Genomic DNA, 54,531 nt, shown 5'->3' on the forward strand with positions numbered 1-54,531 from the left:
GGTCGACGGTCTGGACGCGGTGGCGAAGATCGCCTCGAAGGGCACGGCCGACGGGTCCGCGGCCGGGAAGCCCAAGGACCCCGCCGTCATCAAGTCCGTCAGGGTGGAGCGCCCGGCCGGGTGACCGCGGGCGGCCCACCGCCGTACGACATGCACGAGGGGGGCGTCGGCCCGTGGCCGGCGCCCCCCTCGCACTGTGGTGCCGACAGCGGCTACTGCGTGCGGCTCAGCAGGACGAAGCCGTCCCTCTCGTCCACCGTGCGGTACCCCCGGCTCCGGGCGGCGTCCAGGGCCCGCTGCTCCTCCCTGACCGACAGCGGCCACCGCTGGAACGGATCCATCTGGGTGTCGACCACGATCCACTCGGGATGGGGGCGGCTGTCCCCCCAGCCGAACAGGCTGACGCTGGTGCGGTCGGCGAGCTGCGGCAGGAGCTGGGTCGACGCCTGGACCACGGCGCCGTCCGGGATCTCGTCCATCACGCTGTGCGCCACGGCGACGCGGGGGTCGTCCGCCCAGGTCGCCGGCTGGGTCAGCTGCCAGAACGGGAAGTGCGGCAGCAGCATCAGGGTGACCGCCGAGGAGCCCGCCAGGTAGCGGTGCACGCTGCGTACGCCCGAACCCCGCCGGTGCAGGGCGTCGACGAAGGCCACGAACACGATCGGCATGACCAGCAGCGAGTAGTGGTGGCCGGTGCCCCAGTGGTCGGGGTAGTTCGAGACGAGGCGCCACATGACGGACGGCAGCGCGATCAGCACGAGCGGCGAGCGCAGGGCCATGAACAGGGTGGGGGCGAGGATGAGGATCAGGGTGGTGACCTTCTCCTGCGGGGTGATCAGGCCGAGCGTCAGCTGGTGGAAGAGGCCCAGCGCGCCGCCCTCCGCGTCGCCCACCAGCACGCCGCCCGGGACGGCGCCCGGGGCGGCCCCGGGGTTGTGCGAGGCGAGGTAGCCGCTGAACCCGCCCGGGGCGAAGAGCCCCAGCACGAGCAGGGCCAGCGCGGAACCGGCCACGCCGGCCGCGGCCGTGAGGATCCCCAGCCGGCGGCCGCCCCGCCCGCCCCGCCAGGCGATGACCAGTCCGATCACGGCCACCGTGAGACCGAGGTCCTCCTTCACCAGCAGGAGCGGCAGCGACCACCACGCGGCGGCGCGCAGCCGTCCGGCGCCAAGGGCGGTCAGGGAGAGCGTGAGCAGCGGAAGGGCGAAGGCCCATTCGTGGAAGTCGGAGGCGAGCCCGCTGGCCAGGCCCCACGAGAGCCCGTAACAGGTGCCGATGACCGCGGCGGCGGCCGGACCGAGCGTCCGGCGGGCCCAGAAGGCCAGCGGCAGCACGCTCCCGGCGACCAGCGCGGCCTGCGCCACGAGCAGGACCTTCACGGAGGGCCACAGCCAGTACAGCGGCGCCAACAGGGCCAGGATGGGCGAGAAATGGTCGCCGAGGATGGGGAAGTCCGGCCCCTTGACCTCGGACACGGGCAGGTGCCCCTCCGCGTAGGACCGCACGATCTGGGCGAAGATCCCCAGATCGAAGCTGCGGGACAGCAGGCGCTCGTGGATCCGCAGCGACAGCGCCATGTAGGCGAAGAACAGCGCCCCCGCCATGGCCCAGATCCACCATGTGCGCTCGGGGCGGTCCTCCACGGGCGGCTGCGGCGCCGCCCGTTCCTCGGTGCCTGCCTGCTGGGGCGGGAGTGTGGCCGGGTTGCCGGCGGGTGCGTGCATGAACCGTCAAGATGCCAGCAACGCCGCGGACCAGGGCCGGAGTTGCATTCCGTGTGGGCGGGTCGCGGGCAGATTCCCTTCGGATGGCGCACGCCGGGCACCTATACATCAAGCGTATACACACCGTGTAGAGTCACCGGCATGTCCATCGGTCACACGCTCCTCGGCCTCCTGGAGGCCGGCCCGCGCCACGGCTACGACCTCAAGCGGGCCTTCGACGAAAAGTTCGGCCACGACCGCCCCCTCGCCTACGGGCAGGTCTACTCGACCATGTCCCGCCTCCTGAAGAACGGCCTCGTCGAGGTCGAGGGGATCGAGAGCGGCGCCGGTCCCGACCGCAAGCGGTACGCCATCACCGACGCCGGCATCACCGACGTCGAGGCCTGGCTCTCGCAGCCCGAGAAGCCCGAGCCGTACCTGCACTCGGTGCTCTACACCAAGGTCGTCCTCGCCCTGCTCACCCACCGCAGCGCGGGCGGGCTCCTGGACACCCAGCGTGCCGAGCACCTGCGCCTCATGCGCATCCTGACCGCGCGCAAGCGCAAGGGCGACATCGCCGACCAGCTCGTCTGCGACCACGCCCTGTTCCATCTCGAGGCCGACCTCCGCTGGCTGGAACTCACCGCGGCCCGCCTCGACCAGCTCGCCCAGGAGGTACGCCGATGACACCGGCCGGATCACTGCTCGCCGCCACGGACCTCCACAAGGCCTACGGGACCACCAAGGCGCTCGACGGCGCGGAGTTCTCCATCCACGCCGGCGAGGTCGTCGCCGTCATGGGCCCCTCCGGCTCCGGCAAGTCCACCCTGCTGCACTGCCTCGCCGGCATCGTCACGCCCGACACCGGCTCCGTCTCGTACGCCGGCCGCGAGCTCGGCACGATGAACGACGCGCAGCGCAGCGCCCTGCGCCGCTCCGATTTCGGCTTCGTGTTCCAGTTCGGGCAGCTCGTACCGGAGTTGACCTGCGTGGAGAACGTGGCCCTGCCGCTGCGGCTGGCCGGAGTCCGGCGCAAGGAGGCCGAGGCCACCGCCGTGCACTGGATGGAGCGGCTCCAGGTCGACGACCTGACCCGCAAGCGCCCCGGCGAGGTGTCCGGCGGCCAGGGCCAGCGGGTCGCGGTCGCCCGTGCGCTGGTCACCGGGCCCCGGGTGATCTTCGCCGACGAACCCACCGGCGCCCTCAACTCCCTCAACGGCGAACTCGTGATGCAGCTGCTCACGGAGGCCGCCCGGTCCGCGAACGCCGCCGTCGTCCTCGTCACCCACGAGACGCGCGTGGCCGCCTACTCCGACCGGGAGATCGTCGTGCGCGACGGCAGGTCGCTCGACATGGAGCGGGTCATATGAGCTCCCTGCGCGCATGGGCCCGGGACCTCGGCATGGGTGTCCGCTTCGCCTTCGGCGGCGGCCGCGAGGGCTGGACCCGCACCCTGTTCACCGGGGTGGGCGTCGGCCTCGGCGTCGCCCTGCTGCTGATCTCCACCGCCCTGCCGAGCGCTCTCACCGCCCGCTACGAGCGGAGCGACGCCCGCTCCACGCTGGACGCGCCGAGGACCGAACAGCCCGGCCGCGACACCCTGTTGGTGATGCGCGCCGACCAGACGTACCACGACGCGGCGGTCGAGGGCTCGTTCCTGCGGGCCGAGGGGCCCGACGCGCCCGTTCCGCCGGGCCTGGAGAAGATCCCCGGCCCCGGCGAGATGGCCGTCTCCCCCGCGCTGAAGCAGCTGCTGGACTCCGCGGAGGGCGCGGAACTGCGCAAGCGCCTCGACTGGCGGGTCTCCGAGATCATCGGCGACCCGGGCCTGATGGGCCCCGGCGAGCTCCTCTTCTACGCCGGCAACGACCGCCTCCAGAAGACGGGCCCCGAGCAGTACCAGGTCATCCGGATCACCGGCTTCGCCCCCGTGGAGGAACGCGAGGAGCTCGACCCGGTGCTCATGCTGCTGGTGGTGCTGACCTTCGTCGCGCTGCTGCTGCCCGTCGCCGTGTTCATCGCCGCCGCCGTGCGCTTCGGCGGTGAGCGCCGCGACCTGCGGCTCGCGGCGCTGCGGCTGGTCGGCGCGGACACCCGGACGGTCCGCCGGATCGCCGCCGGAGAGGCCCTCGCCGGGTCCCTGGTCGGGCTGTTCCTGGGGGTCGGCTTCTTCGCCGTCGGCCGCGAACTGGCCGGCAGCTTCACTCTCCGCCAGCGCAGCGTCTTCCCCGCCGACCTGAACCCCTCGCCGGGCCTGGCCGCGCTGGTCGCGGTCGTGGTGCCCGCGGCGGCGGTCGCCGTGACCCTGTTCGCCCTGCGCGGCGTGGTCGTCGAGCCGCTGGGCGTCGTCCGTACGACCGTTCCGCGCCGGCGCCGCGTCTGGTGGCGGCTGCTGCTCCCGGTGGGCGGGCTGGGCCTGCTGGTCCCGCTGGCGGGCCGCCGCAGCGAGGGCGGGGACTTCAACCAGTGGCAGGTCAGCGCCGGTGTGGCCCTGCTCCTGGTCGCGATCACCGCGCTGCTGCCCTGGGTGCTGGAGCGGCTCGTGTCCCGGCTCTCCGGCGGCCCGGTGTCCTGGCAGCTGGCCGTCCGACGCCTGCAGCTGACCGGCGGCGGCGCCGCCCGGCTGGCCAACGGCGTCGCCGTCGCCGTCGCGGGGGCGATCGCCCTGCAGATGCTCTTCGCCGCCGTCGAGAGCGACTACGTCGCCTCCACGGGCCAGGACCCGGCCCGGGCGGCGCTCGCGATCAGCCTGCCGCCGGGCCAGGAGAGCACGGGCGACCTCCCCGCGAAGGTCGCCGCGACCGAGGGGGTCGTCGCGGCCGTCCCGCTGACCACCGTCTACGGACGGCGGCCGGGCGCCGACACCGGGATCCGCACCGAGATCACCGTCGGCACCTGCGAGGCGCTGCGCGAGGTCGCCGTACTGAACGCGTGCGCGGACGGCGACGCCTTCGTACTGGCCGGCCCCGACCAGTACGAACCCCTGCAGCCGGACGGGAAGCTGTTCGTCGACCCGCTCTTCGACCCCGCGCCGGACGCCAAGCCCCTCGAATGGACCGTCCCGGCCGGGGCGATGCCGGTCACGGCCCGCGAGGACCCGACCGGCCGGATCCGCCAGGGCGTCCTGGTGACCCCCTCGCTGTCCCCGCGGGGCGTGGGCGCGGCGGAGAACGCGCAGGTCTTCGTACAGGTCGACGCGTCGGTGCCGGACGCCCTGGAGAAGGTCCGCACGGCCGCCCTCAACGCCGATCCCCTCAGCCGCACGCTGACGCTGAAGTACACCAGGGAGAAGGCCGGTTACTCGGCGATCCGCACCGGGCTGTTCTTCGGCGCGACCGCCGTGCTGATCCTGATCGGCACCAGCCTGCTGGTCTCGCAGCTGGAGCAGCTGCGCGAGCGCAAGAGGCTGCTGTCGGCCCTGGTCGCCTTCGGCACCAAGCGCTCGACCCTGAGCCTGTCGGTGCTGTGGCAGATGGCCCTGCCGATCGGGCTGGGCCTGGCGCTGGCCACCGCGGCGGGGGTGGGGCTGGGGGCCGTGCTGATGCGGATGACCGCCCGGCCGGTCCGGATCGACTGGTCCTCGGTCGCCGCGATGACCGGGACGGGCGCGGCGCTGGTCGCCGTGGTGACCCTCCTCAGCCTCCCGGCCCTGCTCCGCCAAATGCGCCCGGACGGCCTCCGCACGGAGTAGCCCGCACCGACGCGGCCCCCGCCGGGGCTCCGCCCCGGACCCCGCGCCTCAAACGCCGGCGGGGCTGGAGGTTCCCGCCCGGCGGGGGTGGATTGCGCGGAGCGCAATTCCAGCCCCGCCGGCGTTTGAGGCGCGGGGGCCCGGGGGCAGAGCCCCCGCAGCGGCGCCGCACCCGCCGCGGCTCGCGGCGGCGCCCTGGCGGCCTACTCCGCGAGGCACACCGGCAGGAGCCGCACCGCCTCCCGCAGCGCAGCGGCCACCGCGCGGAACTCCTCCTGCCGCGCCGTCCCGGTCCGCATCGCCAGTGCGATCCGCCGGGACGGCGCCGGCTCCCTGAAGTACCCGGTCGCCAGCCGGTCGTTCCGCGTGGTCTCCAGCCGCAGCGCGGTCCGCGGGAGCAGCGTCACCCCGAGTCCCCCTGCGACCAGTTGTACGAGGGTGGACAGCCCGGCGGCGGTCGTCGTGACGTCCGCACCCGAGGCCCGCCCCGCCTCGCGGCAGATGTCGAGGGCCTGGTCGCGCAGGCAGTGGCCCTCGTCCAGCAACAGCAGCTGCAGGCCGCGCAGTTCCTCCAGCGGGATGTCCCGACGCCCCGCCAGCTCGTGCTCCCGCGGCGCCAGCAGGACGAACTCCTCGTCGAAGAGCGGCAGTTCGCAGACCCCCGGGACCCCGAGCGGCACTGCGAGCAGCAGCAGGTCGAGCCGCCCGCCGGCCAGCCCGTCCAGCAGCGAGGCCGTCTGTTCCTCGTGCACCTGGAGGTCCATCCCGGGGTAGCGCCGGTGGAACAGCCCCAGCACGGTCGGCAGCAGGTACGGCGCCACCGTGGGGATCACCCCGAGCCGCAGCACCCCGGTGAACGGCGCCCGTACGGCCTCGGCCTCCTCCATCAGCCCGCCCACGGCGTCCAGCACCACCCGTGCCCGCGCCGCGATCCGCTCCCCCGCGGGCGAGAGCAGCACCTTGCGGGTGGTCCGCTCCAGGAGCTGCACGCCGAGGGCCTCCTCCAGTGCGGAGACGGCCCCGGAGAGCGCGGGCTGGCTCATGCCGATCGCGGCGGCGGCGTCCCGGAAGTGCAGGTGCTCGGCGACCGCCGCGAACGCTCGCAGCTGGGCGAGCGTCGGCTGCTTGGCCGGCTTGGCTCCCCTGTTACCCGTTGCCACTGATAGGCACCTCCGATCACCTGCCGCAAGAGTAGCTATTTCTGTAATCAATGCAGGTGTGTCAGCATGTGAGATCCGTCCAACCCCCTCGGAAATCCCTCAAAAAGGGCACTTTCCATTCCGTAAGGAGAGCGCGTGCTCACTGTCGGCGACCAGTTCCCCACCTTCGACCTGACCGCCTGCGTCTCGCTCGAAGCAGGCAGCGAGTTCGCGCAGATCGACCACAAGACGTACGAGGGGAAGTGGAAGGTCGTCTTCGCATGGCCTCTCGACTTCACGTTCGTCTGCCCGACCGAGATCGCCGCCTTCGGCAAGCTGAACGAGGAGTTCGCCGACCGCGACGCGCAGGTCCTCGGCTTCTCGCTCGACTCCGAGTACGTGCACCACGCCTGGCGCAAGGACCACGCCGACCTGCGTGACCTGCCCTTCCCGATGATGTCCGACATCAAGCGCGAGCTCTCCGCCGACCTCGGCATCCTGGGCCAGGACGGCCTGCCGATGCGCGCCGTCTTCATCGTGGACCCGAACAACGAGATCCAGTTCTCGATGGTGACCGCCGGTTCCGTGGGCCGTAACCCCAAGGAGGTCCTGCGGGTCCTCGACGCCTTGCAGACCGACGAGCTGTGCCCCTGCAACTGGAACAAGGGCGAGAGCACCCTCGACGCAGGCGCGCTGCTGGCCGGTGAGTGACCGATGTCCCTCGACTCCCTCAAGTCCGCCATACCGGACTTCGCCAAGGACCTGAAGCTGAACCTCGGTTCGGTCATCGGCAACCAGGACACCCTGACCCGGCAGCAGCTGTGGGGCACGGTCCTGTCCTGCGCGATCGCCGCCCGCTCCCCGATCGTCCTGCGTGAGCTGGAGCCGGAGGCGAAGGCGGTCCTGTCGCCGGAGGCGTACGCCGCCGCCAAGTCCGCCGCCGCGGTCATGGCGATGAACAACGTCTTCTACCGCACCCGCCACCTGCTCTCCGACCCGGAGTACAACAACCTCCGGGCGGGTCTGCGGATGAACGTCATCGGCAACCCGGGCGTGGAGAAGGTCGACTTCGAGCTGTGGTCCCTCGCGGTCTCCGCGATCAACGGCTGCGGCCAGTGCCTGGACTCGCACGAGCAGGTCCTGCGCAAGCACGGCCTCGACCGCGAGACGGTCCAGGAGGCCTTCAAGATCGCCTCGGTGATCCAGGCCGTCGCCGTCACCCTCGACGCGGAAGCGGCCCTGGCCGCCGAGTAGTCGCGTCGCGCATACGGATCAGGGGCTCGCAGCCGTCATCGGCCGCGGGCCCCTGATCCGTACGGCGGCGCCCCGGCAGCCGCCCGCGCGGCACCGCCCGGGCGTCGTCAGCGCTTCTTCAGCGCCGCGACCATCACGCGCGCGTCCTGGATCATCGCCGCCCTGAGGGCGTCCCCGTCGGTCTCGACGGCCGCGCTCTCCGCCCACCACTGGGCGGTGACCGTGAAGACCGTCCCGCCGTCGAGCACCTGGAGCCGCGGCTCCCTCACCGTGCCGCCGATCAGGGCCCGTTCGCCGAGCCCTGGGACCTGCTCCGGCCGGTCCGGTTCCGCGTCCCCGTACGGATCGATCAGGAGCTGCGTGCCGAACTCCGGCCCGGGGTCGGTCTTCTTGTGCAGATCGACGCGCACCTCGCCGTGGTACGAGGCCTTCCCCGGGATCCGCGGCGAGTCGTAGCTGCACAGGGCCCAGTCCAGCGCGGGACTCCCGCCGCGGCGGCTCCGGCCCTTCTCGAACCCTCCGGCCATGGTGCCGAGCGCGGTCAGCGGTGCGTCCTTGCACAGGTCCTCGGAGTGCCGGTACGAGATCCTCGGCGCGGCGGGGAACCGGTCCAGCGCGGCCGGCAGCCCGGCCCACACCGCCGAGGCCGCCAGGGCCCCGACGAGCGCCCACAGCCACGGCGGGCGGCGCCGTGCGGGCCCCCGGGGAGCCTCGGGCCGGGCCTCGTCGAGCGGAGGCCCGGCCTGCCACCCGCCGTCGAGCTCGGGCTCGCCGATCACGCCTGCGGGCCGTCCGACGCGCCGACCGCGGTGGCGCCGTGCGGCGCCGGGCCGACCGCGGCGGCCGGGTGGAGCTGCTCGCGCGAGTACGCCCGCAGGTAGACCACCACCGTGTTGGTGACCGCCACCAGCGGCACGGCGACCACGGCTCCGCCGATGCCCGCGATCATCCCGCCGGCGGCGACGACCAGCACCACCGCGAGCGGGTGGACCCGGACCGCCCGGCCCAGGATGAAGGGCTGGAGCACGTGCCCCTCGATCTGCTGCACCGCGAGCACCACGCCGAGGACCGCCAGTGCGATGACCGGCCCCTGCGTCACCAGCGCCACGACCACCGCGAGGGCGCCCGAGATCACGGCGCCGACGAGCGGGATGAAGGCGAACAGGAAGATGAAGACGGCGAGCGGCACGGCCATCGTCACGTCGAGGAAGTAGAGCCCGAGGCCGATGAAGACGGCGTCGATGAGCGCGACGAGGACGGTGCCGCGGACGTACGCGGTCAGCGTGCGCCAGGCGCGCGGTCCGGCGCCCGCCATGCCGGGCCGGGCGGTCGCCGGGACGAGGCCGAGCACCCAGGTCCAGATCTTCTTGCCGTCGTAGAGCAGGAAGAGCGTGGAGAACATCGCGAGCAGCATGCCCGTCAGGACCTCGACGAGCACCGTCACGCCCTGCAGGCCGGCGGAGGTGATCTGCTCGGTGTTGGTGCCGATGGTCTCGCTGAGGTTCTTCGCGATGTCGTTGATCTGCTTCTCGGTCACGTGGAACGGACTGTCCAGTGCCCAGGTCTTGAGTTCGTTGATGCCCTCGCGGACCCGGTTGGACAGGTCGTCGAGGTTCTCCATGACCTGCCAGACCACGAACCAGCCGACGAGCCCGATGATCACGAAGCCGAGGATCGCGGTGACGGCGGTGGCCAGTCCGCGCGGCATGCCGAGGCGGCGCAGCCGGACCACGAAGGGCTGGAGCAGTGCGGTGACGAGCATGGCGGCGGCGAAGGCGAGGACGACCAGGCGCACTTCGCTGATCACCTTCATCAGCACCCAGAGCATCCCGGCGAGGAGAAGCAGCCGCCAGCTGGCCTCGGCGGCCACGCGCATGCCCCACGGGACCACGCTCGCCGGATCGGGGCGTTCGGGGAGGGCGGCGGGGGCCGGCAGCCTGTCGCGCTCGGACACCGGGCCGGGTCCGGGCACGGCACGGCCCGGCAGGTCGCCCCTCGCCTCGGCCGCGACTTCGGCGCGCCGCTCGTCGAGCGCCGCCTCCATCCGGTTCAGCTTGCTCCCCAGCCGGCCGAGCCAGCCTGCCCTCTTCGACATCTCTTTCCCTTCCCCCCGCCCCGTGGTCACACCTCGAAAGACCGTACACGCGAGGAGCCCCGCACCGTATGACGGTGTGGGGCTCCTCGGGGTTGAGCAGGGGGTGCGGCGGCTCGCGGTGCCTAGTACCAGCCGTTGGACTGGTGGAAGGTCCAGGCCGCGCAGGGGCTGCCGTACCGGTCGTTCATGTAGTTCAGGCCCCACTTGATCTGCGTCGCGGGGTTGGTGCGCCAGTCCGCTCCGGCCGAGGCCATCTTCGAGCCCGGGAGCGCCTGGACCAGACCGTACGCGCCCGAGGACGAGTTGACGGCCTTGTAGTTCCAGGTGGATTCCTGGTTGATGATGTTGGAGAAGCACTGGAACTGGCCGGCCGGGACCATCTGCCGGGCGATGTCCTTGACCTGGGCGACCGTGTAGGAGCTCTGCAGGGCGAAGTCACCGGCGTCGCGGGCGGCGGAGCGGCTGGCCACGTCCTTCGCCTCGCGGTCCGCCTTGGCCTTGGCCTCGGCGTCCGCCTTCTCCTTCTCCGCGGCGGCCTTCTTGGACTTGGCGTCCTCGGCGGCCTGCACGCGGGCTGCCTCCTCCGCCGAGCGCTTGGCGTCGGCTTCGGCGGCGTGGGCGATGGTGTCGGCCTGCTGGGTCAGGGACCCGCTCTGGACCGATGCCTGGTCGCCGACCGGGATGTCAGTGAGGAGAGTCGCGCCGGACGCTGTCGTTTCGAGGTCGTTCGAGGGGTCGCCGGCGGCAACGCCCACGACTGCGCCGACGGTGGTGACCGCGGTGGCCGAAGCCACTGCGAACCCCCGGACCGAGATCCGGCTCACACGGTGTCCTTCCAGCAGCGTCCGCAGTGACCGCGCGGGCGCAATAGTGCCCTCGACTCTGGCCTCCGTGGTTCTTGGGTCACTGGAGGCGCTGGCCCGTGGGCAGCTCCCTGACGGGGGCTGCCGCGTGAAACTCCGGGCGGCATACGGCAATCAAGTGTGGAGTTGTGGTGCTGCGCGTACCTCACGGGAGGTACAGGTGTGCCGTATGCGGGGCCTGACGGAAACCAGACTCTGCCGGACCGCCACGCCGCAAGGCAATTCTCCGTTGCGTGGGAAAGGTCACACCTGGCTCGATGCCACTGATTCCGCCAAAGGGCTGTGCAGCACGACGCCGCCCGGCTAGGCTCTCGGGCCTTTGCCGGGCGGCGCCAACTGACCTTCCCGCTATGGGCGTTTTACCCCTCTGTGCTCCTTATAGCGATTCGAGCATCTCGGTGACGAGGGCCGCGATCGGGGACCTCTCGGAGCGGTTCAGCGTGACGTGCGCGAAGAGCGGATGCCCCTTCAGTTTCTCGACCACGGCGACGACTCCGTCGTACCGGCCGACCCTGAGGTTGTCGCGCTGGGCCACGTCGTGGGTGAGGACGACCCGTGAATTCGACCCGATCCGGGACAGAACGGTCAACAGGACGTTCCGTTCCAGCGACTGGGCCTCGTCCACGATGACGAACGCGTCGTGGAGCGAGCGGCCGCGGATGTGCGTGAGCGGCAGGACCTCCAGCATCCCGCGGTTCAGCACCTCCTCGATGACCTCCTTCCCGGCCACCGCCGAGAGGGTGTCGAAGACCGCCTGCGCCCAGGGGCTCATCTTCTCGGAAGCGTCGCCCGGCAGATAGCCGAGGTCCTGGCCGCCGACCGCGTACAGCGGGCGGAAGACCATGACCTTCTGGTGCTGCCTGCGCTCCAGCACCGCCTCCAGGCCCGCGCACAGCGCCAGCGCCGACTTGCCGGTGCCGGCCCGGCCGCCCATGGAGATGATGCCGATCTCGGGGTCGAGGAGCAGGTCGAGGGCGATGCGCTGCTCGGCGCTGCGGCCGTGCAGCCCGAAGGCCTCGCGGTCGCCCCGTACGAGCTTCACGTTGCCGTCGGCCGTGACCCGGCCGAGGGCCTTGCCGCGCTCGGACTGGAGGACCAGCCCCGTGTGCACGGGCAGTTCGGCGGCCTCGGGCACGTAGAGCCGGTCCTCGGAGTAGAGGAGGTCGATCTGCTCCCCGGAGAGGGAGAGCTCGCTCATGCCCGTCCAGCCCGCATCGGTGATCGCGAGCTCGGCGCGGTACTCCTCCGCGAGCAGGCCCACCGAAGAGGCCTTGATGCGCAGTGGGAGATCCTTCGAGACCACCGTGACGTCGTAGCCCTCGGCCTGGAGGTTGCGGGCGACCGCCAGGATGCGCGAGTCGTTGTCCCCCAGCCTGAAACCGGCGGGCAGGACACCCGGGTCGGAGTGGTTGAGCTCGACGCGCAGGCTGCCGCCCAGATCGCCCAGCGGGATGGGGGCGTCGAGGCGACCGTAGCGAACCCGGAAGTCGTCGAGCAGGCGCAGCGCCTGGCGCGCGAAGTAGCCGAGTTCGGGATGGTGCCGCTTGGCCTCCAGCTCGGTGATCACCACGATCGGGAGCACGACCTCGTGCTCCTCGAAACGGGAGATCGCGTGGGGGTCTGCCAGCAGGACGCTGGTGTCGAGGACGTAGGTCCGCCTGTCGGGCAGGCGGCGCTTTGTGCTGGTCACCACGGAAGGACGTACCCCCTCGGAAGAGGTCGGGCCATGAAGACCGGACCGGTCATCGGCACCCATGCGGGGCCGATTTCCGGCCCTCCCACTCCGTCCGTGCGAACCGCACGTGCGTCCTGGTGCAAAGGGCCTCCCGGGCGGACGACCCCATGCCGTCCGCTGAGACTCGACACCCGTGGATCGGGCATCGACCTGAAAGGGATATTCCCCGATCAGGCCAGGCCATGCCATGGCATATGACGGACGCTCGGTGAATCCCTGGTGAAGGGTTCCAGGGGGTGTATTGCCGGTCGGGCCGGATCAGGGAGCCGCGAGCCCGGCCTGGCCGGCAAGACACCCCCCCCTGGGGAGGGTGTGCCGGGGCCCGAGGCGCTGTCAGACGCCCCGGGAGGGGCAGGGGTCGAAAGGGGCCTCAGGTGCCGTAGCGCCGGTGGCGGGCCGCGTAGTCGCGGAGCGCGCGGAGGAAGTCGACCTTGCGGAAGGCCGGCCAGAAGACCTCGCAGAAGTAGTACTCGGAGTGCGCGCTCTGCCAGAGCATGAATCCCGACAGCCGCTGCTCGCCGCTGGTGCGGATGACCAGGTCCGGGTCGGGCTGGCCGCGCGTGTAGAGGTGCTCGGCGATGTGGTCGATGTCCAGGATCTCGGCGAGCTCCTCGAAGGAGGTGCCCTTCTGCGCGTGTTCCAGCAGCAGTGAGCGGACCGCGTCGGCGATCTCCTGGCGGCCGCCGTAGCCCACGGCGACGTTGACGAGTATCCCGTCGATGTCCTGCGTGGCCTGCTCGGCCTCCTTCAGGACGGTCTGCGTCTGCGAGGGCAGGATGTCGAGGTTGCCCACGTGGTGGACGCGCCAGCGGCCGTCCGCGGCGAGGCCCCGCACGGTGTTCTCGATGATGTTGAGCAGGGGGCGCAGCTCGACCTCGGGCCGGTCCAGGTTGTCCGTGGAGAGCATCCACAGGGTGACGACCTCGACGTCCGTCTCGGTGCACCAGCCCAGCATCTCGGAGATCTTGTCGGCCCCGGCCTGGTGGCCCTGTTCCGTCGTGCCTCCGGACGCCTTCGCCCAGCGCCTGTTCCCGTCCAGGATGACGCCGATGTGCTTGGGCGCCGCGTCATGGTCGAGGCGGCCTTCCACCCGGCGTGCGTAGAGCCTGTACACCAGGTCGCGCAGCTTCACGATCTTCCAGCCCCTCCGTGCAATGCCCCCGTGCGAAATGCGGTGCGGTCCCTCCCCCGAGGCGGCCACATTACTGCGCGCCGGGAGGGGGTACCCAACTCGGTCTGTCACAACTCCGTGATAGGGAGGACAACGTGACTGATACCAATCCCTATCGGGCAGAACCCTCGCGCTACGACTCCATGGAGTACCGGCGCACCGGCCACAGCGGCCTCAAGCTCCCCGCCATCTCCCTCGGCCTCTGGCACAACTTCGGCGACGACAGGTCTCTCGCGTCCCAGCGCGCGATCCTGCGCCGGGCCTTCGACCTCGGGGTCACCCACTTCGACCTGGCGAACAACTACGGTCCGCCCCCCGGCTCGGCCGAGCTGAACTTCGGCAAGATCTTCGCGCAGGACTTCGCGCCCTTCCGCGACGAGCTGATCCTCTCCACCAAGGCCGGCTACCTCATGCACCCGGGGCCGTACGGGGAGTGGGGCAGCCGCAAGTACCTGCTCAGCTCGCTCGACGCCTCGCTGAAGCGGATGGGCGTGGACTACGTCGACGTCTTCTACTCGCACCGCTTCGACCCGGAGACCCCGCTCGAGGAGACCATGGGCGCCCTCGCGTCCGCGGTCCAGCAGGGCAAGGCGCTGTACGTCGGCGTGTCCTCCTACACGGCGGAGCAGACGGCCGAGGCGGCGCGGATCCTGCGGGGCATGGGCGTGCGCCCGCTGATCCACCAGCCCTCCTACTCCATGATCAACCGCTGGACGGAGGAGGACGGCCTGCTCGACACCCTGGAGGAGGCGGGCATGGGCTGCATCTCCTTCGCGCCGCTGGCGCAGGGGCTGCTGACGGGCAAGTACCTCAAGGACATCCCGGAGGGCTCGCGGGCCACCCAGGGCAAGTCCCTGAACCCGGCGCTGCTCTCGGAGGACGTCGTCCGCCGCCTCAACGGGCTGAACGAGATCGCCGCGCGGCGCGGGCAGTCCCTGGCCCAGCTGGCGCTGACGTGGGTGCTGCGCGACGAGCGGATGACCTCGGCCCTGATCGGCGCGTCGAGCGTGAAGCAGCTCGAGGAAAACGTGGCGGCACTGGCCGGAGTGCGGCTCTCGGAGGACGAGCTGAAGGAGATCGACTCCTTCGCGGTGTCCACGCCCGGCACGAACATCTGGGCCCAGCGCGGCTGACCTGCGGGTTTGCCCGACCGGCCCGGAGAACGAAAAACGGGCCGGTCCGTGGGGGGGATACGGACCGGCCCGAGGGGGGGGTTCCACCATAACCCTTCGTAAAGCGTGATGCGTGCATTGCCGCGACACGATTACGCTCCGAAACCGCCCAGCAGCACTCCGGTGAGTGCTCCGGCGGCCATGAAGGGGCCGAAGGCGAAGGCCCGCTTCCGGGCGTCCGGGCCCTTCAGGGCCTGTGGCAGCCCGTACAGGGCCCCGTAGAGGAAGCCCAGGAAGACCCCGGTGGCCCATACCCCCCACCCGTACCACCCAAGAGCGACCCCCAGCGAGAGCGCCAGCTTGACGTCGCCGAAGCCCATGCCGGCGGGGTTGATCAGGAACAGCAGGAGGTACGCGGCCCCGAGCGCGCCGCCCCCGAGCAGTGCGCCCCGCCAGTCGCCTCCGGCGCGGGGCAGGAGGGCCGCCGCGGCGAGTCCGGCCGCGGCGGCGGCCGCGAGCGGCAGGGTCAGCACGTCGGGCAGCCGGTGCACGGCCCGGTCGACGAGCGCGAGCAGCACGAACAGCGGCGCGAGCCCCACGTACACCCCCGCCTCGGGCCGCACCCCGACGGCGCCCGCGATCCCGGCGCAGACCGCCCCGGTGAGCGCGGCGAGGGGGGCGCCCCGCCGCCCGTAGGCGTGCGCCGCGGCGACCGCGGGCGGTGGCCCGGGCCGGGGCGCACTCAGCGCCGCCTGCCGCGCGTCCGTGCGGCAGCGGGCCGGGCCGAGCCAGCCGGCCAGCCGGTGGCCCTGCGGGCAGCTGCCCCGCCAGGGGTCTCCGGGCTCGACGGAGAACCGGTACACCGCCCGCGGCAGCAGCCATCCGGCGGCGGCGCCGTAGCCCGCGGCGAGGACGATCAGCACGACACCCATCCGGCGACGGTAGCGCCGGACGGGTGACCGCGGGTGCCGCTGCGCGGAGCCGGTCCCCCACCCCCCTTCCACCGTTCTCCGGGGCGGCGCCCCGGCAGCGGCGCCGCAGGGGCGGGCCGGCCCCATCGGCGAATGGGCCGCACAGCCGGGCCGGGGCGCCTAGCCTGGCCGCATGGCCAAGTGGTGGGACGGGAGCGGCACGCTCACGGTGGAGGGGACCCGGGTCCCCCTGGAGGTCGCCGCTTCCTACCGCGCCCGCACCCGCGGACTCCTCGGCCGGGACGGGATCGACGGCGCCCTCCTCCTCACCCCCGCCGCGAGCGTGCACACCTTCGGGATGCGGTTCGCCATCGACGTGGCGTACCTCGACCGGAACCTGCGCGTGCGCGCCGTCACCACCATGCCCCCCGGCCGCCTCGGCCTGCCCCGGCTGCGCGCCCGGCACGTCCTGGAGGCCGAGGCCGGGGCGATGGCCGCGTGGGGCCTGCGGGTCGGGACCACGGTCAAGGCGGACGTATCCGGGCGTCTCACGCGCGGCTAGGCGAGGCCCCTCACCGGCGGTAGGTTGGGGCGGTTGAGCTGGGGTCTCAGGGGAGCGGCATGACGGAGAACGCGCGGATCAAGGCGCTGGAGCAGATCATGCCGGCGACGCACGGGGCCGACGAGGACATCGACTGGCGGGCCGCCGAGGCGGCCTGGGGGACCCGGTTCCCGTCCGACTTCGTGGCGTTCATGGGCCGCTTCGGAGCGGGCTCCATCAACGGCGAGGCCAGCATCCTGCTCCCGCTTCCCGAGCCCGGACTCCAGTGGGCTCCGGCGGAGATGGCCGAGGAGACCTCCAACGCCCGCCAGATCTGGGAGGACGAGGGCGGCCGGGCCGCCTTCGACGTGGACCCGGAGTCGATCCTCGCCTGGGGCGTCACCGGCGGCTCGGACGTCCTGTGCTGGCTCACCTCCGACCCCGACCCGGACCGGTGGCCGGTCCTGGTCTGCGGGCGGCACACCGCGGACTCCTTCGCCGTGTACCCGTACGGCATGGCCGAATTCCTGTACCGGCTCTGCTCCGACGAGTTCGACGTGAGCCCGGTCAGCATCACCTTCTGGGACGGCGGCCACCTCAGCTTCGTGCACTGGCGCAAGGCCCAGCGCCGTTGGCAGGAGGGCCGCAACCCGGAGACCGGCGAGCCGGACCCGTACGCGGGCGACTTCACCGACTAGACCCCTCCCCCTCCCCGCCGGCGCCTTCCGGCGTGTTCCAGCCCGTTTCCGAACAGGAAACGGGCTTTTCGGCATGTCTACGCGCGTCCGAATTATGGATCTCATATCGGAAAACACAATCGGAAAATGCCGCAGTTGGAGCATTGAACACAAGTGCTGCCCCAATGGAACCAAGCCACCCCCCTTCAGGAGAGAATTCCGGCCAACGGGCCACGGAGGGACACCCCAGCCCGGAGTGACTCATAAGTAGCATCGCCAGCCAAAAGAAATTCAGGGGAATACACCCGTGCGACGAAGGATTTTCGGAGCGCCCGCCACAGCGGTCGTGCTCGGTCTGTTGGTATCTCTGACCGGATGTGGTGACGACTCCGGGGACGCCGCGGACGGCGAAGGCACCCTGCATCTGGTGGCCGCCGAATACGGAGACAACCCGGCCACGAGTTCCAAGGCTTTCTGGGACAAGGTGACGGCCGATTTCACCGCGGCCCACCCCGGCATCAAGGTGGACGTGAAACTCCTGCCGTGGGCCGACATCGACCGCGAGGTCTCTCGTATGGTCAAGGCCGGCAAGGCGCCGGACATGGCCCTCATGGGCTCCTACTCGGACTTCGCGGCGCAGGGAAAGCTCTATTCCGCGGACGAGCTCCTCTCGGTCACGGCAGAGGCGAACTTCCTGCAGCCCCTCGCCGAAGCCGGTTCCGTCGGGACCACCCTCTACGGCCTGCCGTTCGTGGCGAGCAGCCGCCTGCTCTTCTACAACCAGGCGCTCTTCGACAGGGCGGGCATCAGGAATCCGCCCAAGACCTGGGCCGACCTCAAGGCCGACGCGCAGGCGCTGAAGAGCAAGGGCGTGAAGTTCCCGTACGCGATGCCCCTGGGCCCCGAGGAGGCGCACGCCGAGGCGCTGATCTGGGAGCTCAGCAACGGCGGCGGCTACGCGGACAGCAGCGGCAACTACAGCCTGGCCTCCGAGCAGAACATCAAGACGTGGAGCTGGGTCAAGTCGGACCTGGTCGGAGCCGGTCTCACGGGGCCCGTCCCGCCGTCCCAGCTCAACCGCGCCGACGCCTTCGACGCCTTCCTGGCCGGCGACGTCGGCATGCTCAACGGCTACCCCTCGCTCCTCCACGAAGCGCGCGCCAAGGGCATCAAGGTCGAAACCGTCGAGATGCCGGTCTCGGACAACCTCGGCTCCGGCGAGACCCCTCCCACGGTCGGCGTGGCCGACTGGATGATGGCGTTCAAGCAGAACGGCAACCGCAAGGGGATCGGCCAGTTCCTGGACTTCGTCTACCAGGACAAGAACCTGTCCGAGTTCGCCAACCGGTACCACCTGCTGCCGTCCACCACCTCCGCCTCGCGCGCCGTGGGCGGCAACGGCGGCATGGACAAGAACGACACGCAGTTCCTGACCGCGCTGCGCGGCGCCCAGCTCTACCCGGTGAACGACCCGACCTGGGTGACCGTCAGCGACACCATCAAGCGCAACATCGGGCGCGCGGTCGAACCCGACGGCAACCCGAAGGCCGTTCTCGAGGAGATCGCCGCCAAGGCGAGCGAGGCCGCCAAGAAGCACTGAAGGTCCCCTTGATCCAGGACCTTCGCCCCCTGCCACGGCGCACCCGTTGCGGCAGGATGGCCATCACGGCACTCGATCCGAGGCCGCGGCCCGGTCGCCCGCCCAGCACCCACAAGGTGCGCGGGGCGACAGGCCACAACCGCCGTACCACCCCGTCCGTCAGCGCTGCCGACCGTGGTCCTGGGCGAACGCCGTGCGGTACTGCTCGCAGCTGGAGTCCCAGCGCAGCGTGCCCGTGAGCGTCCCGTAGCCCGAACGCGTGACGGACCATTCCACCGTGTACTCGCCGGTGTCGCACGCGATCCGCTTGCCGCCCGCGACCTTCGCCCGCCCCGTCGCCGGCTTCCCCGTCAGCTCCTGGTGCACCTCCCCCGCCTTGGCGCGGTCCCCGCTGCGCCGCAGGACGGCGTGCACGACGATCGGGTGCTTCCCGTCCTTGGTCGTCAGCGCCTTCTTCACCACCGTCGAGTCCGACACGGCCCAGGCGAACTCGTAACCCGGCTGCCAGGCGAGGGTCTTGGGGTCGGGGACCTGCCGTTCGTAGTCCGGGGCGGCCGCGGGCCCGGGTCGGGTGACCGTCTTGTACTGGATCCCCGGGTGGAAGCGGAACTGGGCCTCCACCTTGTGCATCTCGTCCTTGGTCCACATGGACTTCATGGCCTTCTCGCCATCGGACGGGTCCTGGAGGAACGAGGTCCCCTCGGCGGCGGTGGCCGCCTGGCCGAGGGCGGGAGCGAGGGCCGCCGCGGCGGTGGCGAGGGCGAGAGCTGCGATGCGGGTGCGCTTCATGCCCGGTCCAACGGGGCCCTGCGGCGGGCCGGAACGACACGGGGCGCGCATTCACCCGTACGGGAGCCCGCGGACCGCGGAATATCCCGTGACCGGCGCCGGTTGGCGGATGTCCGACGACTTCGAGGCGAGCGATCTGCGGGGGATCCGATGGGCGTGCACGTGAACGGGACGGTGGCGGCGGGCTGGGAGCCGGTGCGGGAGGAGTTCGAGGCCTTCGCGGCAGCCGAACCGCATTCCCCCGAGGCGCAGTTCGCGGTGCACCACGAGGGCCGGCGGGTGGTCGACCTGTGGGCGGGCGAGGACACCGACGGCGCCACCCTGAGCGGGGTCTACTCGATCACGAAGGGCGCGGCGCACCTGGTGGTGGCGCTGCTCGTGCAGGACGGCGTACTGGAGTGGGACCGTCCGGTGTCGTCGTACTGGCCGGAGTTCACCGGGGACGGCAAGGAGCGGCTGACGCTGCGCGAGCTGATCAGCCACCGGGCGGGGCTGATCAACAGCGACGAGGGCTTCGACTACGACGAGCTGGCGGACGACGCGCTCGTCGCATCGAGGCTGGCGCGGCAGAAGCCGTTCTGGGAGCCCGGGACGGCTTACGGCTACCACGCCTTCGTGATCGGCGCGCTGACCGGCGAGGTGGTGCGGCGGGCGACGGGCAGGACGGTCCAGGAGCTCTACGAGGAGCGCGTGCGCGCCCCGTACGGGCTCGACCTGTACATGGGCCTGCCCGAGGCGCTGGAGGGCCGCTGGAAGCCGGTGCTGCCCGTGCTGCCGACGCCCGGGCAGGCGGCGGCTCCGGCGGGGCCCGGGCCGGAGCTGCTGCCGGTCGCCTTCAACGCGCACCGGGAGCCCCCGATGGACCTGATCGTCCACGCGAACCACCCGAGGACGCGGCGGCTCGGTCCGGCCTCGGCCGGCGGGATCGGGACGGCGCGCGGTGTCGCGGGCCTGTACGCGGCCGCCATCGGCGGGTTCGACGAGCGGGCCCCGCTGCTGGAGGCGGACACGGCGGCGGAGGTCGCGAAGCTGCACACGCCGGGCGAGGACCGCGTGTTCTGCGTACCGAACCCCTTCGGACTGGGCTTCAAGAAGCTCCCCGACGTGGGCCCGGCGGCCTTCGGGCACAGCGGCGCGGCGGGCGGGCTGGGCTGGGCAGACCCGGTCACGGGGATCGCGTACGGCTACACGCGCCGCCGTTTCTGCTTCCCGGGCGGGGCGGCTCCGGAGAACGGGCGTCTGACGGCGGCGGTGCTGAAGGCCGTGCGGGGGCTCTGAGCGGGCGGACTACGCCTGGCCGGTCTCGAAGCGGCTGATCTTTCCGCCGCCGGGGGCGATGGTGAACCGCCAGGCGGTGCGCATCTCGCCCCAGGTGTCGTTGCGGTAGCTGACGATGAGGCTGCGGCCGCCGTCCGCCTCGGATTCGACGTCCATGTGGCCGTTGGAGGAGAAGATCTCCCGCTCGGTCCAGTCCTCGACGTCGCGCTCGGATCCGTCGTCGGACATGGTCGCGTCGGCGGTCAGCAGGGCGGTGAAGGCCGCCTTGTCGTGCGCGTTGACGGCTTTGACGAGGGCGCCGACCACGGGGTCGGAGAGTTTGGCGGGGGCGATGCTCACGGGGTCCTCCAGGCGGCTCGGCAGGCGGCTTCGGCAGGCGGGTGAGCGTACGTTCGTACGCGCCCGACCAGGGAACACCCGGGGGCGGGGCGCACGGCCGACCCTCACCCGTTCGCCGCCGGACGGCGTGTCAGGAGGGGCCGGGAGTCAGGAGGTGCGGACCGGGAAGCCGGTGGGCCGGCCCTGCGCCTCGAGCCAGGCCAGCACCTGGTCGAGGGCCTCGACGGTCTGGGTGCGGTTGCCGCCGCCGTCGTGGAAGAGCACGGTCGGGCCGTTGCCGATCTCGCGCTTCACGGCGTCGACGATGGCGGCCGTGCCGGGCTTCTCGAAGTCCTTGGTGTCGACGTTCCATCCGAGCGGGCGCATGCCGTTCGCGGCGGCGACGCGCCGGCTGTCGGGGGTGAACGCGCCTCCGGGGGCCCGGTAGTACTCGACCTTCGCGCCGCCGCCCGCGGCTTCCTCGATCAGCTTCTTCGCCTCCAGGATCTGCTGTTCCTGGTAGGCGAGGGGCTTCTTGTCCATGGCCGTGTCGTGGCTCATGGTGTGGTCGCAGAGCCGGTGTCCGGCCGCGACGACCTGCTTGACCACGTCGGGGTGGGCCTTGGCCTGCGGTCCGATCATGCAGAAGGTGGCCTTCACGCCGTGCTTCCCGAGCACGTCGAGCACCTTCGGGGTCCACCGGGGGTCCGGGCCGTCGTCGATGGTGATGTTGACCGCGTCCGCGCCGCCCTCCGACGCGTGGGCTATGGACTCGGGTATCCCCTGGGGCTGCTGCGGCTGCCCTCCTGACGCCCGGTCACCCTTGGCGTCGGCGTCCTTCTGCTGCGACACGCTCCGGTGCGAGGCCGTGTGTCCCGAGTCGACGAAGACCGCCACTCCCCAGACCGTCGCCCCCACGGCGACGGCCGAGGCCACGACGGCCGCACGGGCCCGGATGCCCTGCTTGTCCATGCTGTCCACTCCCCATCCGCCTTGTCAGCGTCCTGTGGATCAGGACGATCGGGACAGCGGGGAGGTTCCAGCCAATTGGGCCTTAAAATCCAGCTAATGGGACAGATGGGACTGGTGTGACCAGGCAAAAGCCCGGCCCCGGAGGACCAATGGTCCGCCGGGGCCGGGCTGTTCGGCTGCTGCCGCCGCCTTTCGGCGGGCGTCAGTGGGCGAGCGACTCCTGCTGCGCCGGGGCGGCCTTGCCGCCCTCCGCGCCGTCGGCCGGGGCCGGGCCCGCGCCCCGCAGCGGGACCTCCTTGACGAACCAGGCCGCCACGAAGCCCAGTACGGCGATGGCCGCGCCGAGCAGGAACGCGGAGTGCGTACCGGCCGCCACCGCGTGCTGGTAGGCCTCGCGCACGGCCTCCGGCAGCTTGGCCAGGCTCGCGGCGTCGAGCTGGGCGGAGCCGGCGGCGTTCGCGGCCTGCGGGCCGAGGCGCTCGGACATGGTGTCCGTGACGCGGGTGGTGAACAGGGAGCCCATCAGGGCCACGCCGAAGGAGCCGCCGAGCGTACGGAAGAGGGTCGCCGAGGAGGAGGCGACGCCCATGTCCTTCATCTCGACGCTGTTCTGCGCGACCAGCATGGTGATCTGCATCAGGAAGCCGAGTCCGGCGCCGAGCACGGCCATGTAGAGGCCGGAGACCAGGCGGGTGGTGCCGGTGTCCATCGTCGCGAGCAGGAACAGGCCGACGACCATGAGCGCGCCGCCGATGATCGGGAACATCTTGTACTTGCCGCTGTTGGTGGTGATGCGGCCCGCGATCAGCGAGACGACCATCATCGAGAGCAGCATGGGCAGCAGGAGCAGGCCCGAGTTGGTGGCCGAGGCGCCCTGCACCGACTGCTGGAACAGCGGGAGGTAGAGCACGCCGCCGAACATCGCGAAGCCGACCAGGAAACCGATCACGGACATCAGCGTGAAGTTGCGGCTGCGGAAGATGTGCAGCGGCATGACCGGCTCGGAGGCCTTGGTCTCGGCGTAGATGAAGGCGGCGATGGACAGGACGCCGAGGACGATCAGGCCGATGATCTCACCGGAGCCCCAGGCGTACTCGGTGCCGCCCCAGGTGGTGACGAGCACGGTGGAGGTGATGGCGATCGTCAGAAGCGCCGCACCGAGGTAGTCGATCTTCGGGCGGACCTGGTCGGTCCGCTTCGGCAGGTGCAGCACCGCCGTCACCATCGCGAGCGCGACCGCGCCGAGCGGCAGGTTGATGTAGAAGGACCAGCGCCAGCCCATGTGGTCGGTGATGGTGCCGCCGACGAGCGGGCCGCCGATCATGGCGAGGGCCATCACGCCGGCCATCATGCCCTGGTACTTGCCGCGCTCACGGGGCGGGATCAGGTCGCCGATGATCGCCATGACGCCGACCATCAGACCGCCGGCACCGAGGCCCTGGATCGCACGGAAACCGATCAGCTGGCCCATGTCCTGGGCCATGCCGCTGAGCGCGGAGCCGATGAGGAAGATGACGATCGAGGTGAGGAAGGAGCCCTTCCGCCCGTACATGTCGCCGATCTTGCCCCAGATCGGGGTGGAGGCCGCGGTGGCCAGGGTGTAGGCGGTGACCACCCAGGAGAGGTGCTCCAGGCCGCCGAGCTCGCCGACGATCGTGGGCATCGCGGTACCGATGATCATGTTGTCGAGCATGGCCAGCAGCATCGCGATCATGAGGGCCATGAGGACGACCCGAACGCTGCGCGGCTTCACCCCCTCGGAGGTCCCGGCCGATTTCGCCACGTCCACCATGTTCCACTCCCCGTGTACTTCTTCTGGTACTTATTCGTTCACCGGCACTTACTTGCCGCCCGGCTAGTTCACTACACTGGGGAAGGTAGACCCGTAACTTGCCGGGCGTCAAGTAAGTACCTGAGGAGAGTCATGTCCAGCAGCAGTCCGCAGCGGCGCCGTGGCGACACGCGTCAGCGCATCCAGGACGTCGCACTGGAGCTCTTCGCCGAGCAGGGCTACGAGAAGACGTCGCTGCGCGAGATCGCGGAGCGGCTGGAGGTCACGAAGGCGGCGCTGTACTACCACTTCAAGACCAAGGAAGACATCATCATCAGCCTCTTCGAGGACGTGACCCGTCCCATCGACGAGCTGATCGCGTGGGCCGAGAAGGAACCGCCCACCCTGGAGACCAAGCGCGAGGTGCTGCGCCGCTACAGCGAGGCGATGGCGGCGGGCGCCTCGCTCTACCGCTTCATGCACGAGAACCAGGCGACCACGCGCGAGCTGAGCATCGGCGAGACGGTCAAGGCCCGGCTGTTCCGCCTGATCGAGCTGCTGCGCACGGAGGACGGACCCGTGACGGACCAGGTCCGCTGCGTCAGCGCCCTGTTCACCCTGCACGCCGGGATGATGTTCCTCCAGCACGTGGACGCCGACCCGGAGGAGACCCGGCTGGCCGCACTGGAGGTCGCCACGGACCTCATCACCCAGGCCCACCACACACCGTAGCCCGCGGCACCGCGGGCCGGCCGGGGCCGGTCCGGGCGGGTGGGGGCGGGCCGTACCGGACCACCCGATAGGCCCCGCGCGGCATCGCGCGCCCGCGCGGACCGGCCTGTACGTTCCGGGCATGTCCGCCAGCACGGTCACCGCGACCAGCCACGCACCCCACAAGTCGCGTCACCTGTACGACGCCTGCCCGCTCTGCTCGGCGCCCGACATCTCCGAGCTGCGCACGGGCGACTGCTCGCACCATGCGCTGTACAAGCCGGTCGTCTCGCCCCTCATGGTGTGGATGCGGTGCGGCGCATGCCGGCACGTCTTCACCGAGGGCTACTTCACGGACGAGGCCTGCGCGCAGGTCTTCTCCTCGACCCACCCGGAACAGCAGCCGGGCGCGGACTTCGAGCAGAACCGCTACGTCTCCGCGCGCATCGTGGAGCGCGTCGCCCGCTACGTCCAGGACGGCGCCTGGCTCGACGTCGGCTTCGGGAACGGGTCGCTGCTGTTCACCGCGGAGGAGTGGGGATTCGAGCCCCAGGGCCTCGACCTGCGCCCCGCCACGGCCCAGGGGCTGCGCGCACTCGGCATCGAAGCCCGCTGCGCCGACCTCACCACCCTCGACGAGCCCGGCCGGTACGCGGTGATCAGCATGGCCGACGTACTGGAGCACATGCCGTACCCGGGCCGGGGCCTCGCCGCCGCGCACCGGCTGCTGCGCGAGGACGGCGTGCTCTTCGCGTCGATGCCCCACTACGACTGCGCGGCCTGGCGCCTGCTCGACGCGCGCAACGCCAACCCGTACTGGGGGGAGCTGGAGCACTTCCACAACTTCAGCCGCGCCCGCCTCTACTCCCTGCTGGAGGAGCACGGCTTCGAGCCCCTGCACTACGCGGTCAGCGAGCGCTACCGCGTGTGCATGGAGGTCATCGCCCGGCGCCGCTAGAGCGCGGTCCGGCCGAGGCGGCGGTCCGCCTCCTCGATCGGGACGTCGTTGATGCTCGCCTCCCGCCGGCTCATCAGGCCGTCGGGGGCGAACTCCCACTGCTCGTTGCCGTGGCTGCGGTACCACTGGCCGTCGGCGTCGTGCCACTCGTACTCGAAGCGGACGGAAATGCGGTTGCCGGTGTAGGACCAGAGTTCCTTGCGCAGGCGGTAGTCGAGCTCGCGCTCCCACTTCCCGGCGAGGAACGCGCGGATCTCGGCGCGGCCGGTGAGGAAGCGGTCGCGGTTGCGCCAGACCGAGTCCTCCGTGTACGCGAGGGAGACGCGCTCGGGGTCGCGGCTGTTCCAGGCGTCCTCGGCGGCCTGGACCTTGGCGCGGGCGGACTCGGCGGTGAAGGGCGGCAGGGGCGGGCGCACGGCGGTGCTGGTGGCGGTGGCGGTTTCGGGCTCGGTCACGGTGATCCATCCCTCTCGGCGGGAACAGCGGGAACGACAGGAGAACGCTCGTTCTCACACCTTAGAGAACGAGCGTTCTCCCCGCAAGGGAATCTGGACTACCCTGCCGGTATGGACGACGAAGAGGCCCGCACCCGACTGCTGGACGCGGCGGAGGAGCTGTTCTATGCGGAGGGCGTCCAGGCCGTCGGCATGGACCGCATCCGCGCCGGGTCGGGCGTCCCCCTCAAGCGGCTCTACCGGATCTTCCCGGCGAAGGAAGCGCTGGTCACGGCCTACCTGGAGCGGCGCGACCGGCGCTGGACGAGCAGTCTGCGCGAGGCCGTCACCGGGTCCCCGGAGCCGGTGCCCGCCGTCTTCGACTGGCTGGCGGAATGGTTCTGCGAGCCGGACTTCCGGGGCTGCGCGTTCCTGAACGCCTACGGGGAGCTGGGCACCGGCCCGGCCGCGGTGCTGGACGTAGTACGCCGCCACAAGGCGGAACTCCGTTCCCTGCTCGGCGAGTTGGCCGGGCCGGAGCGGCCGGGGCTCGCGGACCAGCTGCTGATCCTGGTCGAGGGCGCCACGGTGGTGGCGGCCCTGGACCCCGGCCCGGAGCCGGCCCGCCGGGCGCGGGAGGCCGCGGAGCGGCTCGTCGCGGCGGCTGGCGGCTGAACCGGGGGCGGGGCCGGGGCCGGCTCCGGGTCGGGGCCGGGGGTCTACTTCTTGTGGCCGTGCTGCACGTCCAGGCAGAGCGCCCAGACGTCGGAGTAGCTGCCCTGGGAGGGCGAACCGCCGCTGTGGGTGGACGCCGTCCAGTACGACGGGTTGGAGCTGCCGTCGGCGAACGGGGTGCCGGCCGCGTCGCTCGGGAAGCTGCCGTTGAGGTGGGGGCCGCCCGAGGTCGCCTTGCCGAAGTCGGTCGTGGTCACGTTGCCGCCGCTGATCGCCGCGCCGCCGCTGACCAGCTGCCCGTCCGCGCGGGAGCAGCCGGTCGTCGCCGTCGTCCCCGTGGAGGCCGTGTTCGGGCCGTCGACCTCCGTGAAGCGGACCGTCGTGGCCACGTGCTTGAGGTCGATGCCGTCCGCGCTGCAGATCGCGTAGGCGTAGGTGTAGTTGGCGCCGTTGGCGCCGGAGTCCCAGCCGACGGCCGACCAGGAGTCGGGGTTGGTCTCGCCGTCCGCCGCGGCCTTCGCGCCGAAGCCGTGGGCGGAGTTGTTGAAGGTGGGGAAGCTCGCGATCGTCTTGAGGCTGCCCGTGGTGCCCGGGGTCGTACGGGCGCCGCCACCCAGGAGGCGGGTGTTGGCCGGGCAGGTCGCGGTCACGAGGCCCGCGGTCGCCCCGGCGGTGGGTGTGTTCGCCTTGTTCATGACGACCTGGGTGTGGTCGATCAGGCTGCTGGTGAAGCACATCGCGTAAGGCGTGGTGGAGAAGGAGGCGTTGACCTGGCCGCCGCTTCCCCCGATGCCGAGCCAGTGCGTCACGTCGGTGCCGACGACGCCGGTGGAGCCGGTGTATGCGGTGGTGCCGTCGGAGCTGGGCGAGGTGCCGTTGACGTGGTTGCCGTTCACGCTCGCGCCGGTGCCGATGGCCTGGTCGAGGCCAACGCCCGAGATCAGGCCACTGGAACAGTCGGCATGGGTCGATATCTCGGAGTCGGCAGAGCCGGGTCCGGTGGTGGCCCCGGGGGTCTTCACGGTCACGCCCACGGTGTTGGCGTAGGCGGTCGCCGGCACTGCCAGGGCCAGTACGGCACCCAGTGCGAGCGTCCTGCCGGTGGCGAAGCGGCGCAGAAGTCCTGTGTTCATGTGGATCTCCCCATCCGATGAGCGAAAGGCGATGGGCGGCAGTGGTGACCGGGCGTTCCGGAGGCTGGGGCGCGGGCGTCGTCGGTGCGGAATTGCCACGGCATCACAACGGCTGGCCGCCCTGCGGATGTACGCCGCTCGGGGGCGGGCCAGGGATTCGGACCGGCCATCTCGCCACCCTGTCCGGAATGGCGCATGCGGACTCTAGCAGCCCTTTGATGCCGCATCCACTATGAAGATTTGCCCTTTCTGATTGCAGATGCCGGGCTTAATGATCGGCCGCCCCGACAAGTGGTGCGTTCCGGCGGTCGGAGTACGGAGGGGTGTCACGCTCCGCCGGCGCCCTGGCGCGGTCGTAGCGTCGCAGGCGGACCCCCCTCACCACTCCGCTCAGGAATCGAGGAACCGAGATGGCAGTTCTGGTCTACAACCGGAGCGCGGAATGGACCCAGGAGCTCTACCAGGCCATGAACGACCGGGTGCTTCCGGATCCCGGGAACCCGCCGGCCGGGCTCCTCGTCCATACCGCGTCGGCGGACGAGCGGGGCGGCTGGATGGTCGTCGACGTATGGGAGTCGAAGGCCGACTACGAGCGCTTCCTCGAGGACAGGATCCTGCCGGCCGCGCGGGAACTGGGGGCGCCGCCGTTCGACACGCACATCAGCGAGATCTTCTACCACCTGATCCCCTAGCCGGGGGCGGCCCGGCCGCAGCACCCGGGCCACCCATCAACTCATAGGTTCTGCTCAGGACTTGGCCGCTGCTTCCTCTTTCTCGCCGGTATCGCACCTTCGGGAAGGGGTTCTCCGATGCGGGGGAGATGGCCGGTCGCCGTCATGGCGGTCCGTGCGGTGACGGCGGGAGCACCGCCGCACACGCGGACGGACCGGCAAGAGATATCAAATCGATCTAAAATGGACGGGAAGGGTAGACAAGGCCCGTCCGGCGCCTTCGAGGTGCCCACGCGGGCCGTTCTGCTGGCCCAGGAGGCGGTGATGGCCGTATCCCCCGACTCGGGATCGCAGTACACCCACAGCGATCCCGAGGACACCCTCAAGCAGATCGGAAGCTCGTGGCACTGGGCGCTCGGCCTTGCCCTCGCGACCCTGATCCCCGGCATCCTGATCCTCGTCTGGCCCGACGAGACCCTGCACATCCTGGCCGTGATCATCGGCCTGCAGCTCCTGGTCGTGGGCGGCTTCCGCTTCGTCGGAGCCTTCACGCACAGCCGCGACGGCGGCGGCAGCAGGCTGGCGGCCGTCCTGATCGCCATGCTGGCGATCCTGGCCGGCGTCCTGGTGCTGCGGCACCCGATGCAGACGATCGGCGCACTGTCCCTGATCGTGGGCATCTTCTGGCTGCTGACCGGAGTGCTCACGACGTACGTCGCGATCGCCGACCGCTCGCTCGTGCACCGCGGCATGACCATCGGCCTGGGCATCCTCGGCGTCGTCGCCGGCATCGTCGTGCTCTGCTTCCCGGTGGACTCGGCGGTGGCCCTGACCCGGCTGCTGGGCCTGTGGCTGGTCCTGCTGGGCGTGTTCGAGGTCGTGATGGCCTTCGCCCTGCGTTCCGCCACCCGCCACGTCCTGCGCCATCCGCCGCGCCCGGCCATGCCTCCGGACTGAACACGGAAGGCCGTCGGGAAGACCGTCGGCGCGCGGGGGAAAACCACTCGTCACCGGAGGTGATGGCGCCCTAGCATGATCGGCCATGCCTACCAACGAACACATAGTCGAGCAGGCCCTGGCCCGGATCACCGCGGGCTACGTCTTCCCCGACAAGACCGCGGCAATCGACGAGGCGATCCGGACCCGGATCGCCTCGGGCGCGTACGAGGGCCTGGACGACCGGGAGCTGTGCGAAGCGGTGACGGCGCACCTCCAGGAAGTCTGCCCGGACAAGCACCTGCGGCTGCTGTGGACGGAGGAGCCGCAGTCGCTGGAGCCGGTCGACGACGACGGGGGCGAGGCCGCCTTCCTGTCCCTGCTCCGCGCGGAGAACCAGGGGATCCGCCGCGTGGAGCGCCTCGACGGGAACATCGGGCTCATCGAGCTCCGCCGCATCGCGACCGCCATCGAGGGCGCGAGCGCGATCGGCGCGGCCATGCAGCTGGTCGCGGGCACCTCCGCGCTCATCCTGGACCTGCGGGCGTGCCTCGGCGGGTCGCCGGAGGGGGCGGCGCTGTGGAACAGCCACTTCTTCCCCGACGGAGACGTGCACCTGCACGACATCTACGAACGGGCCACCGACTCGACCCGCCAGTTCTGGACCTCCGCCCACCTGCCCGGGCCGCGCTACGCGGACGGCCGGCCGGTCTACGTGCTGACGAGCGGGATCACGTTCTCCGGCGGCGAGGACGTGGCGTACACCCTGCAGACGCACGGCCGGGCCGTGGTCGTCGGCGCGACCACCCGGGGCGGCGCCCACCCGACGGCCCGCCACCCCGTCGCCGAGCACGTCCTCGTGACGGTGCCGGCAGCACGGAGCATCAGCGCGGTGACGGGCACCAACTGGGAGGGCGTGGGCGTCGTCCCCGACGTACAGGTCCCGGCGGACGAGGCCCTGGCCGCAGCCCTCAAGGCGGTCCTGGAGCGTTAGGACCGCCCTCCCCATACGGGTCCCAGCCGGAGCTGCCGCGGAGCCGACTCCAGGTGGGCCGAGAGGTCCGGCAGCACCGGCGCCTCCCCCGCCGTGAACCAGAGCAGGACGTCCTCACCGGTCCGGACCGGCAGCGCGGGGAAGGTGTTCTCGGCGTGCTCGGAGCGGTGCACGGCGAGCGGCGGGGTCCCGGCGGCGGTCAGCGCGGGGCGCAGGTGGCGCTCGAAGTGGCCGGCGAAGGCCGCGGGGTCCCGGGGGTGGCAGATGGTCACGGCCGTCGGCCCCGCGGCCCGTGGGGCGGCGAACCCCGGCCCCCGCAGCAGCAGGACGTCGTCCGAGTCCAGCATGGTCGCGTTGGCCCGCACCCGGTGCGCCTGCCAGACGGGCCCGCCGTAGAAGGCGTGCAGCGCCCGCTCCCGCTCCGCCATGTCGGGGAAGCTGCGCAGCCACACGAACCGGTCGGGGTCGTCCAGGTCCCGGAACCGGCCGCCGACGGCGATGCCGGCCGCGTCCTGCCCGGTGACGAACTCCCTCTCGAAGAGGTCGATCAGGGTGTCACGGGCGCCCGGGTGGAGGGTGTACTGCCGGAGTTCGACGATGAGGCTCATGGCGGGAGGCTAGGCCGGGTCCACTGACACCTCCTGTCAGTGGACCCGTCGTGTTCCCGATCAGCGCGTTCGTCCGCGGAATCCCTGCGTCCCTGGAATTCCGCTGGAGCCGCCACGGAATCCGGCCCCAATGGGCCCTGATTGGCCATTGGACCGAGGTGGACCGCGCTGGATCCTTTTTCGCGCCCCTGCTCTACTTCATTTCCGCCGCCGGGGAATTCTCCGAGCGGACCACGGAAATGGAAACGGGGAAATACCAGTGAAGCGTGCACTCCTGGGCGGCCTGGCCGCTCTCACCCTCGCCGTGTCCGGTCTCGTCGCGACGGGCGGCGGCGCCACGGCCGCGACCGCGCCCGCGCCCGCCGCGGAAGGCAAGATCACTCCGATCGCCGGCGAGCCGGGCCTCTACCGCATCACCGGATCCGACGTCGGGATCCTGGCCTGGAACAACTGCCAGGACGGCCAGACCTGCTTCTTCCAGAACTCCAACGGCGAGGGCATCCTCTGGGTGGTCCCCTCCTGCTGGAAGAACAAGGTCCCGTCGGCCTTCGACAACCGCGCCAGCTCCGTGTGGAACCGCGGCGGCGGCCCGGTGGCCGTCTACTACAACACCGACTGGACCGGTTACCTGACGACCTACGGGCGCTGGTGGCAGGGCAACATCGCCCTCGAGCACAACGACCGCATCAGCTCCGTCGACGTCCTGTGCCAGTAACGAATTCCGGCCGGCCAAGGCCAATTCTCGGAATTCGGAAATGAGCCCGCCGGAATGACCGACCGGCGATAACCAGACACCGGATCCCGAATGCACCGAGGCCGCCCGCATCACGCGGGCGGCCTCTTCGCATGCACGCGGCGGGCGTACGCGCTAGCCGAACATCACGCTGTGCGGGATGCGCCCGGCGAACTCGCGCGCCTCGCCGGGGGCCATCCTGGCCAGCGGCTCCTCGCAGCCGCGGTCGGAGTAGAGGACGGCCGTCGCGTTGGTGCCGTTGAGCGCGCTGGTCGCGCCCTGGAGGAGGAGCCGGCACTCCCCGTTGGCCGGGGAGATGATGTCGAGGTCCCCGGACTCGGGCGAGATGTAGCCGAACGTACCGGTGGCTGCGCCTGCGGCCGCGGGCAGGGTGACGACGAGGGCGGCGGTGGTGAGAGCGGCGGCGATGCAGTGACGGAGGCGCATCGCACCAGGGTGGCGCACCGCCACGCCGCGTTGACCGGAGAAACGATCTTCCGTCACCCGTTCGGCGGCCGATACGGCCGATTCGGCAACGTGGCCCAGGTACGGGTCCCCCCGCCGGGCTCCCGTGAGGGGCCGAGCCCCCAGTCGCCGCCGTGGTCGCGCACGAGCGCCGAGAACACCCGGAGGGTGGAGCGGCGGCGGGCCTCGCAGAGCGCGGCGAGGCGGGGGTGGGCGTGCGCGGGGTGCCCGTCGTAGACGATGACGCGGAGGGCGTCGTCGCGGTAGCGGACGGAGAGGTACAGCTCCCCGTACGGGTCCATCCGCCAGGCGGAGCCGAGGAGTTCGGACGCGGCCTGCACGGCGGTCGGTTCGAGGGGCTCGAGCGCGTACGCCCGCAGCGCGGCCCGCACGGCCTGCCGGGCGATGCCCGCGGAGCGGGGGGAGGCGGGCAGGGTCATGCTGCACGAGAGCTCCGCCGCATCGGGAACGGGCCCGGAGTCGGGGGCGCCGGGGCAGGCGGAGGGGGAGGTGTACGGCTGCGGGTACGGGGTGAGCATCTTCGGCTCCCAAGTCGTCAGTTTCCAAGGACGGATTGGCTTCGGAAGCTCGACGCGCACGAGGGCTCACGTGTGTCCGTACGCAGGCGGCAACGCGGCGACCGTGGCTCGTCCCCCGGGCATGCGTGGGGATGCGCTTCAACTCGCCGTACGTGAGCGGTGCGTCACCCACTGTAGGACAGGAAGGGGTTCTAGTGTCACTACATCTGGGCAATTGCCTCCCCAATGGACCGTCAGTGTCTCCGCGCGGCACACTGGCCCGCATGCCAACCAGAGCGACGCCCACCGTTCGGCAACAGCGCCTCGGTGCCGAGCTGCGCAAGATGCGGACGGCCGCAAACGCGACGACCGACCACGCCGGTCGCCTGCTGGGCCTGGACCGGACGAAGGTCTCCAACATGGAGGCGGGCACCCGGGCCACCTCACCCGAACGCGTACGCCTGCTGGCCGGCAACTACGCCTGCACTGACGAGCGTTACATCGACGCCCTTGCAGAGATGGCCGGCCACCGGACACGCGGCTGGTGGGAGCAGTACCGGGGTTCACTGCCGCAGGGGTTGCTCGACGTGGCGGAACTGGAGTGGCACGCCACCCGCCTGCGGACGGTGCAGACGGTGCACCTGCCCGGACTCCTGCACCTGAGCGGGTACGCCCGAGCCGTGTTCAGCTCGGCCATCCCGGCTCTGCCCACGTCGGAGGTGGAGCTACGGCTCGCCCACCGCATGCAGCGGCAGCGGATCCTCGAACGGGACGCCCCGGTGCCGTACACGGGGTACGTCCACGAACTGGCCCTGCGCATGCAGTTCGGCGGCCGCCGCGCGACGCGCGAGCAGTTGGAGCACTTGTGCGTCATGTCGGAGCGGGACCACATCACCTTGCGCGTCCTGCCCGTTGCGGTCGGGGAGTTCCCCGGAGCGGGCCACGCCGTGATGTACGCGCATGGACAGGTACCGCAACTGGACACCGTCCAGCTGGACTCGGCCCACGGCCCGGAGTTCAGTCATGATCCCGACCAACTAGCCAAGTACAACGCTCACATGAACTGGATGGACGAGCATACGCTCGACACGCAGGCCTCCAGAGACCTCATCCACACCATCGCCCGCGAACTCTGAGGAGTCACGCATGCCGGACGTCGCATGGGAAGAGCCGTACTGCGCGGAGGGCAACAACTGCTACCGGATCGGGGTCGACGGAGACGGCAACAGCTACATCGCCCTCGCCGGCCAGGAGGACACGTACCTCACCGACACCAAGGACGCCCTCCGCCAACTGATCCGCGACATCAAGGCCGGCAAGGCCGACCACCTGCTGGCCGACTGACTCGGACCGCCACGGCTCAGCCCAGCGCGTACTCGAACACATAGCTGTGGCTGCCGTCCTCGGCAACGGCTATCTCCAGCCCACCCGTGATCCCCGCGAGGTCACCGGAGCCCGTTCCCCGGACCACGCGGATCGCGAGCCGCTCGCCCCGACTGCCGGGCGCGCTGTGCTGGAGGACGAAGGAGCCCTTGCGGCCGTCGAGCGCGCCCGTGAACCGCTCCACGGCGACATAGGAGGCCGGGCCGCCCTCGGTGTCCGTCACCGACAGCATGTGCACGGTGCTGGTGCCGACCAGGCCGCCCTGAAAGGCCTTGGTGATCCGCACCCGTCCGAGCGCGGCGCCAGGGCCGGCCTCGTCGAGTACTTCCGGCTCGAATGACGTGAGGTCGAACGTTCCGTCGGTCTTCGTGCTGCTCACTGGGCACCTCCGTACAGGTACTCACCTGGGGACCTCACCAGCCTGGCACACGGCACTGACAAGTCAGCTGGCCTCTCCGGCCCAGGCAGCCGACGGGTGAGGGCGCGCGGCTCCGGGTGGGGCTCCCCTCCGGCGCCTTGTTAGGATCCGCTCACTTCGCGCATGCGGCAGCGATCCCTGCGGGTCCCCCTTGCGCTCGAACAAGGGGTGGGGACCTCATGAAGCGATCACGTGTGCTCAGCGTCGCTGCGCTCACCCTGGTCCTGGCCATCGGCTCTCCGGGTGCCACGTCGGCCACGACCACTGCCGCGCCGGGGGGTGAGGCCACCCTCGCCGCCGTACCGAGCATTGCGCCTCCGGAGCGCTACCTCGTTGCGGCCGGCACCGGGCTGCAGATGCAGCCGAAGGTGAACGAGAACATCTACTGGCGAAGCCTCAAGGACGGCAGGGAGGTCCGCGAATCACGGTGTGACGGCAACCTGCGGGGGTGGACCTACCCTCTCGGTGACTCGGTGGCCTGTTCGGACTTCAACGGGCCCGGCAGCCAGGAAGCCCTGGTCATCCACGACTTCGCGACCGGCGCGATCGAGGCGCTTCCCGCGCAGACCAACAGGACGTGGGTAGCCGCTTTCTCCGCCACCCAGGCACTGGCCACGGAGAAGCGCGCGGACGGAACTCTCGCTCTGCACTTGATGGGCCGCGCGAACGAGCCGCGCAAGGACACCCTCGTCGCGACGCCCGAGCAGATCACCGGACCGCTCAGGGTGAAGGCCGTTGACGCACTCGGCGCCCTGGTCGAGTACACGACCCCGGCAGGCCGGCGGGTCGGCCTGGTCGACTTCACCACGGCGGCGATGCGCACCATCCCCCTGCCGTCCGGCGTCGGCAGTGCGGATGATCTCCTTTCCGTCGGCCTCGGTGAGAAGTGGATCGTCCTCGCCCCGTACGGCAGCAGCAAGGTGACGCTGACGGCCAGAACGGGCACCGCCCAGACCCGAACCGTCACCGCCCCCGGAGCTCTGCACCAGGTTCACCAGATGGGCGACTGGCTGTTCCTCGCCGAGGGCGGCAACATGCAGCTCGTGGCAGTCCCTCTCTCCGGTGGGACGCCCCGCATCGTCCTGCCGGCCCTGGCTCGCGACCCGTTCGTGATCGGGACCAATGGCACCCTGTACGCCGTCGGCGGCCCCGACCGGTACCACTGGGGCATCCAGAGCATCACGCTGAACGCACAGGGCATCCCTGTGGCCAAGGAACTCGAATCGCTCCCGTCCCTGCCGGTCCGGCGATACCGGCCTGCGCTGACGCACGGAGAGCTGACGCTCGGCCAGACCGACCACTGGGACAACACCACTCAGCTGTACCGGACTTCGGTGTCCGGTCCGGCAGCCATCACCCAGACGCCCACCTGGAGCTGTGGTGGCTACCACGATCCGATCTGCGATCGCGTCAGGTCGTACTACTACCCCAGCCTTCCAACCGGTGACGGACGCATCGTCGGCGTGACGCCCGAATCCTGCAACGGCTGTCAGGGTGAGGTGTACGTACAGGACTCCCGCCCCGGCGGCAGTCGCCGCACCTTGCCCCTGCGTACGGCAACCGCTGCACTGAAATACCCCACCGCCAAGGCCGCATCGGGCCGGTACCTGCTGTTCTCGGCAAGCGGTGACCCCACTCGCAACGACTTCGTGGCCGATCTCGACACCGGCAAAGTCCTCGGCGACATCCCCGTGGCAATCAGCGGAGTCTCTTTGTGGGGCGCCTTGCTCTGGCAGCCCGAGGGTGACACCGGCGTGATCGCGGCGACCGATCTCCGTACGGGGCAGGTCGTCCGGCGGATCGATCTCCACACGGGCTGCCGGCCCTACGAGCTCCAGGTCGCCGGCGACTGGTTCTACGCCGCGTGCTCCCAAAAGGCGGGCTACACCTACGCGGCCTACCACGCGCCCACCGGGAAGCTGATCCCCCTTCCCTTCCAGGAGGAACGCGCCGCCGCCAAACTCGGAGACGGGTACGTCGCACGCAGGGACCGGAACGGGCTGGCGATCTACAACCTGCGCTCCGGCAGCGCCGTGCGCGAGTACGAGGACTACGAGGAAGCGAACGGGTGGACGGTCGACCGTTTCGGCGGGCGGATCGCCCGCATCGACAAGGACGACAAGGTCCGCATCATCGGCGTCACCGGCAAGAACTCCCCGCTGAGCGTCATCGACCAGGCGATCCCTCCCACTGTGACGCCCAACAGTTCCACGAGCGGGAACACCCGCTGGTGGCTGTCGAAGCCTGCCGCGTCGTGGAAGCTGACGGTGCGCAACACTGCCAACGGCATCTCCACCGTGGTGCGTAGTGGCGGAGAGACGCGAGGAGTGATCGACGTCGCCTGGGACGGCAAGGACCAGAACGGAAGGCGTCTGTTCGGCGGCGGGTACGAGTGGACCCTGACCGTTCAGCCTGCGGATGGGCACGGCCCGGCAGTGAAGTCGACCGGAACGCTGAACCTCGGCATGTTTTCGGTCTTCGTACCACGTACTGCCTCCGGCGGCTCCCCGGCACTGCTGCCATAACCCGCCCACGGCCAGGGATCGGCCTCGGCGGCCACTCGACGACCGCCGGGGCCCGGCCTGCCGCGCCTGGTCTGCGGCCCGGCCCCAGCCCTAGCCGCCTGCTCCGCGCGGGAAGGTGATCTCGACTCGGCGGTTCTTCTTGCGGCCTTCCTCGGTGCTGTTGTCGGCGATGGGGTAGTCCTCGCTGTAGCCGCGGACGTCGAAGACGACGCTGGGGTTGGTGACGGTTTTGGCGAGCTCTGCTTGAACGGCGTCGGCGCGCTGCTTGGAGAGCTCCTTGCCGTGTTCGTAGCTGCCCTGGTCGTCGGTGAAGCCGAAGACGCGGATGCGGGTGGCCTTCTGGGTGTTGATCTCCTGCCCGATGGCCTGGATGCGGGCGGCGGCCTGAGCGTTGAAGACGGCGCTGTTCTCGGGGAAGAGGACCTCGGACTGCAGCGCCATCATGACGGTCTGGTTCGTCTCCTGACGCCGCTCTTCTCCGCCGAGGTCTTCTACGACCTCGGCGATGTCAAGCACCTTGACGGGCGCGAGGGTGCCGCCTTGGGGCATCTTGAGCCCGGGGGCGTTGGAGTCGATGGGGACGGGGACGGATGCGGATGGCTCCGTGCCGGGGGGAACCGAGGGCTTTACTCCGTCGGCGTGGGCGCTTGTCGCCCCGACGAAATGTGCCCCAGCGATCACAAGACCGACGACAGCCGTGGCTGCGGCAGTGCGGTGGCTTTTTGTCATTGGGTCACCCGGAGATTTTGATGGTCGCCGTGGCGAAGGTGGGGAGCGTGAAGTCGACCTCGGCGGTGGTGGCAGGAGGTGCGGGGAACTGAGCGAAGAACGCAACGCTCTGACCGGCCTCGATGGTCGACACGCCCGTCGTGCACAGGCACCTGCCGTCAGTGTCCCGCAGGACGTAGTAGCGCTTCTTGCCTGCCTTGTCGATCAGCGTGACGCCGGCAACGGACGTACCGCTCGAGGTGAGTTCGTTACCCCGCCAGGCCGTAGTGTTCACGAACGCCGCTGCTCCCGTGTTCTTGAGCTGACCGCTCACCGTCAGGAAGCCCCCGGCTTCACGGGCTGCCGAATTGATCGTCAGAACCATGCCGCTCTCCCCGTTCGCTGTCGCGAGAGTCTGGGTTGGGGTGGGCGCTTTATCCGGAGCGTTGCTGGGTGTGCTGCCAGGCTGAGCCTGGGACGCCTGAGGCTTCGACTCGGACGTGGGCTTCTTACTGTCGTCCCCACCAACGCATCCGGACAAAGTGAGGGTCAATACCGCCGCAACCGCCACGGCCGCTCCCCCTTGGACCTTCGCCATGTGCCGCATGCTCATCTACGCCGCTTCCTCATTCCCTCGTTCGTTTTCAGGCGACCAGTCGCACGGCGAAGAGTTTCCTCGCCAACGTGCTCCAGGACTCCGGCTTCGCAGGATCGAACTTGATGACCTCGCCGCCCTTGCATTTGATCTCGACCGCGGCGGGCTTCTCCTCGCCTCCGGGGGACGGCGACGATGACGGCGACGGCGTGGGTTCGGCAACCACGGCCCTAAGATGGCAGCGCGCTTCGATGACTGCCGCGGCATTGGCCGTACCCGGCCGGCCGGCAGCTCCAGGAACGACAGAGTCGCCGACCGTTCTTGTCGTTGTCACAGCCACCTTGAATCGCGGCAGATCCGGCTCGCAATCGGCCGTCGCACCGTTCCTGGTGGCGAAGTCACGGGCTGCACCGCAGGCCCCACCTGCATACAGCAGATCACCCTCAAGGACCTTCTTCCAGTCCTCTGGCTTGAGTACGAGCAGATCAACCCCGGGCACGAGATGGTCCCGAGCATCACCAGCCGCCGCCAGTGCCGCAGCGTCCGCAGCTCCTTGTGCGTCACTGCGAACCACCGAAGCCTGCCCGACGGCAAAGAACGCCAACGCAGCGAAGAGCAGACCTGCCACCACGACGACATAGATGGGGAAGGCCTGCCCTCGGTCGCGGGATTTGCCTGCAATCACTTGCCGGCGGTGATGCTCGCAACCTGTGACTTGATCTTGTTCGTGATGTCCTGCCCGATTCCCGTGCCAACGATCGCCCCGATGATCACCACCACCACCAGGATGATCCCCAGGTACTCGAAGGCCGTCTGGCCGCGATCCCTCGCGGCCGCGCCCGCGTACCGCTTCTGCATCCTCGCCAGGGTGTTCTTCAACATGGGGGTTCCCTCCCGGGCCGATACCGCTGCTGGTTCGCGGACGGTACGGCGAGTTACCTCTCGTAACCAAGGGTCCCGGGACCCAATTACGGACCCACTGCGCACTCTGTCTATTCATGACCGGACACTCCTGGACGAGCGGTTCCCAGCCACCGGGCTATCGCCTCGCTCCGCGTTGCACTCTGGAGCTTCGCGAAGATCCGGTTGATGTGGTTCTTGACCGTCTTCTCGCTGATGAAGCAGGCGGAGGCGATCTGCTGGTTGTTCATTCCGGACGCGATCAGATCCATGACCTCCTCCTCCCGCGAACTCAGCCCGAAGACAACAGAGTTGTTCAGTCGCTCAGTAGACTGTGACACATCTCGTTGCGGATGCGAAGAGGCCCGTAGCTCGGCGAGCAACGCGCTCGCAGCCGTCGGGGTGAAGTGCGGGCGGCCCACGGACACGTCTCGAACCGCGCGCAGCAGCTCATCGGTGGTGAACTCTCCGTGTACGAGGTAGCCGCCGGCCCCCAACAGCAGGGCCTCCCGGATGATTTCGGCCACTTGGCTGTAAGTCGTCATCAGCACAGGAGCCAACTGCACCAGGTGCGGCAGCGCGGAGATTCCGTCCACGCCCGGCATGCGGACATCCAGCAGGATCACGTCCGGCGCGTGCCGGCGCGCCAGGCTCAGCGCCTCACGGCCGTCCGCGGCCTCGGCTATCACCTCGATGTCCTCAGCCTTGGACAGAATGGCCGCCAGGCCCGCCCTGATGACCGGGTCGTCGTCGGCAATCAGCACGCTCAGTCGTGCCACGGCTCAGCCACCTCCGAACAGTGCGTCGAAGTCGACGTTCGCGCCGTAGACGAAACCGCACACCAGCAGGATCAGCGTCCCCGGCAGCATGAACATGGTCACCGCAAACGTCGCCTTCGGAACGGCCTTGGCCGCGCGCCTGCGGGCGTTCTGGGCATCCGTACGCCGCATGTCCTCCGCAATGGCGATCAGCGTGTCCACGATCGGGGAACCAAGCTCCTCGCCCTGCTGGAGGGCCGTCACGAACTGCGCGACCTGTTCGCTGTCATTGCGCCGCCTCAGCTCATCGAAGGCCTGCCGACGGCTGACCCCCATGTCCATCTGCTGCAGCGTGATGCGGATTTCGTCCGCCCACGGGCCCTCGTACTTGTCCGCCACCCGGTCCAGCGCCTGCCGGAAGCCGAGCCCCGCACTGACCACCACGGCGAGTACGTCCAGGAAGTCCGGCAGCGTGCGCTCGATGTGGTCTCGGCGGATCCGGATCGCCGACCACAGGCCGACCTCCATCCAGAACAGCCCGAAGGCCACCATGAGCAAGGCAAGAACCAACTGCCCATTGATCAGCATCGAGAAGGCGCCCAGCGCCCCCAGGAAGCCGTACACTGCACGCCGCGCCGCGTAGCGGTCGATCGTCAGGCCGGCCGGGTTGCCCGCCATGTCGATCTGGCGGCGCTTGCTCGCCACCCGGTTCGGTCCCATCGCCCTCAGGACCGTCGGAGCCCAGCGGATGCCCATGCGGTCCACCAGCGATCCCACCGCCGTCGTACGGGTGGCACCCACCTCCAGGGCCAGCGCGAGGTCCGTCGGGAGCTTCACCTCGGCTCGGTAGAGGCGGATGCCATGGAAGGCTCCGAGGACGGAGAGGGCCACCGCCAGAGCCAGGATCAGTGCGATCACGTCCGCCCCTCACACGTCGATCTTCGAAAGGCGGCGGATGAGGAGGAAGCCGAGGGTGAACAGACCCAGCGAGATCAGGACCGCCGTCTGCCCGATGAACGCCCCCGTCATCCGGTCCAGCGCGCCCGGCATCATCATGTCCACCAGCAGCAGCGAGCCGAGTCCGATCGCCGGTACCAGGTACGCCGTCACCGTCACCTGGGAGAGCTGCGTGCGGATCTCGCGACGCGTCTCCTTCCTCTGCTCCAGCGTCACCGTCAGGTTCCGCAGGCTGTCCACGATCGCGCCGCCCGCACGGGCCGACAGGACGAGCGTCGAGACCAAGACGACCAGCTCACGAGAGGGAAGTCGGTCCGTCAGCTCGCCCAGGGAGTCCTCGATGGAGTGGCCCACCGCGAGGCGGTTCGCCACGCGCGCCAGTTCCTCACCAGCCGGGGCCTCCAGCTCCTCCGCCGCGATCCCGATGGCCGTACGCAGGGCCAGCCCGGCCTGCGTCGCGTTGGCGAGGATGCGGGCCAGGTCCGGGAGCTGGTTGATGAACCGCTCCGTACGACGGCTCCGCTGCCAGTTCAGGAACGCGTTCGCCGCCCAGATGCCGATCGCACCCGCCACCGGCCCGAAGAAGGGAGCCAGCAGCGCGGCCGCGATGAGCCAGACGCCCGCGATCGAGCCGAGCATGTAGACGAAGAACTCGCCCGGCGTGAGATCCAGGCCGGTGGTCGCCAGCTTCAGCTCGATACGGCGCCCGAGCGTGGTCTTGCGCAGCCGACGGTCCACCCCGGGGAACCGGCGGCGCCGGCCCATGGGCTCCGGGGCACCGCTCGCGGAGAGGCGTTCGATCAGGGCGGCCCGCTGGGCGCGGCCGGCTGCGTATGCCTGGAGGCCCAGGATCACGAAGACGCAGGCCAGCAGCGTGGCGCCGAGGGTGAGGAGGATGAGTGGGTTCACAGGGCGGTCCGTGTGATGTGCGGCGTGGTGAGCGGGTCGTCCGGCAGTGCGACCCCGAAGGCCTGCGGGATGGGCTGGTTGTTCATGTAGAGCCGTTCCGCGATGCGCCGCGGCAGCGGGTAGTACTCGAAGTAGCCGTGCACACGTCCGTCCGGCCCCATGGGTTGAGCTGCGAACCGGCAGACCGTGGTGATCCGGAAGGGTTCACGGCCGTGCGATTCGAGGATCGAGATCTCGGTGATGCGGCGCGAGCCGTCGCCGAAGCGCGTCAGCTGGACGATGACGTTCACGGCGCTGTTGATCTGGTCCTGGAGCGCCTCGAAGGGGATCTCCACCTCCGACATGGAGGCGAGGGTCTGGAGACGCGTCAGGGCGTCGGCGCTGCTGTTGGCGTGGACCGTCGCCAGTGAGCCGTCGTGGCCGGTGGACATCGCCTGGAGCATGTCGAGGGTCTCGCCGCCTCGGACCTCGCCGACGATGATGCGGTCGGGGCGCATGCGCAGGGAGTTCCGTACGAGGTCGCGGATGGTGATCTGCCCCTTGCCCTCCACGTTCGGCGGGCGGGATTCGAGGCGGATGACGTGCGCCTGCTGGAGCTGGAGCTCGGCGGAGTCCTCGATGGTGATGATGCGCTCGCCCTCCGGGATCAGGCCGGAGAGGGCGTTGAGGAGGGTGGTCTTCCCGGTGCCGGTGGCGCCGGAGACGATCACGTTCATCTTCGATGCGACCAGGCCCGACAGCAGGAGCAGCATCTGCTCGTCCAGCGACCCGAGGGCGATCATCTCGTGCAGGGTGAAGGCCCGCGGGAAGCGCCGGATGGTGAGGGTGGCGCCCGTGAGGGACAGTGGGGGGATGATGACGTTGACGCGTTCGCCGCTGGGCAGGCGGGCGTCGACCATCGGGTTGGCCTCGTCCACACGGCGGTTGACCGTGGAGACGATGCGCTCGATGGTCTGCATCAGTTGGTCGTGCGAGGCGAACCGAATGGGGAGCTGCTCGACCCGGCCTGCGCGCTCCACGAAGATCTGATCGGGCCCGTTGACCATGATCTCGGAGATCGAGGCGTCTTCGAGGAGCGGTTCGAGCACGCCGAGGCCGAGGGCCTCGTCGACGACCCGGCGGATCAGCTGGGCGCGCTCGACGGTGGAGAGGACCGGCCCCTCGCGGCTGATGATGTGCCCGAGTACGCGTTCCAGCCGCGCCCGGCGCTCGGCGGGCGCGAGCGCGGACATCTCGGCGAGGTCGATCTCCTCCAGCAGCTTCGCCCGGTAGGAGGAGACCAGCCGGCCGTCCTCGCGGGGGCTGTGGCGGTCGTCGGGGGTGTTGACCCGGGAACGCAGGCTCATGGTCGGGTGCCCTTCGGGTCGTCGTTGGGCATGATCGCCGTGGCCCGGGCTTCCTTGAGGTCGAGGCCCGGCACGATGGTGTTGATGTGGATGGTGGCGACGGCGGTGACCGCGTCGGCGTTCTTGGACACCTCGACCTTCACGCCGATCCCTTCCCTGACGGCCGCCACCCCCGCGGCCTCCCCACCGCTGCCGTTGCGGGCCTCCACGCGTGCCGCCGTACGGGCGGCGGTGTCCGCCTGCTCGTGGACGTACGCGACCCAACCCAGCTGGATCCCGCACAGCGCGACGAACAGCAGGATCGGGACGAATCCGATGTACTCCAGGGCCACTTGACCACGGTCGGAGCGCCAGTTTCGGTTCCGGAATTGGTTCACGTCACTCCTTCTCCATCGCCGCGCCGCCCGTACCGTCGATGCCGCCGAAGTTGAGTCCCGGATAGAAGACCGGGATGGCAAGGGTGACCTTCACCCGGTAGATGTCACCGGACTCCCGGCAGGTCACCTTGAGGTTCCACGCCTCTCCGATGTGCTTCCGCGCCGCCGTGTCGCAGGCCGCGTCCCCCTTCACCGCCCCCGCCCGCGCCGCCTCGTCCGCCGCGTTCCCCGCCAGCGAGAACGCGTACCCGATCAGCACGCACTCCCACACCGCCGCCACAATCAGCAGGATCAGCGGGACCATGCCGACGAACTCGATCGCGACCTGGCCCCGGTCCCCCCGGCGGGATCTCCGCGACGGCATCCCTCAGCCCTCCCGCCCGCGCCGCAGCCGGGCCACCGGGCCCGAGGACCGGACCGCCACCGCCGCGCCCGGCCCGGCACCCGGACCCGAGCCGGAAGCAGCACCAGCACCGTCCGGCGCCGCCAGCAAGCCCAGCTCCCCCGCCAGCGCCCACAGCGCCTGCTTCACCGTCGAGCGGTTGTCCAGGTCCTGCACCCGCCCCGCGTCGACCACCGCCTGCAGTTCCTTGAAGGCCGCCGGGACCGGGGTCCTGGTCGCCCGGGTCTTGGTGATCTTCTCGATCAGGGCGGGCTGGATCTCGGTGTGCTTGCTCCAGCGGTTGACCACCATCGCCGTGTCCTCCGCCTTCCGCACCTGGAGCCGCTCCCACATCCGGACCATGCGCTTCGCCGCCCGCACCGCGACCACGTCCGGTGTCGTGACCAGCACCGCCACGTCCGCCATCTCCACCGCGGCCGCGTTCGCGCCCGTCACCTGGGTGCCGCAGTCGATGACGACCAGCTCGTAGCGGGCCCGCAGCGCGCCCACGACGTGGCGGGCCGCCCGTTCGTCGACCTCCTCGCCGCGCTCGCCCTCCGCCGGGGCCAGCAGCAGGGCCAGGCCGGTGCGGTCCTCGTACACGGCGTCCTGGAGGACCCGGGGCGAGATGTCCTGGATCCCGGCGAGGTCGGCGACCGAGCGGCGGAACTGCACGTCGAGGTACGAGCCGACGTCGCCGGCCTGGAGGTCCAGGTCGACCAGGGCCGTACGCCGCCCCGCCGCGGCCGCCGCCAGGGCGAACTGGACCGCGGTGAAGGTGGTGCCCACGCCGCCCTTGGCCCCGGTGACGGTGACGACCCGGCCGCCGGGGCCGGTGGGGACGTCCGCGCCCGCGCCCCGGCCGCCCAGGTGGCGGCGTACGCCCACGGACCACTGGGCCGCGGCCTGCACCCGGGCCGCGAGTTCCTCGTACGAGAGCGGCAGGCCGATCAGGCCGCGCGCTCCGGAGTCCATCGCGGCCGAGAAGAGGCCGGGGCCGGCGTCGGAGGAGACCAGGACGACGCCCACCGCGGGGAAGCGGAGTGCGACTTCGCGGATGAGCTCCAGCGCGGGCACGGGCCCGATGCGCTCGTGGACCAGGACGACCTCGGGGAGTTCGTCGACGGAGTCGACGGCGAGGCGGGCCAGGGTGTCGAGGAGGGTCGTGGAGTCGGGGACCGGAGCGGCGGGTTCGGCGGACGGCAGCTGGCTGAGCAGCGTCACGATGGCGCGCGCGGCGTCCGGGTCGGCGACCGCGGGGAGGATTCGGGTGGTCATCCGGGCCTCACTTGTCCCCTTCGAGGGTGTACATGCGGTCGCCGGGGTTGACCGCCGAGTCGGTGCCGGGGGCCACCAGGGCGAGGCGTACGTGCTCCGCGAAGGACTCGGCGTAGGCGACGCGCTGGGTGTCCTTGGTGTTCAGGGCGAAGGTGATCGGGACGGCCTCGGCGGGGCCCTTCTTGTCGCCGTCCTTCTCCAGGGGCGTGAGCCGGCCGACGTTGATGACGCGGGCGTTGGCCACCATGACCAGGGACACGTCGGGGTCGGTGGGCTTCTTGCCCTTGAAGGTGCCCAGGATGTTGACCTTGGCGCCCGGGGTGATCTTGCCCGCCACGCCCGTCGCCGCGTCGATCATGATGGCGATCTCCTGCTCACCGGGCTGGAGCTGCGGCTTGTCGACGAACATGTCGCCCTGGAGCAGCGAGCCCTTCTTCAGGGCGGTGAGCGCGATCTTGTCCTTGAGGGCGCCGAGGTCGGTGACGGCGGTGTCGGACAGCCAGCGCTTGGGGATCTTCACTTCCTCGAACTGCCCGGCCGTGAGCGGGCTGTACGGGGGTATGTCGCCCTTGGCGCGGTAGGCGACGACCTCCGCCCCCACCTTGGAGTTGACGTCGCCGATCACCACCAGGACTCCGGCGAAGGCGGCCAAGGCGCACAGGACCGACAGGACCAGCAGGATGACGCCGCGGCGCTGGCGTGAGTTCATGTGGCTGACTACCTCGCCGTTCTTCGTTCGTTCGTAGGTGTCGGTCGGTCAGGGTCTGGAACGGGCCGCCGTGCTCGCCGCGGCCTGGGGCGGCGGTGCCGCCAGCGGTGCCGAGCAGAAGCCGCAGCGGTCTCCGATGAGTTCGAGCCCGCACCAGCGGCACTGCTCCCGGCGGACGGAGGCGACGAGCTGGTAGAGCACGGACAGGTCCGGGATGCCCGCGGCGAATTCGACGAGTTTCGCGGTGCACCAGTAGCCGGGCGACTGCGCCGGCAGCGGGTTCTCCAGTACGCCCTGCACCCGCCAGGCCGGGGCGAGTTCGGCCGCGACCCAGTCGGAGGCGAGCTGGCCGCGGGCGAAGGTGAGGTGCGTGGCGAATTCGGGGCCGGGAGGGATCACTGCGCCGGCCGCCGCACCCTTGGCCCCGGCCTTGGCCCCGCCCTGGTGCGCCCCGAGCCTGGCCAGGTGCGGCTTGGGGTGGGCCAGTACGGCGAACTGCGCGCTCGGGGACCACGAGCGGGCGTGCGCCTTGAGGCCGACCGGGATCCGGTCGAGTTTGGCGACCGAGCCCAGCAGCGCACCCGCGTAGATGTAGTGCGACAGGAGGCGGGCCGCGGAGGCTATGACTCCGGGGCTGAAGTCGCAGACGGTGAGCTGGCGCAGCTGACGGACCAGCAGGGCGGTGCCCAGCGGCGGCAGGTCGACGGGCAGGAGCGCGATCCGGTCGGTTTCCAGGACGGCCCGTACGGTGTGCAGCCGCTGGACGGTCGTGGCGGGCAGCCAGGGCGGTACGACGGCCACCAGGTGGCCGTGGCGTTCCAGGAGCCCGCTGGTCTCGGCGAGTGCGCCGTCGAGGTCGAGCCGGCCGGGCGGGTGGAGCACGGCGGCTCCGGGCGTGTGCCGGTCGGGGGCCGGAAGTACCAGGTCGGCGCTGGTGACAGCAATGGCGGTCGGCACGCGAATCCCCCCGTTCACCCCGTACTCACCCGGTGCTCGCCCGGTCATCACCCCTGCGCGACCGCAAACGTGCGATGCGCATCCCCCTGGAACCAGCACCTTATCCGCGCCACCCCCGGCGGGGCAGGGCCTTGGTAATTCCCGTACCGACAGCACGTGTCACAGGTGACCGGAAACCCGGACAACAGGGATCGGACGAGCGATCACTTCAGGCCACTTCGCAAAGACTATTGACACGAGGATTGGTCTGGACCAACTTGTGAGCGGGGTGCCCCACTCACCCTGACATCCCTTCACTCCCCCCACGGAGCCCACGTGAACCGCATACGTTCCCTCGTCCTGCCCATGACAGCCGTACTCGCCGCCGGCGGCCTCACCGCCCTCGCGACCGGTACGGCGCAAGCCGCGGACGTCAACGTCGCCCGCAACGGAGGCTTCGAGTCCGGCCTCGCCAACTGGTCCTGCTCCGGCGGAAGCGGCGCCTCCGTCTCCTCGCCGGTCCACACCGGGGCGGGCGCCCTCAAGGCCACCCCGGCGGGCCAGGACAACGCCCGCTGCAGCCAGACCGTCACGGTCAAGCCGAACTCGACGTACACGCTCAGCACGCAGGTCCAGGGCAGTTACGTGTACCTCGGCGCGACCGGCACCGGCACGCAGGACGTGTCCACCTGGACCCCCGGCTCGGGCGCCGGCTGGCAGAAGCTCTCCACCACCTTCACCACCGGCCCGAACACCACCCAGGTCACGGTCTACACCCACGGCTGGTACGGCCAGCCGGCCTACTTCGTGGACGAGTTCAGCGTCTTCGGCCCGGACGGGGGCGGCGGCACCGACCCCGGTCCGTCCGTCCCCGGCGCCCCGGCAGGGACCGCCGTTTCAGGCCAGACGGCCGACGGGCTCACCCTTTCGTGGGGCGCGGTCAGCGGAGCCTCCGGCTATTACGTGTATCAGGACGGCGTCCGGGTCAAGACGGTGTCCGGGGCCTCGGCCCAGATCACGGGGCTGGCCGCGTCGACCTCGTACTCCTTCCAGGTGAGCGCCTACAACGCCGCGGGCGAGGGCCCCAAGTCGGCCCCGGTGACCGGCACCACGACCGGCGGCGGGAACCCGAACCCCAACCCGGCCGTGCCCAAGCACGCGCTGACCGGCTACTGGCAGAACTTCAACAACGGGGCGACCGTCCAGAAGATCTCCGACGTCTCCGCGCAGTACGACATCATCGCCGTCTCCTTCGCCGACGCCACGGCCACGCCCGGCGCCATCGCCTTCAACCTCGACTCGGCCGGCCTCGGCGGCTACACCGTGGCCCAGTTCAAGGCGGACATCGCCGCGAAGAAGGCGGCCGGCAAGTCGGTCATCCTCTCCATCGGCGGCGAGAAGGGCACCATTTCGGTCAACGACTCCGCCTCCGCGAACAACCTCGCGAACTCGGCGTACGCGCTGATGCAGGAGTACGGCTTCAGCGGCATCGACATCGACCTGGAGAACGGCCTCAACCCGACCTACATGACGCAGGCGCTGCGCTCCCTGTCCGCGAAGGCCGGCTCCTCGCTGGTCATCACCATGGCCCCGCAGACCATCGACATGCAGTCCACGCAGGGCGGCTACTTCAAGACCGCGCTGAACATCAAGGACATCCTCACCGTCGTCAACATGCAGTACTACAACAGCGGCTCGATGAACGGCTGCGACGGCAAGGTCTACTCGCAGGGCTCGGTGGACTTCCTCACCGCGCTCGCCTGCATCCAGCTGGAGGGCGGCCTCGACCCCTCCCAGGTGGGCATCGGCGTCCCCGCCTCCCCCAGCGGCGCGGGCAGCGGCTACGTCTCCCCGACCGTCGTGAACAACGCCCTGGACTGCCTGGCCAGGGGCGTGAACTGCGGATCCTTCAAGCCGTCGAAGACCTACCCGGGGCTGCGCGGGGCGATGACCTGGTCGACGAACTGGGACGCCAAGGCGGGTGGTGCTTGGTCGGACTCGGTGGGTCCGAAGGTCCACGCCCTCCCGTAGGCGGTAGGTGTGGGGGTTGGCCGCGTGGCCGATTCGAGACATGCGGTCCTTGACCGTGACATGCCACGAGAGCACGCTGTGCGGCATCCGCACGGCTACCCCCACACTCCCCACCCAGGAGAACGCATGCGGCTCCACACCCGCCGGAGGGCCGCCGTCACGGCGGCCCTGCTGGCGCTCGCGCTGGGCGCACCCGCCTACGGCATGAGCGCGACGGCGTCACCACCGCCCACCCCGTCCACCGCCACCCAGGACGAGGCGATCGTCCAGTACGAGATCAAGGGCCCGGCCACCCCGGCCGAGCGCACGGCCCTGCTGCGCACCGGCGTCTCCATCGACGAGGTCGACGCCCGCTCGGTCGTCGTCAGCGCCGACACCCTGCAGGCGAAGAAGCTGCGCGCGCTCGGCTACGAGCTGGAGCCGCTGCCCGGACCCCCGGACCGCGCCCTGCCCGGGATCGCGGCGAGCCCGATGGACTTCCCGTCCGCCGACTCGAAGTACCACAACTACGCCGAGGCGACGGCCGAGATCAACCAGCGCATCGCCCAGTACCCCTCGATCATGAGCAAGCAGGTGATCGGGAAGTCGTACCAGGGGCGCGACATCATCGCCATCAAGATCAGCGACAACGTCGCGACGGACGAGGCCGAGCCCGAGGTCCTGTTCACGGCCCACCAGCACGCCCGCGAGCACCTCACCGTCGAGATGGCCCTGTACCTCCTGAACGAGTTCGGCTCGAAGTACGGGACCGACGCCCGCGTCACGAACGCGGTCAACGGCCGCGAGATCTGGATCGTCCCGGACCTCAACCCGGACGGCGGCGAGTACGACATCGCCACCGGCTCCTACCGCTCCTGGCGCAAGAACCGCCAGCCCAACTCCGGATCCTCGAGCGTCGGCACGGACGAGAACCGCAACTGGAACTACAAGTGGGGCTGCTGCGGCGGCTCCAGCGGCAGCAAGGGCTCGGAGACCTACCGCGGCTCGGCGGCGGAATCGGCGCCCGAGGTGAAGGTGGTCGCGGACTTCGTGCGCAGCCGCGTGGTCGGCGGCAAGCAGCAGATCAAGGCCGCGATCGACTTCCACACGTACAGCGAACTGGTGCTGTGGCCCTTCGGCTGGACCTACAACGACACCGCCCCCGGGCTGACCGCCGACGACCTCGCCGTCTACAAGAAGATCGGCACGAGCATGGCGGCGAGCAACGGCTACACGCCGGAGCAGTCGAGCGACCTGTACATCACGGACGGGACCATCGACGACTGGCTGTGGGGCAACCAGAAGATCTTCGCCTACACCTTCGAGATGTACCCGGAGAGCGGGGGCGGCGGCTTCTACCCGCCGGACGAGGTCATCGACCGCGAGACCGCGCGCAACAAGGACGCGGTGCTCCAGCTCCTGGAGAACGCGGACTGCATGTACCGCTCGATCGGCAAGGAGGCGCAGTACTGCACCGCCTGACCGGCTGACCGGCTGACCCGCTGACCCGCTGAACGACGGGGCGCCCCACCGCCAGGGGGGCGCCCCGTCTGCGTCCTTCTGCTCAGCCCAGGACGGCGAGGGCGTCGATCTCGACGAGCAGCCCGGCCGGCAGGCCCACGTACACCGTGGTGCGGGCGGCGGGGGCCTCCCCCAGGCCCTGCTCCTCGAAGTACGCGTCGTAGATGCCGTTCATCTCGGCGAAGTGCGCGGTGTCGGTGAGGTAGACGCGGATCATCATCACGTCGTCCCAGCCCGCACCGCCGGCCTCCAGCACGGACCGGACGTTCTCCAGCGTCTGGAGCGTCTGCTCACGCAGCGTGGGCCCGGCGGGGGTGGGCGGCTGCCCGTCCACGTGCGGGAGGAAGCCGACCTGGCCGGCGACCTGGAGGATGTTGCCCTTGCGGACGCCGTGCGAGAACCTCGCGGGCGGGGTGGTGTGGGTGGCGGGCGTGATCCCGACCTTCTCGGTCCTGTCCGTCATGCGGTCTCTCCTGAGTCTCCTGAGTAGTCCCGGCTGATGGCTCCCGCGGTACGGAGCACGAGCGGCAGCAGTTCCAGCAGGCCTTCGGCGCCGGTCACCACGTTGGGCGCCGACACGGACAGCGCGGCCACGACCCGCCCGTCCGGCCCGTGCACGGGTGCGCCGAGGCAGTTGAGGGACTCCTCGTGCCCGCCGAGGTCGGTGGCCCAGCCCTGTTCCCGTACGAGGTCCAGCTCGCGGAGGAACGCCTCGGCGTCCGGGGTCGAGCGGGCGGTGTAGCGGGGGTACTCGATCCGCCCGGCGAGGGCGCGGCGCTCGGCTTCGGGGAGGTCGGCGAGGAGCAGCTTCGCGACGGCGGCGACGGTGAGGGGCACGGGCCGGCCTATGCGGGAGTACATGCGGACCGGGTAGCGGCTGTCGACCTTGTCGACGTACACGACCTCGTCGTCCTGGTGGAGGGCGAGGTGCACGGTGTGGCCGGTGGCCTGGTTCAGCTCGACGAGGTGGGGGTGCGCGATGTCCCGGACGTCGATGTTCTCGAGGGCCTCGGCGGCCAGGGCGAAGAGCTGCGCGCCGAGGCGGTAGCGGCCGTCGGCCTGGCGGTGGACGAGGCCGTGCGCGTGCAGGGTGCGCAGGAGGCGGAGGGCGGTGCTCTTGTGCACGCCGAGTGCGTCCGCCACCGGTGCCAGGCCGGCCGGGCCCTTCGCGAGCAGCGGCAGCACCGCGAGCGCCCGCTCCACGGACTGGCTCATCCCTCGCCCCTCCCCTTCCCGTCCGGCCCGGGGGTTCCGCCCACGGACCCCGAGCCGCGTACGCCGGAGGGGCTGGACTTGCCCCCTGCCGTCCGCCAAGTACCGCTGGTCCGCCCCGAGGGCAAGCCCCTCCGCGATTGAGGAGCGGGGTCGGGGCACGGACCCCCGGGTGGTGGTGCGTTGACCCGTCGTCACCCGGGATGTTAGACAGCGTGCAGCGGTACACGCAACGACCGTTGCAGCACGTGCAACCCCCAGCACCCCCCGGGAGGCCCCCGCATGGACAGCGACCCCGTCAAGCAGCTCGCCGACGAGCCGGTCGACCACCGGTTCAAGGGCCTCCCCCCGGACGCCCAGGCGGCCGGCCTCACCGTGGGGCAGCTCGCGCAGCAGCGCCGCGGGATCCACACCGGCGGGTTCACCACCCCCGTGCTCACCCTCGACGCCGAGGCGCTGGAGCACAACCTCACCGCCCTCGGCACCTACGCCGCCCGGCACGGCCTCGCGTTCGCGCCGCACGGCAAGACCTGCATGTCCCCGCAGTTGTTCCGCCGTCAGCTCGACCACGGCGCATGGGGCATCACCGCCGCCGTCCCGCACCAGGCCCGCGTCTACCGCGCTTTCGGCATCCAGCGGATCTTCCTCGCCAACGAGCTCGTCGACGCCGCCGCCCTGCGCTGGGTCGCCGGCGAGCTCGCCAGCGACCCCGACTTCCGCTTCGTCTGCTACGTCGACTCCGTGCGCGGGGTCCACCTCATGGACCGGGCCCTGCGCGACGCGCCGGCCCGTATCGACGTCGTCGTCGAGCTCGGTGCCGGCGAGGGCGCCCGCACCGGGGCCCGCAGCGACAACGACTGCCGCGCCGTCGCCGACGCCGTCGCCGCCACCCGCACCCTGCGCCTCGTGGGCATGGGCGGCTACGAGGCCGAGGTCCCCGACGCCGACCCCGAGCGCGTGCACGCCTACCTGCGCCGGCTCACCGCACTCGCCGTCGAGTTCGACAAGGCCGGCCTCTTCGACCCCGACCTGGAGGAGATCGTCGTCAGCGCGGGCGGCTCCTCCTGGTTCGACGCCGTCGCCGACGTGTTCGCCGAGATCCCGGAGCTCTCCCGCCCCGTGCTGAGGCTGCTGCGCTCCGGGGCGTACGTCTCCCACGACCACGGCTGGTACAAGGGCCTGACCCCCTTCAACCGGCACCCCGAGGAGGGCGGGCTGCGGCCCGCGTTCCGGCTGTGGACCCAGGTCGTCTCCCGGCCCTCCCCCACCCAGGCCTTCGTCAACGCCGGCAAGCGCGACATCGCGTACGACCTCGGTCTCCCCGAGGCGGAGCTGGTCCGGGACGAACTCACCGGCGAGGAGCGCCCCGCCACCGGCGTGCGGGTGGTCAAGCTGTCCGACCAGCACGCCTGGCTGGAGACCTCGTCCGCCGACGACGTGCAGGTGGGCGACTGGGTGGCGCTCGGGATGTCCCACCCGTGCACCATCTTCGAGAAGTGGCCGCTGATCCCGGTGGTGGAGGCCGACGGCACCGTCACCGATTTCGTCCGCACCTTCTTCTAGGACCTCCGGTGGACCTGGTCATACGCGGGGCCCGCATCGTCGACGGCACGGGCGGGCCCTCGTACACGGCCGACGTGGGCGTGCACGAGGGCCGGATCGCCGAGATCGGGTCCCTCCCCGGGGGCGGCCGCAGGACCCTCGACGCGTACGGGCTCGCCCTCGCCCCCGGCTTCACCGACATGCACGCGCACAGCGACCTCGCCCTGCTCCGCGACCCGGACCACAGCGCGAAGGCCGCCCAGGGCGTGACCCTCGAAGTCCTCGGCCAGGACGGCCTGTCGTACGCGCCCGCCGACGACCGCACCCTCGGCGAGGTGCGGGCCGCCATCGCGGGCTGGAACGGGCCGGGGGACGACGTCGACTTCGACTGGCGCACGGTCGGCGAGTACCTCGACCGGCTGGACCGGGCCCACGACGGGCAGGGCTGCGCCGTGAACGCCGCCTACCTCGTGCCGCAGGGCACCGTCCGCGCGTACGTCCTGGGCTGGGACGACCGCCCGGCGGGCGCGGCGGAACTGGACCGGATGCGCTCGCTCGTCGCCGAGGGCCTCGCGCAGGGCGCCGTCGGCATGTCCTCCGGGCTGACCTACACCCCCGGCATGTACGCCTCCGGCGCCGAACTGACCGAGCTGTGCCGGGTGGTGGCCTCGTACGGCGGCTACTACTGCCCGCACCACCGCTCGTACGGGCGCGGCGCGCTCGCCGCCTACGCCGAGATGGTCGGGCTGACCCGGGAGGCGGGCTGCGCCCTGCACCTCGCGCACGCCACCATGAACTTCGGCGAGAACGAGGGCCGGGCCCCCGAACTGCTGGCCCTGCTCGACTCGGCCCTGGCCGAGGGCGCCGACATCACCCTCGACAGCTACCCGTACACCCCCGGCTGCACCACCCTCGTGGCGCTGTTGCCGAGCTGGGCGAACGAGGGCGGCCCGGAGGCGGTGCTGGCCCGGCTGCGCGACGACGCCGAGGCCGAGCGGATCCGCCACGCGCTGGAGGTGGAGGGGGCGGACGGCTGCCACGGGGTGCCCGTGGACTGGTCGACGATCGAGATCTCGGGCGTGGGCGACCCCGCGCTGGCGGCGGCCCACGTCGGCAGGCGCGTGGACGGCTGGGACACCGCCCGGCGGCTGCTGCTCGGGGACCGGCTCGCGCCGACGATCCTCCAGCACGTGGGCCACGAGGAGAACGTCCGCGCGATCATGCGCCACCCCGCCCACACCGGCGGCTCGGACGGCATCCTCCAGGGCGCGAAACCGCACCCGCGCGCCTACGGCACCTTCCCGCACTACCTCGGCCACTACGTCCGCGAGCTGGGGCTGCTGTCCCTGGAGGAGTGCGTGGCGCACCTCGCGGGCCGCCCGGCGGCGCGGCTGCGGCTTCCCGACCGGGGGCTGGTCCGCACCGGCTTCCGCGCCGACCTCGTCCTCTTCGACCCGGACACGGTCGCGGCCGGATCCACGTACGAGAACCCGCGGGTGCTGCCGACGGGCATTCCGCACGTGCTGATCGACGGGCGTTTCGTCATGCGCGACGGGCGCCGCACGGACGTCCTGGCCGGACGGTCGGTACGGCGGACGGGCGTCGCCGG

Annotated in this window: 59 protein-coding genes (2 of these 59 running past the window's edge); 26 read left to right on the top strand and 33 right to left on the bottom strand. The window is 70.8% G+C overall.

Annotation, left to right across the window (positions count from 1 at the left end):
* On the top strand, positions 1-124 hold the 3' portion of the coding sequence (locus tag ACIGFK_RS05915) for a peptidylprolyl isomerase (RefSeq protein ID WP_376661649.1). The gene continues 587 nt to the left of window position 1, outside the view; only the last 124 of its 711 coding nucleotides appear in the window; its start codon lies off the left edge, out of view; it ends in the stop codon at positions 122-124.
* Between the two features lie 88 nt (positions 125-212).
* On the opposite strand, the gene ACIGFK_RS05920 is transcribed toward ACIGFK_RS05915, so the two are convergent.
* Positions 213-1,724: a DUF2079 domain-containing protein gene (locus ACIGFK_RS05920; RefSeq protein WP_376661648.1), complete on the bottom strand. Its 1,512-nt coding sequence runs from the start codon at positions 1,722-1,724 to the stop codon at positions 213-215.
* Positions 1,725-1,865: 141 nt separating this feature from the next.
* On the opposite strand from ACIGFK_RS05920, the gene ACIGFK_RS05925 reads away from it, so the two are divergent.
* The 3 genes from ACIGFK_RS05925 to ACIGFK_RS05935 are packed head-to-tail and all read left to right on the top strand — an operon-like array spanning position 1,866 to position 5,394.
* Complete coding sequence (locus ACIGFK_RS05925; protein WP_376661647.1) at positions 1,866-2,390, top strand: PadR family transcriptional regulator; 525 nt, start codon at positions 1,866-1,868, stop codon at positions 2,388-2,390.
* Complete coding sequence (locus tag ACIGFK_RS05930; RefSeq protein WP_400050707.1) at positions 2,387-3,073, top strand: ABC transporter ATP-binding protein; 687 nt, start codon at positions 2,387-2,389, stop codon at positions 3,071-3,073. Before ACIGFK_RS05925 ends, ACIGFK_RS05930 begins: the two co-directional genes overlap by 4 nt.
* Positions 3,070-5,394 (top strand): FtsX-like permease family protein, encoded by a 2,325-nt coding sequence (locus ACIGFK_RS05935; RefSeq protein ID WP_400050708.1) that lies wholly within the window; start codon positions 3,070-3,072, stop codon positions 5,392-5,394. The genes ACIGFK_RS05930 and ACIGFK_RS05935 overlap by 4 nt, the downstream gene beginning before the upstream one ends.
* A gap of 203 nt (positions 5,395-5,597) precedes the next feature.
* Here the strand turns inward: ACIGFK_RS05935 and ACIGFK_RS05940 are convergent, their stop codons facing one another.
* Positions 5,598-6,554 (bottom strand): hydrogen peroxide-inducible genes activator, encoded by a 957-nt coding sequence (locus ACIGFK_RS05940; protein ID WP_376661635.1) that lies wholly within the window; start codon positions 6,552-6,554, stop codon positions 5,598-5,600.
* 135 nt (positions 6,555-6,689) lie between these two features.
* On the opposite strand from ACIGFK_RS05940, the gene ACIGFK_RS05945 reads away from it, so the two are divergent.
* Both ACIGFK_RS05945 and ACIGFK_RS05950 read left to right on the top strand, forming a co-directional pair.
* A complete protein-coding gene (locus ACIGFK_RS05945) occupies positions 6,690-7,244 on the top strand; it encodes a peroxiredoxin (protein WP_376661636.1) in 555 nt (184 codons plus the stop codon).
* A 3-nt stretch (positions 7,245-7,247) separates the two neighbouring features.
* Positions 7,248-7,787 carry an alkyl hydroperoxide reductase gene (locus tag ACIGFK_RS05950; protein WP_376661637.1) on the top strand — a complete coding sequence of 180 codons (540 nt, stop codon included), beginning with the start codon at positions 7,248-7,250 and terminating at the stop codon, positions 7,785-7,787.
* Between the two features lie 107 nt (positions 7,788-7,894).
* Here ACIGFK_RS05950 and ACIGFK_RS05955 read toward each other — a convergent pair whose 3' ends face one another.
* From ACIGFK_RS05955 to ACIGFK_RS05975, 5 genes are all read right to left on the bottom strand, one after another.
* Complete coding sequence (locus ACIGFK_RS05955) at positions 7,895-8,566, bottom strand: hypothetical protein (protein ID WP_376661638.1); 672 nt, start codon at positions 8,564-8,566, stop codon at positions 7,895-7,897.
* Complete coding sequence (locus ACIGFK_RS05960; RefSeq protein ID WP_376661639.1) at positions 8,563-9,882, bottom strand: AI-2E family transporter; 1,320 nt, start codon at positions 9,880-9,882, stop codon at positions 8,563-8,565. The genes ACIGFK_RS05955 and ACIGFK_RS05960 overlap by 4 nt, the downstream gene beginning before the upstream one ends.
* A gap of 122 nt (positions 9,883-10,004) precedes the next feature.
* Positions 10,005-10,706: a transglycosylase SLT domain-containing protein gene (locus tag ACIGFK_RS05965; RefSeq protein WP_376661640.1), complete on the bottom strand. Its 702-nt coding sequence runs from the start codon at positions 10,704-10,706 to the stop codon at positions 10,005-10,007.
* A 415-nt stretch (positions 10,707-11,121) separates the two neighbouring features.
* A complete protein-coding gene (locus ACIGFK_RS05970; RefSeq protein WP_376661641.1) occupies positions 11,122-12,438 on the bottom strand; it encodes a PhoH family protein in 1,317 nt (438 codons plus the stop codon).
* Positions 12,439-12,850: 412 nt separating this feature from the next.
* The gene (locus tag ACIGFK_RS05975) at positions 12,851-13,612 is read right to left on the bottom strand and encodes an isoprenyl transferase (RefSeq protein WP_376661642.1); all 762 of its coding nucleotides are present in this window, start codon (positions 13,610-13,612) and stop codon (positions 12,851-12,853) included.
* A gap of 134 nt (positions 13,613-13,746) precedes the next feature.
* On the opposite strand from ACIGFK_RS05975, the gene mgrA reads away from it, so the two are divergent.
* Positions 13,747-14,784, top strand: a complete 1,038-nt coding sequence (gene mgrA / locus ACIGFK_RS05980) for an L-glyceraldehyde 3-phosphate reductase (RefSeq protein ID WP_400050711.1) — start codon at positions 13,747-13,749, stop codon at positions 14,782-14,784.
* 131 nt (positions 14,785-14,915) lie between these two features.
* Here the strand turns inward: mgrA and ACIGFK_RS05985 are convergent, their stop codons facing one another.
* Positions 14,916-15,695 carry a prepilin peptidase gene (locus ACIGFK_RS05985; RefSeq protein ID WP_400050713.1) on the bottom strand — a complete coding sequence of 260 codons (780 nt, stop codon included), beginning with the start codon at positions 15,693-15,695 and terminating at the stop codon, positions 14,916-14,918.
* Between the two features lie 172 nt (positions 15,696-15,867).
* Here ACIGFK_RS05985 and ACIGFK_RS05990 point away from each other — a divergent pair, with 172 nt between their 5' ends.
* From ACIGFK_RS05990 to ACIGFK_RS06000, 3 genes are all read left to right on the top strand, one after another.
* On the top strand, positions 15,868-16,236 hold the full coding sequence (locus ACIGFK_RS05990; RefSeq protein WP_376657539.1) for a DUF192 domain-containing protein: 369 nt from the start codon (positions 15,868-15,870) through the stop codon (positions 16,234-16,236).
* 59 nt (positions 16,237-16,295) lie between these two features.
* Positions 16,296-16,913: an SMI1/KNR4 family protein gene (locus ACIGFK_RS05995; protein ID WP_376657538.1), complete on the top strand. Its 618-nt coding sequence runs from the start codon at positions 16,296-16,298 to the stop codon at positions 16,911-16,913.
* A 286-nt stretch (positions 16,914-17,199) separates the two neighbouring features.
* Positions 17,200-18,492: an extracellular solute-binding protein gene (locus ACIGFK_RS06000; protein WP_376657537.1), complete on the top strand. Its 1,293-nt coding sequence runs from the start codon at positions 17,200-17,202 to the stop codon at positions 18,490-18,492.
* A gap of 159 nt (positions 18,493-18,651) precedes the next feature.
* On the opposite strand, the gene ACIGFK_RS06005 is transcribed toward ACIGFK_RS06000, so the two are convergent.
* Positions 18,652-19,281, bottom strand: a complete 630-nt coding sequence (locus ACIGFK_RS06005; protein WP_376657536.1) for a hypothetical protein — start codon at positions 19,279-19,281, stop codon at positions 18,652-18,654.
* 150 nt (positions 19,282-19,431) lie between these two features.
* Between ACIGFK_RS06005 and ACIGFK_RS06010 the strand changes: the two genes are divergently transcribed.
* Positions 19,432-20,559, top strand: a complete 1,128-nt coding sequence (locus ACIGFK_RS06010) for a serine hydrolase domain-containing protein (protein ID WP_376657535.1) — start codon at positions 19,432-19,434, stop codon at positions 20,557-20,559.
* A gap of 9 nt (positions 20,560-20,568) precedes the next feature.
* On the opposite strand, the gene ACIGFK_RS06015 is transcribed toward ACIGFK_RS06010, so the two are convergent.
* From ACIGFK_RS06015 to ACIGFK_RS06025, 3 genes are all read right to left on the bottom strand, one after another.
* Positions 20,569-20,898: a nuclear transport factor 2 family protein gene (locus ACIGFK_RS06015; protein WP_376657534.1), complete on the bottom strand. Its 330-nt coding sequence runs from the start codon at positions 20,896-20,898 to the stop codon at positions 20,569-20,571.
* A 147-nt stretch (positions 20,899-21,045) separates the two neighbouring features.
* Positions 21,046-21,849 (bottom strand): polysaccharide deacetylase family protein, encoded by an 804-nt coding sequence (locus ACIGFK_RS06020; protein ID WP_376657533.1) that lies wholly within the window; start codon positions 21,847-21,849, stop codon positions 21,046-21,048.
* 202 nt (positions 21,850-22,051) lie between these two features.
* Positions 22,052-23,641 carry an MDR family MFS transporter gene (locus tag ACIGFK_RS06025; protein ID WP_400050717.1) on the bottom strand — a complete coding sequence of 530 codons (1,590 nt, stop codon included), beginning with the start codon at positions 23,639-23,641 and terminating at the stop codon, positions 22,052-22,054.
* Positions 23,642-23,773: 132 nt separating this feature from the next.
* Here ACIGFK_RS06025 and ACIGFK_RS06030 point away from each other — a divergent pair, with 132 nt between their 5' ends.
* Complete coding sequence (locus ACIGFK_RS06030; protein ID WP_376657531.1) at positions 23,774-24,352, top strand: TetR/AcrR family transcriptional regulator; 579 nt, start codon at positions 23,774-23,776, stop codon at positions 24,350-24,352.
* A gap of 121 nt (positions 24,353-24,473) precedes the next feature.
* Positions 24,474-25,289, top strand: coding sequence for a class I SAM-dependent methyltransferase (locus ACIGFK_RS06035; protein ID WP_376657530.1), 816 nt, complete (start codon positions 24,474-24,476; stop codon positions 25,287-25,289).
* Here the strand turns inward: ACIGFK_RS06035 and ACIGFK_RS06040 are convergent.
* Entirely contained in the window at positions 25,286-25,744 is a 459-nt protein-coding gene (locus ACIGFK_RS06040; protein ID WP_376657529.1) for a nuclear transport factor 2 family protein, read from the bottom strand. The two genes, ACIGFK_RS06035 and ACIGFK_RS06040, sit on opposite strands and share 4 nt — an antisense overlap.
* A gap of 111 nt (positions 25,745-25,855) precedes the next feature.
* Here ACIGFK_RS06040 and ACIGFK_RS06045 point away from each other — a divergent pair, with 111 nt between their 5' ends.
* Complete coding sequence (locus ACIGFK_RS06045) at positions 25,856-26,398, top strand: TetR/AcrR family transcriptional regulator (protein WP_376657528.1); 543 nt, start codon at positions 25,856-25,858, stop codon at positions 26,396-26,398.
* Between the two features lie 44 nt (positions 26,399-26,442).
* Here the strand turns inward: ACIGFK_RS06045 and ACIGFK_RS06050 are convergent, their stop codons facing one another.
* Positions 26,443-27,531, bottom strand: a complete 1,089-nt coding sequence (locus ACIGFK_RS06050; RefSeq protein ID WP_400050719.1) for a hypothetical protein — start codon at positions 27,529-27,531, stop codon at positions 26,443-26,445.
* A gap of 410 nt (positions 27,532-27,941) precedes the next feature.
* Here ACIGFK_RS06050 and ACIGFK_RS06055 point away from each other — a divergent pair, with 410 nt between their 5' ends.
* The 3 genes from ACIGFK_RS06055 (at position 27,942) to ACIGFK_RS06065 (ending at position 30,132) form a co-directional block, all read left to right on the top strand.
* Positions 27,942-28,223 carry a hypothetical protein gene (locus ACIGFK_RS06055; protein ID WP_376657526.1) on the top strand — a complete coding sequence of 94 codons (282 nt, stop codon included), beginning with the start codon at positions 27,942-27,944 and terminating at the stop codon, positions 28,221-28,223.
* Between the two features lie 222 nt (positions 28,224-28,445).
* Positions 28,446-29,159: an HdeD family acid-resistance protein gene (locus ACIGFK_RS06060; RefSeq protein WP_400050722.1), complete on the top strand. Its 714-nt coding sequence runs from the start codon at positions 28,446-28,448 to the stop codon at positions 29,157-29,159.
* A gap of 85 nt (positions 29,160-29,244) precedes the next feature.
* On the top strand, positions 29,245-30,132 hold the full coding sequence (locus ACIGFK_RS06065; protein WP_376657524.1) for a S41 family peptidase: 888 nt from the start codon (positions 29,245-29,247) through the stop codon (positions 30,130-30,132).
* Here ACIGFK_RS06065 and ACIGFK_RS06070 read toward each other — a convergent pair.
* Positions 30,129-30,740: an NIPSNAP family protein gene (locus ACIGFK_RS06070; RefSeq protein WP_400050724.1), complete on the bottom strand. Its 612-nt coding sequence runs from the start codon at positions 30,738-30,740 to the stop codon at positions 30,129-30,131. The two genes, ACIGFK_RS06065 and ACIGFK_RS06070, sit on opposite strands and share 4 nt — an antisense overlap.
* Before the next feature lie 50 nt (positions 30,741-30,790).
* Here ACIGFK_RS06070 and ACIGFK_RS06075 point away from each other — a divergent pair, with 50 nt between their 5' ends.
* Together ACIGFK_RS06075 and ACIGFK_RS06080 are read left to right on the top strand one after the other, a co-directional pair.
* Positions 30,791-31,003: a hypothetical protein gene (locus ACIGFK_RS06075; RefSeq protein ID WP_376657522.1), complete on the top strand. Its 213-nt coding sequence runs from the start codon at positions 30,791-30,793 to the stop codon at positions 31,001-31,003.
* The gene (locus ACIGFK_RS06080; RefSeq protein ID WP_400050727.1) at positions 31,000-31,455 is read left to right on the top strand and encodes a peptidase inhibitor family I36 protein; all 456 of its coding nucleotides are present in this window, start codon (positions 31,000-31,002) and stop codon (positions 31,453-31,455) included. The genes ACIGFK_RS06075 and ACIGFK_RS06080 overlap by 4 nt, the downstream gene beginning before the upstream one ends.
* Positions 31,456-31,608: 153 nt before the next feature.
* Here the strand turns inward: ACIGFK_RS06080 and ACIGFK_RS06085 are convergent, their stop codons facing one another.
* Both ACIGFK_RS06085 and ACIGFK_RS06090 read right to left on the bottom strand, forming a co-directional pair.
* Positions 31,609-31,920 (bottom strand): hypothetical protein, encoded by a 312-nt coding sequence (locus ACIGFK_RS06085; RefSeq protein WP_376657520.1) that lies wholly within the window; start codon positions 31,918-31,920, stop codon positions 31,609-31,611.
* A 53-nt stretch (positions 31,921-31,973) separates the two neighbouring features.
* Entirely contained in the window at positions 31,974-32,477 is a 504-nt protein-coding gene (locus ACIGFK_RS06090; RefSeq protein ID WP_386469465.1) for an ATP-binding protein, read from the bottom strand.
* Between the two features lie 263 nt (positions 32,478-32,740).
* On the opposite strand from ACIGFK_RS06090, the gene ACIGFK_RS06095 reads away from it, so the two are divergent.
* Together ACIGFK_RS06095 and ACIGFK_RS06100 are read left to right on the top strand one after the other, a co-directional pair.
* Positions 32,741-33,592, top strand: coding sequence for a helix-turn-helix domain-containing protein (locus tag ACIGFK_RS06095; RefSeq protein WP_376657518.1), 852 nt, complete (start codon positions 32,741-32,743; stop codon positions 33,590-33,592).
* A gap of 10 nt (positions 33,593-33,602) precedes the next feature.
* Entirely contained in the window at positions 33,603-33,800 is a 198-nt protein-coding gene (locus ACIGFK_RS06100) for a hypothetical protein (protein ID WP_376657517.1), read from the top strand.
* A 16-nt stretch (positions 33,801-33,816) separates the two neighbouring features.
* On the opposite strand, the gene ACIGFK_RS06105 is transcribed toward ACIGFK_RS06100, so the two are convergent.
* The gene (locus tag ACIGFK_RS06105) at positions 33,817-34,218 is read right to left on the bottom strand and encodes a DUF3224 domain-containing protein (RefSeq protein WP_400050730.1); all 402 of its coding nucleotides are present in this window, start codon (positions 34,216-34,218) and stop codon (positions 33,817-33,819) included.
* A gap of 116 nt (positions 34,219-34,334) precedes the next feature.
* Here ACIGFK_RS06105 and ACIGFK_RS06110 point away from each other — a divergent pair, with 116 nt between their 5' ends.
* Positions 34,335-36,782 (top strand): hypothetical protein, encoded by a 2,448-nt coding sequence (locus ACIGFK_RS06110; protein WP_400050731.1) that lies wholly within the window; start codon positions 34,335-34,337, stop codon positions 36,780-36,782.
* 90 nt (positions 36,783-36,872) lie between these two features.
* Here the strand turns inward: ACIGFK_RS06110 and ACIGFK_RS06115 are convergent, their stop codons facing one another.
* The 13 genes from ACIGFK_RS06115 to ACIGFK_RS06175 form a co-directional block, all read right to left on the bottom strand.
* Positions 36,873-37,511 (bottom strand): OmpA family protein, encoded by a 639-nt coding sequence (locus ACIGFK_RS06115; RefSeq protein ID WP_400050732.1) that lies wholly within the window; start codon positions 37,509-37,511, stop codon positions 36,873-36,875.
* A gap of 4 nt (positions 37,512-37,515) precedes the next feature.
* Complete coding sequence (locus tag ACIGFK_RS06120) at positions 37,516-37,875, bottom strand: hypothetical protein (RefSeq protein ID WP_400050734.1); 360 nt, start codon at positions 37,873-37,875, stop codon at positions 37,516-37,518.
* A gap of 259 nt (positions 37,876-38,134) precedes the next feature.
* Positions 38,135-38,770: a pilus assembly protein TadG-related protein gene (locus tag ACIGFK_RS06125; protein WP_400050735.1), complete on the bottom strand. Its 636-nt coding sequence runs from the start codon at positions 38,768-38,770 to the stop codon at positions 38,135-38,137.
* Positions 38,767-38,967, bottom strand: coding sequence for a hypothetical protein (locus ACIGFK_RS06130; RefSeq protein ID WP_400050737.1), 201 nt, complete (start codon positions 38,965-38,967; stop codon positions 38,767-38,769). The genes ACIGFK_RS06125 and ACIGFK_RS06130 overlap by 4 nt, the downstream gene beginning before the upstream one ends.
* A 110-nt stretch (positions 38,968-39,077) precedes the next feature.
* Complete coding sequence (locus ACIGFK_RS06135; protein WP_400050739.1) at positions 39,078-39,764, bottom strand: response regulator; 687 nt, start codon at positions 39,762-39,764, stop codon at positions 39,078-39,080.
* A 3-nt stretch (positions 39,765-39,767) separates the two neighbouring features.
* Positions 39,768-40,658 (bottom strand): DUF5936 domain-containing protein, encoded by an 891-nt coding sequence (locus ACIGFK_RS06140; RefSeq protein ID WP_386469523.1) that lies wholly within the window; start codon positions 40,656-40,658, stop codon positions 39,768-39,770.
* 12 nt (positions 40,659-40,670) lie between these two features.
* Positions 40,671-41,609 carry a type II secretion system F family protein gene (locus ACIGFK_RS06145; RefSeq protein WP_386469490.1) on the bottom strand — a complete coding sequence of 313 codons (939 nt, stop codon included), beginning with the start codon at positions 41,607-41,609 and terminating at the stop codon, positions 40,671-40,673.
* Positions 41,606-42,955 (bottom strand): CpaF family protein, encoded by a 1,350-nt coding sequence (locus tag ACIGFK_RS06150; protein ID WP_386469493.1) that lies wholly within the window; start codon positions 42,953-42,955, stop codon positions 41,606-41,608. The genes ACIGFK_RS06145 and ACIGFK_RS06150 overlap by 4 nt, the downstream gene beginning before the upstream one ends.
* A complete protein-coding gene (locus tag ACIGFK_RS06155) occupies positions 42,952-43,287 on the bottom strand; it encodes a TadE/TadG family type IV pilus assembly protein (protein ID WP_386469496.1) in 336 nt (111 codons plus the stop codon). Before ACIGFK_RS06155 ends, ACIGFK_RS06150 begins: the two co-directional genes overlap by 4 nt.
* A 46-nt stretch (positions 43,288-43,333) precedes the next feature.
* A complete protein-coding gene (locus ACIGFK_RS06160; protein WP_386469499.1) occupies positions 43,334-43,696 on the bottom strand; it encodes a TadE/TadG family type IV pilus assembly protein in 363 nt (120 codons plus the stop codon).
* Positions 43,697-43,699: 3 nt separating this feature from the next.
* On the bottom strand, positions 43,700-44,992 hold the full coding sequence (locus ACIGFK_RS06165) for a CpaE family protein (RefSeq protein WP_386469502.1): 1,293 nt from the start codon (positions 44,990-44,992) through the stop codon (positions 43,700-43,702).
* Positions 44,993-44,999: 7 nt separating this feature from the next.
* Positions 45,000-45,701: a Flp pilus assembly protein CpaB gene (gene cpaB, locus ACIGFK_RS06170; RefSeq protein ID WP_400050742.1), complete on the bottom strand. Its 702-nt coding sequence runs from the start codon at positions 45,699-45,701 to the stop codon at positions 45,000-45,002.
* A gap of 48 nt (positions 45,702-45,749) precedes the next feature.
* Positions 45,750-46,706, bottom strand: coding sequence for a hypothetical protein (locus ACIGFK_RS06175; RefSeq protein WP_400050744.1), 957 nt, complete (start codon positions 46,704-46,706; stop codon positions 45,750-45,752).
* Between the two features lie 297 nt (positions 46,707-47,003).
* Here ACIGFK_RS06175 and ACIGFK_RS06180 point away from each other — a divergent pair, with 297 nt between their 5' ends.
* Together ACIGFK_RS06180 and ACIGFK_RS06185 are read left to right on the top strand one after the other, a co-directional pair.
* Positions 47,004-48,668 (top strand): chitinase, encoded by a 1,665-nt coding sequence (locus tag ACIGFK_RS06180; RefSeq protein ID WP_386469528.1) that lies wholly within the window; start codon positions 47,004-47,006, stop codon positions 48,666-48,668.
* 126 nt (positions 48,669-48,794) lie between these two features.
* Positions 48,795-50,129 (top strand): M14 family metallopeptidase, encoded by a 1,335-nt coding sequence (locus tag ACIGFK_RS06185; protein ID WP_376657502.1) that lies wholly within the window; start codon positions 48,795-48,797, stop codon positions 50,127-50,129.
* Between the two features lie 82 nt (positions 50,130-50,211).
* Here the strand turns inward: ACIGFK_RS06185 and ACIGFK_RS06190 are convergent, their stop codons facing one another.
* Both ACIGFK_RS06190 and ACIGFK_RS06195 read right to left on the bottom strand, forming a co-directional pair.
* Positions 50,212-50,631 carry a RidA family protein gene (locus tag ACIGFK_RS06190; RefSeq protein ID WP_376657501.1) on the bottom strand — a complete coding sequence of 140 codons (420 nt, stop codon included), beginning with the start codon at positions 50,629-50,631 and terminating at the stop codon, positions 50,212-50,214.
* Complete coding sequence (locus ACIGFK_RS06195) at positions 50,628-51,383, bottom strand: IclR family transcriptional regulator (RefSeq protein WP_376657500.1); 756 nt, start codon at positions 51,381-51,383, stop codon at positions 50,628-50,630. The genes ACIGFK_RS06190 and ACIGFK_RS06195 overlap by 4 nt, the downstream gene beginning before the upstream one ends.
* A 279-nt stretch (positions 51,384-51,662) precedes the next feature.
* Between ACIGFK_RS06195 and ACIGFK_RS06200 the strand changes: the two genes are divergently transcribed.
* Positions 51,663-52,943, top strand: coding sequence for an amino acid deaminase (locus tag ACIGFK_RS06200; RefSeq protein WP_376657499.1), 1,281 nt, complete (start codon positions 51,663-51,665; stop codon positions 52,941-52,943).
* An 8-nt stretch (positions 52,944-52,951) separates the two neighbouring features.
* On the top strand, positions 52,952-54,531 hold the 5' portion of the coding sequence (locus tag ACIGFK_RS06205; protein WP_386469507.1) for an amidohydrolase family protein. The gene runs 13 nt beyond the window's last position; 1,580 of the gene's 1,593 nt are visible here — the first part of the coding sequence; it begins with the start codon at positions 52,952-52,954; its stop codon lies beyond the right edge, outside the window.

Origin of the sequence: Streptomyces sp. NPDC085524, from assembly GCF_044541755.1 — a bacterium.
In the GTDB taxonomy this organism is placed as follows: Bacteria; Actinomycetota; Actinomycetes; order Streptomycetales; family Streptomycetaceae; genus Streptomyces.

Coding starts and splice junctions, on each gene's coding strand:
- ACIGFK_RS05930 (WP_400050707.1), top strand. CDS start 2,387: ATGACACCGGCCGGATCACTGCTCGCCGCCACGGACCTCCACAAGGCC.
- ACIGFK_RS06020 (WP_376657533.1), bottom strand. CDS start 21,849: ATGGACAAGCAGGGCATCCGGGCCCGTGCGGCCGTCGTGGCCTCGGCC.
- ACIGFK_RS05935 (WP_400050708.1), top strand. CDS start 3,070: ATGAGCTCCCTGCGCGCATGGGCCCGGGACCTCGGCATGGGTGTCCGC.
- ACIGFK_RS06200 (WP_376657499.1), top strand. CDS start 51,663: ATGGACAGCGACCCCGTCAAGCAGCTCGCCGACGAGCCGGTCGACCAC.
- ACIGFK_RS06120 (WP_400050734.1), bottom strand. CDS start 37,875: ATGGTTCTGACGATCAATTCGGCAGCCCGTGAAGCCGGGGGCTTCCTG.
- ACIGFK_RS05950 (WP_376661637.1), top strand. CDS start 7,248: ATGTCCCTCGACTCCCTCAAGTCCGCCATACCGGACTTCGCCAAGGAC.
- ACIGFK_RS06090 (WP_386469465.1), bottom strand. CDS start 32,477: ATGCTCACCCCGTACCCGCAGCCGTACACCTCCCCCTCCGCCTGCCCC.
- ACIGFK_RS06150 (WP_386469493.1), bottom strand. CDS start 42,955: ATGAGCCTGCGTTCCCGGGTCAACACCCCCGACGACCGCCACAGCCCC.
- ACIGFK_RS06050 (WP_400050719.1), bottom strand. CDS start 27,531: ATGAACACAGGACTTCTGCGCCGCTTCGCCACCGGCAGGACGCTCGCA.
- ACIGFK_RS06025 (WP_400050717.1), bottom strand. CDS start 23,641: ATGGTGGACGTGGCGAAATCGGCCGGGACCTCCGAGGGGGTGAAGCCG.
- ACIGFK_RS06100 (WP_376657517.1), top strand. CDS start 33,603: ATGCCGGACGTCGCATGGGAAGAGCCGTACTGCGCGGAGGGCAACAAC.
- ACIGFK_RS06175 (WP_400050744.1), bottom strand. CDS start 46,706: ATGACCGGGCGAGCACCGGGTGAGTACGGGGTGAACGGGGGGATTCGC.
- ACIGFK_RS06130 (WP_400050737.1), bottom strand. CDS start 38,967: ATGTTGAAGAACACCCTGGCGAGGATGCAGAAGCGGTACGCGGGCGCG.
- ACIGFK_RS05920 (WP_376661648.1), bottom strand. CDS start 1,724: ATGCACGCACCCGCCGGCAACCCGGCCACACTCCCGCCCCAGCAGGCA.
- ACIGFK_RS06165 (WP_386469502.1), bottom strand. CDS start 44,992: ATGACCACCCGAATCCTCCCCGCGGTCGCCGACCCGGACGCCGCGCGC.
- ACIGFK_RS06180 (WP_386469528.1), top strand. CDS start 47,004: ATGACAGCCGTACTCGCCGCCGGCGGCCTCACCGCCCTCGCGACCGGT.
- ACIGFK_RS06185 (WP_376657502.1), top strand. CDS start 48,795: ATGCGGCTCCACACCCGCCGGAGGGCCGCCGTCACGGCGGCCCTGCTG.
- ACIGFK_RS06115 (WP_400050732.1), bottom strand. CDS start 37,511: ATGACAAAAAGCCACCGCACTGCCGCAGCCACGGCTGTCGTCGGTCTT.
- ACIGFK_RS06010 (WP_376657535.1), top strand. CDS start 19,432: ATGGGCGTGCACGTGAACGGGACGGTGGCGGCGGGCTGGGAGCCGGTG.
- ACIGFK_RS05925 (WP_376661647.1), top strand. CDS start 1,866: ATGTCCATCGGTCACACGCTCCTCGGCCTCCTGGAGGCCGGCCCGCGC.
- ACIGFK_RS06060 (WP_400050722.1), top strand. CDS start 28,446: ATGGACGGGAAGGGTAGACAAGGCCCGTCCGGCGCCTTCGAGGTGCCC.
- ACIGFK_RS06030 (WP_376657531.1), top strand. CDS start 23,774: ATGTCCAGCAGCAGTCCGCAGCGGCGCCGTGGCGACACGCGTCAGCGC.
- ACIGFK_RS06035 (WP_376657530.1), top strand. CDS start 24,474: ATGTCCGCCAGCACGGTCACCGCGACCAGCCACGCACCCCACAAGTCG.
- ACIGFK_RS06190 (WP_376657501.1), bottom strand. CDS start 50,631: ATGACGGACAGGACCGAGAAGGTCGGGATCACGCCCGCCACCCACACC.
- ACIGFK_RS06045 (WP_376657528.1), top strand. CDS start 25,856: ATGGACGACGAAGAGGCCCGCACCCGACTGCTGGACGCGGCGGAGGAG.
- ACIGFK_RS06195 (WP_376657500.1), bottom strand. CDS start 51,383: ATGAGCCAGTCCGTGGAGCGGGCGCTCGCGGTGCTGCCGCTGCTCGCG.
- ACIGFK_RS06085 (WP_376657520.1), bottom strand. CDS start 31,920: ATGCGCCTCCGTCACTGCATCGCCGCCGCTCTCACCACCGCCGCCCTC.
- ACIGFK_RS05990 (WP_376657539.1), top strand. CDS start 15,868: ATGGCCAAGTGGTGGGACGGGAGCGGCACGCTCACGGTGGAGGGGACC.
- ACIGFK_RS06055 (WP_376657526.1), top strand. CDS start 27,942: ATGGCAGTTCTGGTCTACAACCGGAGCGCGGAATGGACCCAGGAGCTC.
- ACIGFK_RS06160 (WP_386469499.1), bottom strand. CDS start 43,696: ATGCCGTCGCGGAGATCCCGCCGGGGGGACCGGGGCCAGGTCGCGATC.
- ACIGFK_RS05995 (WP_376657538.1), top strand. CDS start 16,296: ATGACGGAGAACGCGCGGATCAAGGCGCTGGAGCAGATCATGCCGGCG.
- ACIGFK_RS05985 (WP_400050713.1), bottom strand. CDS start 15,695: ATGGGTGTCGTGCTGATCGTCCTCGCCGCGGGCTACGGCGCCGCCGCC.
- ACIGFK_RS05960 (WP_376661639.1), bottom strand. CDS start 9,882: ATGTCGAAGAGGGCAGGCTGGCTCGGCCGGCTGGGGAGCAAGCTGAAC.
- ACIGFK_RS06065 (WP_376657524.1), top strand. CDS start 29,245: ATGCCTACCAACGAACACATAGTCGAGCAGGCCCTGGCCCGGATCACC.
- ACIGFK_RS06005 (WP_376657536.1), bottom strand. CDS start 19,281: ATGAAGCGCACCCGCATCGCAGCTCTCGCCCTCGCCACCGCCGCGGCG.
- cpaB (WP_400050742.1), bottom strand. CDS start 45,701: ATGAACTCACGCCAGCGCCGCGGCGTCATCCTGCTGGTCCTGTCGGTC.
- ACIGFK_RS06095 (WP_376657518.1), top strand. CDS start 32,741: ATGCCAACCAGAGCGACGCCCACCGTTCGGCAACAGCGCCTCGGTGCC.
- ACIGFK_RS06070 (WP_400050724.1), bottom strand. CDS start 30,740: ATGAGCCTCATCGTCGAACTCCGGCAGTACACCCTCCACCCGGGCGCC.